The sequence below is a fragment of the Halococcus sp. AFM35 genome (assembly GCF_051195015.1).
Lineage (GTDB): Archaea > Halobacteriota > Halobacteria > Halobacteriales > Halococcaceae > Halococcus.
In genome coordinates this window covers 54,465-111,989 of record NZ_JBNTJU010000004.1, presented here as the reverse complement: position 1 = coordinate 111,989, position 57,525 = coordinate 54,465, and the positions used below count along the sequence as shown (strand labels likewise).

Sequence of the window (57,525 nt, the reverse complement as noted above, 5' to 3'; positions counted from 1 at the left end):
TCCAGCAGGGCGATGGCCCGTTGGTGTCGGTCGTCGTGCCGACCTACGACGACAGCGAGTATCTCAGCCCGGCGCTCGAATCCATCGCCGCCCAGACCCACGGCAACATCGAACTCGTCGTCGTCGATAGCTCCGGCGTGCCGTGGCTCCGCGACCTCGCCACCTGCGTCGATGGCTTCACCTACCTCTTTCAGGAGCCACAGGGCCTCGCCGCGGCGCGCAACCGTGGTCTCGACGCCGCAACCGGCGAACTGGTCGCCTTCCTCGACGCCGACGACCGCTGGCTCCCCGAGAAGCTCGAACGACAACTCGCAGCCATCACGGCCGGCGCGGATGTCGTGTATTCGGACGTCTATCTCGTCGAGGATGAGGAAAAACGTCGCCAGTCCGCACTGCCCGTCGAAAATCCCGAAACCCATCACATCGACTTCCTCTACGAGGGTGGCGTACCGATGCCGACCGTGCTCGCTCGTCGGGAATGCTTCCGGGCCGAGCGCTTCGACGAGCACCTGCCGGTGGCCGAGGACCGCCATCTCTGGGCGCGGTTGTTCGCCCGCTACCGACCCGCCCGCGTGGCCGCACCGCTCGCGTGCTATACCCGTCGGGAGGGGTCGCTGAGTTCCGACCTCGAACTGATGTACGAGACCGAGCTGAGGGTGATTGCGAACCTCGCCGACCGACTGCCCGCTGTCGCGGCCCACCGCGACGCGCTCGAACGAAAGGCACAGTACAAGTACGGCAAGCGGCTGCTGCGGGCCGGCAACCACAGGAATGCGCGGCGCGAACTCCGCCGGGCGGTCGCGGCCGGCGAGCGCGACCCGCGTGCGCTCGCGTTGCTCGTGCTCGCGCACGCACCGACCGGCCACGCGCGACTGCTGGAACTGCTCGAATGGCTGCAAGAGTACCGTCGATAGCCCATTCGGATGAGACCGTCCATGGGGGAGTAGCCAACCGCTTCAAAGAAAGACCGCGATGGGGGGCCTTAGGCTTCGCTGGCGACGTCGTCTTGGTCGACTTGCTCGCCGTCGACGTAGACCTGGATGTCAGCTCCAGAGGAACTGAAGCTGGTGATGTCGCCGCTGTAGTCGTTGGAGTCGGCGGAGATACCGACCACGCCGGTCTTGGTATCGCCGCTGATCACGTCGTTACCGTTGGTATTGGCGTAGTTGGCGTTGCTGGGTGCCAGCGCGGTCGAGCTCGTCGTGAACTCGTAGCTGGCCGCATCGCCGGTCCCAACGATGGTGATCATGTTGTCCTGCTCGTTGTCAGGATCGACCTCGCGGCCGTTGACGTAGACGTTCGCGTCGCCGTCGACTTCGAGACTGTCGATGACGCCGTTGAAGCCGTAGGCGTCCTTCGAGATGCCGACCTGACCATTGCCGGTCGTCCGCCAGACCTCGTCGTTGGCGTTGAGGTTGGCGTTGTTGGCCGTGACTTTCTGAATTCGCTCGTTACCGTTGGTCGCCGCGAAGTCGTAGCTGGCGACGTCGCCCGTCCCAGCGATCTCGATGACGTTGTCCCGCATGGCATCGATCTTGTCATCGCTCACCCGTTCACCGTTGAGGTAGACCTCGGCGTCACCACTGACCTTGATGGTCTCCAGCGTTCCGGAGAACGTGTAGCTGTCGGCGCTGATGCCGACTTCACCGTTAGCGACGTAGCCACGACGGATGTCGTCGTCGGTGTTGATGTTCGCGTCGTTGGCCGTGGACTTGCTGAGGTCGTCGGTCACCGAGAAGGTGTACTCCGAACGGTCGCCCTGACCGACGATTGTCACGGTGTTTTTGCCGTCCGCTCCACCCGCTTGCTGTGGATTGACCTCGTAGCCGTAGGGAACCGTTCCCCGGTCTTGCTCTTCGGGTGCCCACGTCGCGGTGAAGATCGTCTCGTTGAACTCACCCTCCGGAAGCGGCGACAGCGACGTGCTGCCGTTGTTCTCGAACGTTTCCGGGCCGTACTGTTCGACTTCTGCCGTGTCGCCGTCGAGACCGACCGTCGAGAACTGATAGCGTATGTAGTTCTCTCGCGCTTCCCGGAGGCTTTTGAATGGCTCCGTGCTCTCGCCGGAGTAACTGATATCGGTACCCGACACGGAGATGTCACGGGCGTAAAAGCCCGGCTGGACGGCCGCGCCGTCGGTCACGTATCGCAGCGATATCAGCACTTCCTGCCCCGAGTATTTCGAGAGGTCGAACTCCTCGGTGACCCAGCCGTTGCTCTCGTTGGTGAACCCGGGCAGGTTCTTCTTGACGGTGCTGTCGACCGCCGGACTGGCGGTGTAGCTCGACGTGTTCCCGTTTTCGAGGCTTGCCCACGTCTCGCCGCCGTCGGTCGAGACCTGCACAAACGCATAGTCCCAGCCCGATTCGATGTCGTAGTAGGTATCGAATTCGAGCGTCGGCGAGTCCGTGTTCGTGAGGTTGGCCTCGAAGATGGCGCTGTTGTCGAGGTTGTTACCCTTCGTGCTCCAGAGCACCTGCTCGTCGGAGCCGTCGGTCGGGTCCTCGGTCGTCACCCACGGCGTTCCGGGAAAGTCGATGCCCGAGGCGTTGAGCGACTCCGGCGTATCACCGGTACCGAGCGGGTTGTAGGCGTTCCCGTAGGCCGCCGTGACGTTCCGGCTGGTGTAGGGAACCGATTTGCTCGTGTCCACGTCGAGGTCGACGTCCTCTATCTGATACTTGGCCTTCGTGTCACGTCCGTCGGCCAGCAGCGCCGCCGAGAAGTCCTGATAGGTGTCGTAGAAGTTCCGGTCGGCGTTCGATTCGTCGAGGGCGTTGCGCACGCTCTCGATGCCGTTTGCGTCGTCGCTGAAGACGCTCTTGGTGAACTCCTCGCCGAACTGCTGGCGGCCGTACATCTGGAAGAGCGCTGCCGCACCGTAGTCGGCCAGTCCCGTTATCGGCCCGACGGTATCGACTTGGTCGTTCCATTCGATGAGCGAGTTCGAGGGATAGTTCTCGTAGGTACTGATATGGCTTTCAGGGGTACCGTAGCCGACGAGTTTCTCGGTCAAATCGGAGAGACCCTCGTTTATCCAACTCGTCTCGTCGGGGTCGGCGTAGCTGTGGAGCAAGTGCTGGTATTCGTGGGCGAGGGTACCCTCGATGCCGTACTTTTCGGTGGAGCCACCCTCACGCCACGGGTCGCTCGGCGTACCGAGTCGCTCGTCCCAGTCGGACGCATCGACCAGAATCGTGTTGCGGTCGGTGTACTGCCCGATGGTCGGCGAGAACAGCCCGGCCACGTAGGTCGGATAGTCCGAGTCGTAGTAGTTCTGGTCGCGAATGTTGTCGACCAGCAGCACGGTTCTGCTCTTGTTGTCGGCCGATTTGTAGTAATCGTCGGGGAGCACTCCCTCCTTACCGTCCGGCCCGTACAGCGGCGAGTCGGTACCGTTCTGGGGGACGGGTTTGCGCCAGAGTTCGGTCTCCTTCGGATAGATGTTGTTGCTGTACTCGTCGGCGAGATACAGCAGTTGGTTCTCGCTTATCGAGATGGATGCGTTCTCGTCGCTTCGGTCATCACCCGGGAACGAGAGGTCCTGTGCGACCCATATTTCGATGTTCGGGCCGACCACCCGAAGCCGGTAGTCCTTGAAGTAGACGCTCGAATTGTTGTAGGGACCGCTCCGGCCGGCGTAGTCCGAGGAGGGCCATTGCCGGACCGGACCGCGCGGTTCGTACACCGGGTCCCCCGCGCGCTTCGGGTCGCCGGCCGCCTTCCGCGTCGCCTGTGCGCCGTAGGCCCCGCTGGCGGCGACGTCTGGCACCTCTGAGGAAGTTATCGTCTCGTTTTTGAGCTGGTTCGGCGGCACGTCGACCGGATACGGCGGTTCACCCGCCCGCTGGCTCGCGGGGCGTGGAGCCTCGGCGGTCCGGTCGTCGGTCGCGTTCGTTGCGTTCGCTTGCTGTAGCGGTGATGTATCCTGCACCGAATCGGTCGGCGCGGCGGCCGCCGCGCCGACGCCCACCACCGCAACGGACAGCACCATCAACGCTACGAGAATCAGTGTTTTTCGTTGCATTCAACCACGGTGATAGACCGCGAAGGTTACCCACATAAATATTTCCCATAGTCATGGGTACACATCACTAGCGAGCGGTGACGGTCGATACGCTCTCGACGGCTTCGACGGTGCTATCGCCGCAGTGCCTCGCGCTCGCCGAGGAACACGTCGAGTTCGCGCTCGGTGGGCAGGCCCTCGACGTCGCCGGTCACCGTCGTGGCGAACGCACCGACGGCGTTGGCCCGCCTCGTGGCCTCGACCGCTCCCGCACCACGAAGCCGACCGTCGAGGAAACCGGCAGCGAATCCATCGCCCGCACCGATGGGGTCGACGACGCGCTCGACCTCGTAGCCGGGAACGTGAGTCCGCTCGCCGTCGTCGACAAGCGCACCCTCCGCACCGAGTTTGACGACCGCGACGGCGGCCCCGCGTGCGCGACACGCCGCGGCGATATCCTCGGGCGCGTCGGCGTCGAACAGCGCCCGGCCCTCCTCGATTCCGGGGAAGACGATGTCGCTCCCCTCGACGAGTGCGAGCAGCGTTCGGCGCATCTCCCCTTCGCTCTCCCAGAGTTTGTGGCGGATGTTCGGGTCGAACGACACAGTCGTATCGGCTTCGTGTGCGCGCTCGATGGCCGCAAACGTGCTCTCCCGGCAGGACTCGCTCAGCGCGGGCGTGATACCTGTGAGATGGAGATATTCGGCCTCCGCGATGGCATCGTCGGGAAGGTCGGCGGGCGTCATCGTGTTCGCGGCCGAGCCGTGTCGATGGTAGTAGACCGAGCTCTCGCCGAGCGCGCGCCGTTCTTTGAACATCACACCCGTCGGTGCGCTCTCGATGACTTCCACCGTCGAGGTATCGACGCCCTCGCCACGGACGAAGGAGTTGATATACTCGCCATGAGGGTCCGCGCCGAGTTTGCTGTGCCAGCCCACGTCGTGGTCGAGCCGCGAGAGGGCGATGGCGACGTTGCTCTCGGCACCGCCGAGGCTCTTTTTATACGTCTGCTGGTGTTTCATCGGTCCCGACTGCTCGGGCGTGAACAGCACCATCGTTTCGCCGAGCGTGAGCACGTCCGGCGTCATGGGTTCCGGTCCCGAAACTCGTCTCGAAGCGTCGCCATCGTGGTCATGGTTGCCACCTCGAACCGGAAGACCGTCGTGGTTTCGGTTGGTCGTGGAACCTGCCAATGAAGGCCGAACGCTAAAACACCGGACCGTCCTCCGTATCGTCACTCACCCTCTTGGGATGGACATGAAAGCGAGCACGAGTGATGCCGACCCCTCGGAGACCGAAGTCGCCTTTGACGTGCTCGCGGACGAGCACACACAGCGGATTCTCGCCGCCGCCAGCCGGAAACCCGTGTCCGCACAGGAATTGGCCGACGACTGTGGAGTTTCGCCCCCGACGGTCTATCGCCGCGTCGACGAACTCACCGCCGTCGGTTTTCTCGACGCCGAGATGCAGCCAACCGAGGACGGCAACCATTACCGAACGTTCGAGACGAACGTCGAACGCATCCGCATCGTCATCGCCGAAGGCTCCATCCACACCGACGTCAAGCACGGCGGCGACATCGTCGACCGCTTCGGCAATCTCTGGCATGACCTCGAACTCGACCTGCACGGCTAACCTACCGCTATCGTTTTCACCGAGCGGGCCGCCACCGTGATATGGCGAACTCGCCGGAGTTCGTGGGCTTCGTTGCCCTCAGTGTCGTCGTGTTGCTGGCAGGTGGCGCGCTGACGACCATCGGGTTGCTCGCCTACTGGCGCAAGCGGACACGGTCGCTGCTGGCTGCCGTTGTCGGGTTTGCGCTTATCACGTCAGGAGTTCTCGTCGAATCCATCTATGAAATCGGCATCAAACGCCCGTTTTTCCTCACCGGAATCGAGATACTCCGGCTGCAACTAATCGAGCTGACGTTCGTCATCGTCGGTATCGGTACACTCCTGTATTCGCTCGTCCGGTATTGATGGGAGAGTCTGCCGGTCGTGAAACCGTCCACGGGTGCCCGGTCAGATACCGGGCGGGACGCCGATGAGTGCGAACGAACTGACGCCGAGCAGCGCCAGCACGTACAGGATGACGAAATCGATTCCCCACGTGAGCACCGAAATCCCGGTCGCGCGGACGAGCGTTCCGGGATAGCGCAGGTCGATGACCACGACGTACGCGACGAGCGCGAGTATCGGCCCGACGAACGGAACGAGCGCGAACGACGTTCCGCTGGTGACGTACGTGATGCCGACCCACACCAGCGACGCGATGAGCGCCGTGACGAACGAGTGGACGATACCCGATTCGTCGAGCAGCGTGCTGGTCGCAACGTACGTCGCCACGGTGCCGACGATGAGGCTTGCGATGAACGTCACCACCGCTTGGCCGAGGGTCGTCCCCAGTTGTGCTAGTATCACGCTCTCGTCAGCTGCTGTTTCCGCCCGACATGTTGCCGCCGGTGGTATTGCCAGTCATGTTGCCGTCGCCGGTCATGTTCCCGCCGGTGGCGTTGGCGGAGCCGTTCTCGCCGGTGAAGGTCTGCACGCCGCTCGATTCGGCCTGTGCGCTCGCCCAGATGTCGTAGCTTGTAACGTCGTTGATGAACACGGTCGGTTCGGTGTTGTCGAAGACGATGTCCCCGCTCCAACGCTCGTTCGTCCCGAGGTCGTCTATCGACTCCTGCTCGGCGATTGACGTCGAGTAAGCGTTCAAGACCTGGTCGTTAGAATCACGCAACCGGGCGTTGACCGTGAGGTTGGTCAGTGGTGCACCGCTTTCGTTGACGACGGTGAAACGAACTCCGAAGGCGTCGGGTGTTCTGAACAGCGACGACTTCGTTACTCGTGCTTCCTGTCCGCCCTTCTCTTCGAGGACGTTCGCGTCGATATCGAACCAGCCGGGGTTGCGGCTGTTGTTTCCCTCGGCGTTGATCGACTCATCGCCTGCGTCAGTGTCGTTCTGTCCGTCACCTGCTCCACTCGATTCGCCACCGAGACAGCCGGCCATCGCCAGACCGACCGCCGTTGCGCCGACTGCGCCCGTCGACCTGATGAACTTTCGTCGTTCCATTGCAATCGTCGCTGGGAGCGCGACGGTATTCAACGCCCGAGAGCGGCTTCAGGTCGTGAAAACGCCCACAACAATTGCCGCCTGTTCGGCGGACGGCCCCGACCGACTGGCTCGAACCAGGAGTAGTTTGACCGACAGCGTATTGTGCCGGTCGGCAAAACGGGAAGTATGAGCGACGAAACGACCCCCGATACCGCCAGCGCCGACCCGCTCGACCTCGGCGGCGTCATCCCGCCGACGGTGACCGCCTTTCACGACGACGAATCGGTCGATTACGAGACGACGGCCGCACACGCACGATACGTCGTCGACCGCGGGGTCCACGGCGTCTTTCCGCTCGGCACGAACGGCGAGTTCGCCCTGCTCGATGCCGACGAACAGGAGGGTGTCGTCGAGGCGGTCGTCGACGAGGTCGGCGGCGAGGTGCCGGTCATCGCGGGCGTCGGCGCGCCGAGCACCCACCACACCGTCGCACGCGCCGAACGTGCCGCGAATGCCGGCGCGGACGGTCTCGTGGTCGTCACACCGTACTACTACCCCGTCGACGAAACGGGCGTGGTCGAACACTACCGCCGGGTCGCCGATAGCGTCGACCTACCCATCTACGTCTACCACATCCCGCCGAGAACGGGCAACGCGCTCACCCACGAGACGCTCGACCACCTCACGGACATCGACGCCATCGCCGGCGTCAAGGATTCGAGCAAGGACGTGCCGTGGCTCGCTCGCGCCATCGACGAGCACCCCGAACTCGTCTTCCTCGCCGGGTCGGACTCGCTCCAGTTCCCCGGCCGGCGTGTGGGCTGTACCGGCGGCGTGAGCGCGGTGGCGAACGCCCTGCCCGAACTGCTCGTCGACCTTCACGAGTCGTATACGGCGGACGATATCGAGCACGCCCGCGAATGCCAGAGCAGCCTCTATCGCGTGCGCGAGGCGTTCAAGGGCGGTCCCTATCTGGCCGGCGTGAAGGCCGCACTCTCGCTGCGCGGGTTCGACGCCGGACCGCTGCGCAGTCCGCTGCGGCGGATGGACGACGGGGAAAAATCGCAGCTCGAAGCCACCCTCGGCGAGGAGGGGCTGCTCTGAATCGGGGCGGCCAAACACGCTTATACGCCCCGACTCTCCCATCCGATATGGACCGCTATGACCTCCTCTACGACCTCTATGACTCCTTCGACACCGACAGTTTGCGAGACCACCAGCGGTTCGTCGACGTCTTTCCGCCGGTGGACTCGCGCGTCGCGCTCGAAGAGTATCAGGAGATCGACGCCGAACTCGAAAGTCGGAAGGGGGAGATTCGAGAGTCGTTCGCGTACGGCGAAACCCTCTGCGAAGTCGCCGCCCACGCGACCCGTGAGGAGGCCTTTACGGCGCTCGACCTGCTGACCAAACACGGCCGTGGGGTGAACGCCCTCGTGCTCGACGTCGACGAGACGCTGCGTTCGGCGGGCGGGACCGACAACGAGATTCCCCGCGAGACCCTACACTACCTGACCGAACTCCACGAGAACGGGCTACCGCTGGTCATCTGTACCGGTCAGACCTTGGAAAACGTGAAGGGGTTCGCCATTCAGGGACTCGGCAGCGAACTCGTCCACTCTAGTACTGTGAGCATCGTCTACGAGGCCGGCACCGGCGTGTTCACGCCCGGCCACGGGACGGACACGAAAAAGCTGCTGTACGAGCGCCTCGACGAGCGAATGCAGGAGGTGTTCTACGGGGTGCGCTCGCGCGTGCTCCCCGAAGCCCCCGATGAGATTCGGGAGGGCTGTCACCTACAGGGCAACGAGTTCAACGTCACCCTGAAGCCGAACGCCGAGACCGGCAGCCCGAAAGCGGCGGCAATCATCGACCACGCGCTGTGCTATCTCATCGACCTGCTCGGGACGGTCATCGCCGAAGGGACCGACAGCGAGCACGGCAGCGAGTGGGCACGGGCCTTCTATGCCGCAGCGGACCCCGAAATCCGTGGCGTGCTCGAACACCGCGACCGACTTCCCGAACGCGACCCCGAAGAAGTGCCGACGGCGCTCTCGGACGTCTTCGAGCGCATCGACGTCGCCTACTACGAGGCCGACGCCGCCGAAGTGGGAAGTTTGGAGCTGAACAAGGTCGTCGGCGTCGAGGCGGCCTTCGAGGTGCTCGGAATCGAGGACCCGTTCGCGCTCGTGATGGGCGATTCGAAATCCGACCTGCGCGTGATGGAGTGGGTCGCCGACGGAAGGGGCATCGCCGCCGCGCCAGAACACGCCTCGCGGGCGGTGCTCGACCACGTGATTCGAACCGACGAACTCGTCTTCGACCGTGGCGAGGCGGCTGCAATCCTGCGCATCGTCTACGCGCTCAACCGGTTGGCGACGCTCGGCTGACCGCCGGTGAGTATACTCACGGCGAAGATGACCGCCGCGTCCATCAGAACCGCCACCGTGTCGAGTCGGAGCGGGTACACGGACCCCCGACTTCCGTCCGGAACGAATAACGGCTCGGCTCGTGAATACCAGCGTGTTCGAGAGCGCGACCCCGAAACCGTTCGGCGGACGGGACAGCCGAGACATCTGTTTCGTATCGCCAACGGAGCGAGAGTGTAACTCCCCTTGAGAGTTTACTACGGTAATCAAAACTTTAAATAGAACCGGCTGGCCACGCAACGAGGTGTCGCTTCTCACTGTCCCGCTGCAACTCGGCGGGCCCGGTCCGCTCGTATCGTTCGTCGTCGGCGTCGCGGTCGTCGTTCTCCTGCTCGTCCGCTTCGACTTTCCGGCGTTCATCGCGCTCGTCGTCGCCGCGCTGACGGTCGGCATCGTCACGCCTGCCGTCCCGCTGAGTGAGGTGCCGACGCAGGTGGCGACGGCCTTCGGCGACGGGATGAGGGGTATCGGCATCCCCATCCTGATGGCCGCAGTCATCGGCAAGACGATGATGGAAAGCGGCGCGGCGGTCCGCATCGTCCGTGGATTCAGCTCGCTCACGGGCGAGGACAACAACTACTGGGCGTTGTTCGGCAGCGGCTACGTGCTCTCCATCCCCGTGTTCTTCGACAACGTGTTCTACCTGCTCGCGCCGCTGGCGCGCTCGATGCGCGCCCGCGTCGGCAAGAACTATACCTTGTTTATCGTCGTCATCGGTGCCAGCGCGGCCACCACGCACGGGTTCGTCCCGCCGACGCCCGGCCCGCTCGCGGTGGCCAGCGAACTCGGTATCAACCTCGGCATCATGACCGTCGTCGGCATCGCCGTCGCGATTCCCACGGCGCTCGTCTCCGGAGTCGCCTATGGGAAATGGGTCAACCGCCGGCTCGACATCCCGCTGCGCGATTCCGTCGACAGCTCCGGCGAGGAGCTGGAGGAGATGGCCCAGCGCTCGACCGACGAGCTGCCCGGACTGGTCGAATCCTTGCTGCCCATCGTCCTCGCAATCGTCCTCGTCTCCTCCGGTACCATCGTCAGCACGCTCTTCGGCGGCGGAACGCTCGCCGCCATCACGGGCTTCGTCGGCGACTCGAACGTCGCCCTCACGATTGCTGCCCTCGCCGCCGCGTTCACCTATTTCCGAGTGCGGGACATCGACCGCGAGACGTGGTCCGACGAGTTGACGGGAGCGCTCAGGACGGGTGGCAACATCGCCGCCATCACTGCCGCTGGCGGCGCTTTCGGCGCGTTGCTCGCCGCGGCGGGTGTCGGCGATTACATCGCCAACGTGCTCTCCGGCATCGGTCTCGGGCTGATCGTCACGTCATGGGTCATCGCCGCCGCGGTGCGCATCGCACAGGGGTCGGCAACGGTGGCGCTGCTCACCACGGCGGGCATCGTCGCACCGCTGCTCGGTCAATTGAGCGTGCATCCGGTCTACGTCGCAATGGCCATCGGTGCCGGCGGGACGACGACCTCGTGGTACAACGACAGCGGCTTCTGGCTGGTCAAGGAAATCGGCGGGCTGACGCAGGCCGAGACCCTGAAAACGTGGACCGTTCTCACGACGCTCATCGCGATCACGGGACTGATTTCGGTGCTCGTGCTCTCGTCGATATTCCCGCTGGCCTGATCGAGACCGTTGTACTTGCGTGGCGAAGTCGGAATGTCCCATTTTATTAGCTCGCGAGTAAATTCCCACGTATGGGTATCGACTACGCGGACTTACACGACCCGAACGCCGAGTACACGATGCGGGACCTTTCCTCTGGTACGATGGGCGTGCGGGCCAAACGCGGTGGCGGACGCGATGTCGAAATCACGGACGTGCAGACGACGATGGTCGACGGCAATTTCCCGTGGACGCTCGTCCGGGTCTATACCGACGCCGGCATCGTCGGTACGGGAGAAGCCTACTGGGGCGCTGGCGTGCCCGAAATCATCGCCCGAATGAAACCGTTCGTCGTCGGCGAGAACCCCCTCGACATCGACCGATTGTTCGAGCATCTGGTGCAGAAGATGTCCGGCGAGGGGTCGATAGCGGGCACCGTCGTCACAGCAATTTCGGGCATCGAAATCGCGCTGCACGACCTCGCGGGCAAGATTTTGGAACTCCCGGCCTACCAACTGCTGGGCGGGAAGTACCGCGATTCCGTGCGCGTCTACTGTGACTGCCATGCGGGCGAGGAGGAAGACCCCGAGGCCAACGCCGACGAGGCCGAGCGCGTCGTCGAAGAATTGGGATACGATGCGCTCAAATTCGACCTCGACGTGCCCTCGGGCCACGAGAAGGACAAGGCCAATCGCCACCTCCGCAACGGCGAAATCGAACACAAAGCCGACATCGTCGAGACGGTGACCGAACGTCTCGATGGCCGGGCCGACGCGGCCTTCGACTGCCACTGGGCCTTCAGTGGTGGCAGCGCCAAACGCATCGCGCGCGCGGTCGAGGACTTCGACGTCTGGTGGCTCGAAGACCCCGTGCCGCCCGAGAACCACGACGTCCAGCGCGAGATCACCCGGAGCACGACCACGCCAATCGCCGCCGGCGAGAACGTCTATCGCAAACACGGCTACCGCCGCCTCCTCGAAGAGCAGGCCGTCGACGTCGTCGCGCCGGACCTCCCGAAGATGGGTGGGATGCGCGAGACCAGAAAGGTCGCGGACATGGCCGACAGCTACTACGTGCCGGTGGCGATGCACAACGTCGCCTCCCCCGTGGGAACGATGGCGAGCGCCCACGTCGGCGCGGCCATCCCCAACTCGCTGGCCGTCGAGTACCACTCCTATCAACTGGGCTGGTGGGAGGACCTCGTGGAGGAGTCGGTCATCGCCGAGGGCGCAATCGAGATTCCTGAGAAACCGGGCCTTGGGCTGACGCTCGATATGGATACCGTCGCCGAGCACATGGTCGACGGCGAGGAGCTGTTCGACTGAGCGAAGCGAAGTCGAGCCAGCAAATCTTCGATTCACGACGTTCGGCTGAGCGATGCGAAGCGGCGCGTCCACGAGCCGGCGGGTGTCTGCATCGAATCAAGTTCGAGAATCGAACGAATCCATTTCTCGCGCGGTTGGAGGTACAACATATACACGCATTCGAGTAAAGTCACGAAAGTTTTTTACTGTCGAACATCGATGCCTGTACGAGACACGATGACAAATCGAGAGTCGGCATACACACGGCGGCAATACATCAAGGGCACAGGAGCGGCGAGCGCCGCCGTCATGGCGGGTCTCGCTGGCTGTACGGGCGGTGGAGGCGGTGGTGGAAACGGGAGTGGCAACGGTAGCGGCGGCAACGGCAGCGGTGGTGGCGGGAGTGGCTCCGGACAGGCGCTCGAAGTCCTCCACGCATGGACCGGCGGCGACGGCAAGGCGGCCATCAACGCCTTGACGAAGAACTTCAAGAACAAGTACCCGGATATGAAGACTGATTTCCGTCCCATCGGCGGCGGCGGGAACACCAACCTCAACACCGTCGTTGCGAAACGTCTCGGCAACAACAACCCGCCGAGTTCCTTCGCCGGGTGGCCCGGCCAGAATCTCACCCAATACGAGGGTGTCCTCGGCGATGCCAGCGAGGCGTGGAACAACTACCAGGACAAACACTATGAGGAGGTCGTCAAGGCGTGCAAGTACGACGGGAACTTCGCGGCGGTGCCAATCGGCTCACACCGCCTCAACGACCTCTTCTTCAACAAGAACGTCCTCAGCGAGGCGGGCGTCAACCCCGATAACATCTCGGACTTTCAGGGACTGCTCTCGGCGCTGAAGACGGTCCAGCAGAACACGGACAAGGTGCCGATGACCCAAGCGATGAAGCTCCCGTTCAGCACGCTTCAGCTGTTCGGTACGGTGATGCTCGGCACGCAGGGCTACCAGGCCTACATGAACTTCACGCAGGGCAAGGGTGAGAAGAAAACGGTCGTCGCCGCGCTCGAATCCACCAAGCAAATCCTCGCGAACTACATCAACGACGACGCCTCCTCGACCGCGCTCACGGGGTCGCTCAACAACATCATGAACGGCAACGCCGCGTTCATCCATCAGGGCAACTGGGCCGCCGGCGCGTTCAAGAACAAGCAGGGATTCGAGTATGGAAAAGACTGGGAGCACATCACGTTCCCTGGGACCGAAGGGATGTACACCCTCCACATGGACTCGTTCATCAAACCTGCCAACAATCCCACGCCCGAAAAGACCACGAAGTGGCTCTCCTACGCCGGCACCAAGGAGGCCCAAGTCGCGTTCAACACCCGGAAAGGCTCGATTCCCACCCGGAAGGACGCGACCGCGAAGGAGTTCGGGCCGTATCTCTCGAACACCATCGAGGACTTCCAGAACGCAAAGCAAAAACCCCCAACCATCGCCCACGGACTCGCGGTGCCGGCACAGACCCTGACCAACCTCAAGGGCGTCATCAACAACAACTTCACCGGCCCGTACAACGTCGAAGCGACCGCCGACGCGATGCTCAAGACCATCAGCGACGGACAGGCCTGATTCGAGCGACGCATGTCGGTTCTTCGCTCACTCGCGCGAACGCTCCGTGGGACGGGTGCGGACGACGAGCACCCTGACGACGGGCGCGCCGCGACCGACGGCGGGACGACCGTGAGCGGCCGGACACGCTCCGACACCACGCGGTCGACGCTCTCTCGGTACTGGCGGAGTGATTTCGTCCGGTCGATGCCGTACTGGCTGATTCCCTTCGCGGTGGTCGGTCTGTTCGTCTACGGCGCAATCGGCTGGAACTTCGTCATTTCGCTGACCGACTACTCGGGGTTCGGCAGCGCGGAGTACACGGACCTCGACTTCGGGAACTACATCGAGGCGTTCACGTCCTCGGCGGTCATCACCGCCGGCCGAAACACCCTCGTCCTCCTGGTCGTGTTCACGCTCGTCTGTCTCGCCGTCGGACTCGGTGTCGCCATCTTGCTCGACCGGCAGGTCCGCTTCGAGAGCACGCTGCGGACCATCTACCTGCTGCCGATGAGCCTCTCGTTCATCGTCACGGGGCAGTTCTGGCTCTGGATGTACAACGTGAACAACGGCATCGTCAACTCCTTCGTCGGGCTGTTCGGGCTGGGACCGTTCAACTGGCTCGGCAACCCCGACCTCGTCCTCGGAGCGGTGATATTCGCGCTGATGTGGCAGTTCAGCGGCTACTGCATGGTGGTCTACCTCGCCGCGCTACGAGGGATTCCGGATTCACACTTCGAGGCCGCACGCGTCGATGGGGCCAGCACGTGGCGGATGTACCGGCGGGTCATCGTCCCGCAGCTCAAACCCGCCACCATCAGCGCGACCGTCGTGGTGATGCTGTTCGCGCTCAAGGCGTTCTCCTTTCTCTACGCGCTGTTCGGCGGCTATCGACCGGCGAAAGGCGCGGACATCCTTGCGACACTGATGGTCCGGCAGGCGTTCCAGTTGCAGGAGTGGGCGTACTCATCGGCCATCGCCATCATCCTGTTCGCGATGGCACTCGGCGTCATCGCGCCGTATCTCTACTACCAGTACCGGAGTGAGAACCTATGACGGCTGCCGAGGACACCCCGACCGACGCCCAAGAGGGTCGTTCGTTCGGCGTCGACCCGTGGCGCATCGCGCTGTACGTGGCGCTTGCGCTCCTGCTCGTCTTCTACCTGCTCCCGATAGAGACCGGTCTCGTCACGTCGATCAAGACGGCGGCGGGCGTCGTCGAGAGCCTCCCCTACTTCCCGCCCGGTATCGAGAGCGTCACACTCGGGAACTGGTCGAGGGCGTTCGGCCTGCTCCAGCGTGGCATCGTCAACAGCCTGCTGTTCACGGTTCCGGCGACGATTCTGTGTGCCATCCTGGGGAGCGCCGCCGCCTACGGGCTGACGCTGGTCGATTGGCGCGGACAGATCGGCGTCCTGTTACTGTTCATCGCGGGCATCTTCATCCCGTATCAGGCCGTCATCGTCCCGCTGTCGCGGTTCTGGTCGAACTACCTCAACTTGGAGAGCACGCTCTCGTTCCTGTGGGCGTTGCCGATTCTCCAGCCACACTGGGGCGACCTGCTGGAGTTGCTGATTACCCACGTCGCCTACGGCATCCCGATCATCACGCTGCTGTTCCGCACCCACTACCAGAACATCTCGACCGAGATGCTCGAAGCCGCCCGGCTCGACGGCGCGAGCGTCACGAAGGTCTACACGCGCATCGTGCTGCCGCTGTCGCGGCCGATGTTCGTCGTGGTGTTGATCTTCCAGTTCACCCAGATATGGAACGAGTTCCTCTTCGCGCTGACGCTCGTCTCCAGTGCGAGCAGTCCAGCCGCGCCGGTGACCCTGATTCTCTCGGGCATCGGGGCGGCCCAGACGGGGGTCGACTTCCCGCTCCGGATGGCCGCGGCCTTTATCGCCGCCATCCCGACGATACTGGTCTACGTGCTGTTCGCCGACGAGTTCGCCGAGGGGGTGCGGGCATGACACACGCTGTTCGAATCGATTCGGAGAATACTGCTACACTCAAACGGGACGACCCAATCATGACCGAAGGTACACATCGACTGGAAGCGTTCACACAATGGAGGCGAGATGGATGGCCGAACTAACCCTCGACCGGGTGACCAAGCGATTCGGCGACGGCGACATCGTCGCGGTCGAGGAGGCGTCGCTCGACGTTGCCGACGGTGAGTTTCTGGTGCTCGTCGGTCCCTCGGGGTGTGGAAAATCGACCACGCTCCGGATGGTCGCCGGTCTCGAAACGGTCACCGAAGGCGACATCGCTCTCGGCGACCGAATCATCAACGACGAACAGCCCAAAGAGCGCGACATCGCCATGGTGTTCCAGTCCTACGCGCTGTATCCCCACATGACTGCTCGGGAGAACATGAGTTTCGGGCTGGAGGAATCAACAGGGTTATCGGACGACGACATCGCAGAGCGCGTCGAGGACGCCGCAGCGACGATGGGCATTTCGGACCTGCTCGACCGAAAACCCGGCGAACTGTCCGGTGGTCAGCAACAGCGGGTCGCGCTCGGCCGCGCCATCGTCCGCGACCCCGAGGTCTTCCTGCTCGACGAACCGCTTTCCAATCTCGACGCGAAACTGCGCTCGTCGATGCGCACGGAACTCCAGCGCCTGCAGGAGGAGTTGGACGTGACGACCGTCTATGTGACCCACGACCAGACCGAGGCGATGACGATGGGCGACCGCATCGCCATCCTCGACGACGGTCGCCTCCAGCAGGTCGGCACCCCCCTCGAATGCTACCACGCACCCGCAAACCGATTCGTCGCGGGGTTCATCGGCGAGCCGTCGATGAACTTCTTCGAGACCGACGTCGAGGACGGCCGCTTGGTCGGCGATGAGATGGTGTACCCGCTCACCGAGGAGACGCGCGAGGCAATCGGCGACGCGTCCCGCGTGACCCTCGGCGTGCGCCCCGAGGACATCGAACTCGTCGAGGAGCGTGAGACCGACCACGACTTTCAAACCGTGGTCGACGTGGTCGAGCCGGTCGGCAGCGGCAACAACGTCTACCTCGCCTTCGAGGAGAGCGAGGACGAGCCGGCCGAACTCGACGTGGAGGAGTCACGGACGTTCGTGGCGACCATCGGCGGGCTGCGCCGCGTCGAGGCTGGCCAGCCGGCGGTCGCACGGATTCCCGAGGACGCTGTCCACCTGTTCGACACCGAGACCGGCGAGGCGCTACACAACCGCAAACTCGACGATACCGAAGCGGTCGAACCGCAGTTGTAACGCGCGACGGCTGGCTTTTTGTTCGGCCGCGACGAGCATAGTGCATGGGCGAAATCACCGACTACGAACTCTTCGAAGTGCCGCCGCGCTGGCTATTCTTGCGTGTTGAGACGAGCGACGGGCGGGTCGGCTGGGGCGAACCCGTCGTCGAGGGACGGGCACGCACAGTCAGGACTGCTGTCGAGGAGCTGTTCGAGAGCCATCTTCTCAATACTGACCCCGACCCAATCGAGGACCACTGGCAGGCGATGTACCGCGGCGGGTTCTATCGCGGCGGCCCAATCTTGATGAGCGCCATCGCGGGCGTCGATCAGGCGCTCTGGGACCTCAAGGGAAAGCGCTTCGACGCTCCCGTCCACGAGCTCTTGGGAGGCCCAGTCAGAGAGCGGATACAGGTGTATAGCTGGGTCGGCGGTGACCGTCCGAGCGAGGTCGCCGAGGCGGCAAGCGAGCGCGTCGCCGCTGGGTTCGAGGCGCTCAAGATGAACGCGACCGCCGAATTTCGACGCATCGAGTCGCCGGCCGCCATTCAGTCGGTGGCCGAGCGGCTTGCCACGGTGCGTGAGGCGGTCGGTCCCGACGTGGATATCGGGGTCGACTTTCATGGACGGGTCTCGAAACCGATGGCGAAACGGCTTGCCACGGCGCTCGAACCGGACAAGCCGATGTTTATCGAAGAGCCCGTGCTGCCCGAACACGACGACCTTCTCCCCGAGGTCGCCGCCCGCACGACGACGCCGATTGCAACGGGCGAGCGCCACTACTCGCGGGCGGATTTCAAACCACTGCTCGAAGCCGGCGGCGTGGACGTGATTCAACCCGACCTCTCACACGCCGGCGGCATCACCGAAGTCAGCAAAATCGCCAGCATGGCCGAAGCCTACGACGTCGCGCTCGCGCCACACTGTCCGCTCGGACCGATTGCGCTCGCGTCGTGTCTCCAGGTCGATGCCTGCGCACACAACGCGACCATCCAGGAGCAGAGCCTCGGGATTCACTACAATCGGGGCAGTGACGTACTCGACTATCTCGCCGACCCATCGGTGTTCGAGTACGATGACGGCTTCGTCGAGATTCCCGATGGGCCGGGACTCGGCATCGACATCGACGAAGAACACGTCCGCGAGCAGTCAGGAAAAATCGACTGGCACAATCCTATCTGGCGACACGATGACGGCTCGGTTGCCGAGTGGTAACGACTCAGAGCGAAACCGTCGCATCGCTTTCGGCAGCCTCGTAAATGGCTTCGAGCGCGCGCATGTCGACCAGCCCGTGCTCGCCGTCGGGATGTGGCTCGGTTTCGGAGAGCACGCGGTCGGCGAAGTAATCGAACTCCTCGGTCATCTGGCTGCGCTGGTCGAAATCGAGGGTCGCATCGACGTCGCCGCGGCGAACCCGCAGTTTCCGTGGTTCGTCGGGGAAGAACACGGGGTCGAGTTCGAGTTCGCCCTCCGTGCCCGTGATGCGGAGATGGCTCGACTGGGCGGCGTTCTGACTCGCGGTGCACACAGTCGAGACGCCGTCGGGAAAGTCGACGCGGAAGCTCGCGCGCTCGTCGGCTACATCCGCGAACGCTTCGTGTGAGGAGTGCATCGAGGCCCCCACCGACTGGGGGTCGCGGTCGAGGACGAACCGGGCGGTGTTGAGCGGGTAGATACCCAAATCCATCACGCTCGCACCGTAGCCCGCGAGGTCGGGGTCGAGTCGCCACTGGTCGGTGTCGGGGTTCATTTCGAGCAGGCGCTGGGTCATCGCCCCGTGAATCGCCACGGGGTCGCCGATGAACCCTTCACGAACGAGTTCGCGCGCCCGACGGACCGCCGGTTCGGTGTGCATCCGGTAGGCAATCATCAGCGGCACCGATTCACAGGCTTCAACCAGTTCCTCGGCGCGCTCGACGGTCGCCTCCATCGGCTTCTCACAGAGGATTGCTTTGTCGAACTCCGCGGCGGTCGCTGCATACTCCAGATGGACGGCGTTCGGCGTGGCGATGTAGACGGCGTCGTACTCCTCACGAGCCTTCCCGTCGTGGAACCCCTCGTAGGTCAGCCCCTCCACGACGGTCTCGTGCTGGTCGGCGACCGCCATCGCACGTTCCTCGTCGCTGCTGACGAGCACCGTCGTCTCACAGAGTTCCGAGCGCTCGACGGCCGGCATCGCCTTTTCTTTCGTCCACCAGCCGAGACCGACCATCGCAATCCTGACTGTTCCCTCCTCGCCGGTCTGCCAGTCGCGGCCGGTGAATCCCTCGAAAACGTCCGATAGCTCCGTCATCGGCGATGGTTGTGGGGCCGATGGCGTGAGTGTGTCGGTGTCACGCGCCGGATGTTTGCAGTCCGTCGTAGAGGTCACGCAGTCGCCGTCCATCGCGTGCCCAGTTGTACTCCCGTTCGACCGCCCGCTTGCCGTTCTCCCCGCACTCGGTCGCACGTTCCCCGTCGGTGAGTTCGGCGAGTGCCGCACCGAGTGCCTCGCCATCGCCGGCTGGTGCGACGAAACCGCTCTCGGTGTGGTCGACGATGCGCGCGAGCGGCGCGACGTCGCTCACCACGACCGGAATACCCATCGCCATCGCCTGATAGAGCTTGTGCGGGACAGTGGTCTCGGTGTGTGGCGTCGCGGCGTGTGGCACGGCCGCGACGTCGCTTGCGGCCAGATACCGCGGCACGTCGGCGAAATCGACCCAGCCCGTAAACTGCACCTGCTCGCGGATGCCCAGCGAGCGTGCGAGCGCCTTCAGGCCCGCGACGTAGTTGTCGTTGCCCTTCCCGACGAGCAAGAGCCGTGCCGCCGGGGTGCTCTCGACGAGTTCCGCGAACCCCTCGATGAGCGTGTCGAGACCACGATGACGCGTGAAGTTACCGATGTACGATACGACGAACGCCCCGGAATCGAACGAAAGCGTGTCGGGCGGAGTGACGTCGCTGTCGAAAGCATCGCGGTCGACGGTGTTCGCAACGACTTTTACCTTCGCGGGCTCGGCACCACAGTCGCGAAGGTAGTGTGCGCGCGCCTCCTCACAGACGGTAACGGTGCGGTCGGCGCGCCGGACACCCTCGCGTTCGAGGCGTTTGAGTCGCCACGGCGCGAAGGCGACGCGCTGGACGAGGGCTGCGGGGTCGCGGCCGATTTCGCCCCAGCCACGCATCCGCTGTATCTGGCGGGCGGCCTCCGGGTAGTTCTCGTGGAGGTCGGCGACGACCGGAACATCGAATTTCTCACCGATTGCCAGCCCCGTGTTCACCAGCGGCAGGTCGTGGACGTGGATGGCGTCTATCGAATCCTCCCTGTCGAGGTCCACGACGGCGCGCTGCCACGCCGGATGGACGGCGCTCGCCACGTAGCGAAGTCCATCGGCTACGCCCGAGAGACCGGCGAACATCTCACCGGCGGGCAGGCGCTCGACGTCGATACCGTCGATACGCTCGAAGGAGGGTTCGTCGGGACCGCCGCGACAGAGCAGCGTGATGGAATGGCCGGCCGCGCCGAGCGCCGACGCCTCCTTTGCGACGCGGATGTCCGGCGGGAAGCGCTCGGGGAGGAGCATACAGACGTGCATGCCTCCCCAGAGTGCGCTCAGGGACTTAAGGCTGGGTTCACGGCACGGCCAGCGCCACCGAGACGGACACAAGAGGTTTTCACCGGACGGGTCGGAGCCGGTCCATGCCCCTCGTCAGCGCCATCCTCCCGACGTACAACCGCGCCGAATACGTCGCCGGAGCCATCGACACAGTTCTGGCACAGACTCACGACGACATCGAGGTCGTGGTCGTCGACGACGGTTCGACCGACGATACCGAAGAGCGCCTCGCGGCCTACGCCGACGACGGCCGGGTGCGCGTCAGATACAACGAGGAAAACCGCGGAATCTCGGCGAGCATGAACCGCGCGGCCGCCCTCGCCGACGGCGAGTTCGTCTGCGTGCTCAACGACGACGACCGCTGGCACGAGGAGAAGGTCGAGAGACAGCTCGCGGCCTTCGAGCGCGCGGGCGAGGAGGTCGGTATCGTCTACACCGGCGGGGTGGTCAAACAGGGCGACCGGGTGGTCCGGGTCTATCGTCCCGAGCGCCGCGGCGACATCTACCCCGACGTCATCGCCCGGTTCGGTCTCCACCCGCATTCGAGTCATATGCTGCGTGCCGAATGTTTCGGGTTGGGGGGGTTCGACCCCGACTTTCCCCGCGGTGTGGACTGGGACCACTGCATCCGACTGGCACGCGACTACGAGTTCGAGTACGTCGACGAACGCCTCGTCGAGCGCATTTTTCACACCGATAACATTTCACAAGAACTCACCCACGGCGTCGAGGTGAATGGGATGATTTGGGAGAAGTACCACGACGAAATCGAGAGATACCCCGATATCGAGCGCCGCCTCCGCGAGAAGCAGTGTCGGGCGCACGCACGGGTCGCGCTCGAACGCGGCCAGCGCCGCCGCGCCTTCGCCTACGCACGCCGCGCGATGGGCTACGAGCGCTCCGCCGAAAGCGCGTTCATCATGCTGTTCGCCCTGCTCGGCCAGCGTACACTCGCCATTGCACGCCGCGCCCGTGACGCCGCGATGAACTGGCGGGCGTCGCTGGTCGAGTAGGCGCTGTTGCTGGTCGGAGAGAAGAGTTAAAACCGATATGGCCCATCCGGAGACATGCGCTCGAACCGCTTACGACAGCTTGAAAACCCCCGGAAACGTCGATACGCCGATGTTCGAACTCGGAGTTACGGTTCTGCAGTCGGTGCAATCTGCCACATTCGCGGTCCCGAGCGATTGGACGCTTCTGGCGTTGGTCCTCATCGGATTTCTCGCCGGCATCGGCATCACCGCGCTCGGCCCGGGCGGCGTGTTCGTGACGATTGCGCTGTACGCGCTGACCGGACTCGGACCGGCGGCCGTCGCCGGCACCGCAAGCGCGACCAACATCGCAGCGGGGCTTCTCGGGAGCATCGCGTATACCCGCTCGGGCGAACTGCTCGCGGCCAGCAACCAACGACTGGCGCTCGTCGTGAGCGTGACGAGCGTGCTCGGCGCGCTCGTCGGCGTCCGCATCAACGCCTTCGTCCCCAAGCGCCTGTTCGGGATGGTCCTCGGCGGACTCGTGATGGGTATCGGCGTTCTGGTATGGTATCGCGAGCGGACCGATACCGACGCCGGCTACACCGTCGACCCCGACTCGCGGGCGGGACTGGTCGCCGGCGGCGCGGTCGGCGTCGGCGTCGGGGTTCCTGCCGGATTGCTCGGCATCGGTGGGCCGGTGCTTGCGGTCCCGCTGCTGACGGTTTTGGGTGTGCCGTTGCTCGCGGCGCTCGCGGTCGCGCAGGTCCAGTCGGTGTTCATCGCCGGGGCGGCGACCGTGGGATATCTCGCGCAGGGGGCCGTCTCGATGCCACTGGTCGTGGCGATTGGCGTCCCGGAACTGGTGGGCATCGTCATCGGTTGGCGGGTTGCACGAGCCGTGGATCCCCGACGGCTCAAGCACGCCCTCGCGGCCACCCTCGCCACGCTCGGCCCGTACCTCGCGCTCCGTCCCTGACGGCGTTTCGTTCCAGCACTACTATCGAAAAACGAACGGAATAACCGTGGATACTGACCGACAGGCTGAATAGAAAGGGGGGAGAAAACAACATGATTCGGCGTGCGAACATCCCCCACGACGCTCCAAGCGAGCGGGTTAGTGCTCCTCGGTCTGGGACTGATGTGCGGAGCGATGTTGCCGTCGGCGGAGTTTCTCACCGTCAGTAGCCGTCTGTTGGTCGGATGTGGATTCGTCGTCACCAGCGTCGGCATCCTGCGAGCGGTTCGTGGGCGACCCCCACAGCACTTCTGATAACAACGGCCTTGCGGGATACCGAATAAGCGAATAGCTCCACCGTATCGGGTTCATCCCCGGCCGCCGAACAGCGAGGCGACGAACGGAATCACCGTCCGGGGCGAAGTATGTGAACACGCGAGCGCGGACGATCACCGGGTAGCCGTCAGCTACCCGACGAGCGGTTCGTTGAGAACGGCGGTATCGACGTACTGCTGGAAGCGGACCATGGTCCCGTCTTCGAGGTCCACGGCGTGAGCGAACGGTGCTTCGAAACGCTTGCCCGTTTCCGCATAGGTGCCGTATTCGGTGCCCAGCGCCACGACCGTGTCACCGTCCTCGACGAACCGTTCCGGCTCGACGACGTACTCGTCCCATTCCTCGGCGAGCATTGCGAAAACGTTCTCTAGGACCTGTTCGGGTCCGTGATAGACCCCGCCGTAGGGAGCACCCTCGGCTTCGACCCACTCGATGTCGGTATCCATGATGGCCATCACGTCGTCAATCGCGCCACGGGCGAACGCGTCGTAGGCTTCCTTCACGATCTCCAGATTTGACTGTTGGCTTGTTGAACTCATGGTTCACCAGTACAGACGCTCCCACAGACGATATAGCTTCAGTGATGAGAATTGTCATATGGAGTATTATTTCAATAGTACAGACAGCTATCTTACGAGTTCGTACACGCGCTGCATCGCGTTCATCCCCGGCCGGCCGAACAACGAGGCGACGAACGGAATCGTCGTCCGGGGCGAGGGCGCGCGGTAACACGCGAGTGCGAACGACCGGATGGCCTCTGTGGACCACCGCTGTTCGCGCAGTTCCATCCGGCCCGCAAGCTTGTCGGTGTTCGCCAGCGCGTTCGCCCGCACGGAGGGGGGAAGCTCGTCGTAGAGGTCGTCGTACTCGTGGATGATTTCTTTCCGCCCGCGAATGAGGCCCAGTGATTTGCCACGCGAGTCCTCGATGACGCCACGTTCGACCAGTGCCTCCTCGACGAACACGAACTCGTGCTCGCGCGCGAGGTCTATCATCAGTCCGAGGTCATCCCCGCCCGGTCGGTCGGGCAACGGCAGGACCTCAGCAAGCGCCTCGCGCGCGACGAGCATCGTCGAGGTGACACACGGTGACAGGGAGAATTCGAGCGCACGGGCGAGCACGTCGCCACGGGCGGTCGAATCGGGCAGCACGGTCGTCCCGTCCTCGTAGGTCATCCCGCAGTAAGCCACATCCGTACCGGTGCATTCGAGTAGTTCGACCTGCCGGGCGAGTTTCGTGGGTAGGAGACGGTCGTCGTCGTCGAGAAACTGGACGTACTCGCCCGAAGCGCGCTTGGCCCCCACACTGCGGGCGGGATTCGACCCGATGTTGCCATCGAGACCGATGTACGTGAGGTCGTACTCGTCGGCGACCTCGCGGGCGTGGCCCTCGCCGGAGTCATCGACGACGAGGAGTTCGGTCGGCTGTGTCTGTGCGGCGACGCTCTCGATGGCTCCCCGGAGTCGGTCGTTGCGGTAGTAGGTCGGAATCACGACTGAGACGAGCGAATCGGCGGACATGGCTGAGACGAGCGAAGGAATAGCTAAATGTGTGCCGAGAGCGCCTTGCCGATAGTGACCCGCGACGCGACCCTCCGGAAGTGGGTGCGCCAGCCACCGACCACCCCGCTCATCCAGCAACTCCGCGACGAGGAACGCAAGCGCGCGCTCGCCCACCTCGACGGCGAGCGCGTGCTCGACCTCGCCTCCGAATCGTCAGTTACCCGCGCCATCGCGGCCGACTCGCTCACGCGCATCGATTTCTCCGACGACGCGAGCGCGTACGCAAGCGAAACAATCGGCAACACCATTGACTGCTACCGGGCCGCCGACCCCGAACAGCCAGTCCTCCCCTTCCCAGACGATGCGTTCGATGCCGCCGTCTCCATCGGTCCCTACGACTGGAAGTTCCTCGACGTCGCGGCGCTCACCGCCGAGGTCGGACGCGTCCTCAACGATGACGGGAAATTCGTCTTCTCGGTTCCGACGCCACGTTCGCCCTACGCCGCGAACGACTGGCCCGACAACCGCTACTACGAGCCGCGCGACGCACTCACGCTGCTCGCACCCGACTGGCGAGTGCTCGATGCCGACCTCGTGTTTCAGTATCCCTATTACATCCATATGGCGCTCAACATGCTGCCCGCGCGCTATCAGGAATCGTTCGTCGCCGCCGCCGAGCGCGCGAGCGACGAACTCACCGCCCGCGAGCGCTGGGGGGATGCCTCCTATCTCGTGCTCGCGGCCGAGCCGCTCGACTATCACGGGTATCTCGACGACGCACTCGACTGTCTGTTCCGCCCGGTCGAACGGAACGGCTTCTGGGACCCCGAGGACGAAAAACTCCTCCGGGCGCTTGAGTACGACATCGTCGACGATGGCGAGGACAGCGAGTTCGAATGGACGCCCGACGACCGCGAGCTGTGGCGCTACGCACCCTTCGGCCTGATGGGCGCGATGCAATGGCGCGTCTCCAATATCGGTACCGACCGCTACGACGACAAGCTCGAACGCGCGCTCGCGTACTTCGCGGAACAAATCGAGAACGGAACGCTCTCGGCGATGCCGAGCTACGGCATCGGCCCGCTGACCTGTGCGTTCTCGCTCGCGGCCGAGGTCTTCGACGCCGCCCACGAGCGCGTCGCGTGGGAACTATTCGAACACTCACGCGAGCGCTTCGACTTCACTCGTTCCGAGGACAGCCTGCTCGCCTACGGCTGGTCGTATCTCGCCGAACGCGAATCCGGGTCGGCGGTTCGGGAAGCGCTCTCGGCGGCGCTGTGGCGGATGAACGAGCGACTCACTCCACAGGGGTTGTTCGTCTTCGACAACCACACCACCCGTCGCCACCAGAACCAGATGTATGCATGCTGGGGGTTCGCCCGCGCCATCGAAGTGACCGGACAGACGGGCTATCTCGAAAACGTCGAACGCGTGCTGACACGGACCGTCGACGAGCGGATGCGTTCCGACGGCGCGTTTCTCTGGGAGGACGCGGTTTCGCCCGTTCAACGCGCGCGTCGCAACGCAACGAAACGACTCGGTTTCCGTCCGCCGTACTGGGACTTTCTCTACGAGTGCCATCAGACTTTCTTCGTCAACGCGGTCGCCCACTACGACGCGGCGGGCGGCGAGCACGATTTCGACCCCGAAGTCGGCCGCGCGATGGCGTGGATATACGGCGACAGCGCTCGGGGAGACCTCGTCGAACTGAGCGACCTCGGTGTACCGATGCGCTTTCTCACCGTCGACGGCCGCCTCGACATCGACGACCAGATGTACAAAGGCTCGTACGAAATCGGTTCGTATCTGATGGCGCTCACGAATCTGCTTGCGGAATCGTAATATCGGGTTCCGGCGTCGCCAACAGCGATTCGTACAGTTCGCACAGTCGCTTGGCGTCGCGTTCGCGGTTGAGCGCGCCATCGGCCGCCGCTCGACCGTTCGCGCCCAGTTCGGTCCGGCGCTCGGCGTCCGAGAGTTCCACCAGCGCCTCGGTGAGCGCGGTTTCCTCGGGCTGCACGCACAGCCCCGCCCCGGTCAGTCCGAGCAGTCGCTTCAGCGGCGGCGTCTCGCTGGCGATCACTGGAACGCCGAGCGCCAGCGCCATGAACAACGGCCGCGGGATGGTGGTGTCCCCAGCCCGCGAGCGCTCGGGCAGGACGCAGACGTCGCTCGCGGCGAGGTAGCCGGCCGTATCCTCGCCTTCGGTACGGAACACGATTCGCCCGCCGACCAGCTCCCGTCGAGCCAACCGTTCGAGATCGTCGAGCGTTCCCTCCCCGATGTCGCCGACGACCAGTACGCGGAGGTCGGCGGCGCTGTCGGCCGCCCGCGCCGCGGCCGCGACGAACGTTTCCAGCGATTCGCGTGGAACGCCTTCCGCGATGACGGTGACGACGAACGCCCCTTCGGAATCGAAGCCGAGTCCACCAACGGGTTCGGTCCTCGCAGCGAGACCGGACTCGACCGTCTCGCGGACGACCGCGACACGCTCCGGGTCGATGTCGGTCTCGCGGACGTATGCCGCGCGCGCCTCCTCGCAGGTGGTTATCAACTGGTCGACATCGGGGAGGTGCTTGTCGAGCACTCGACCGCGCCGCCACGGCGAGTGAAACACGCGGCGGGCGTACCGCCGCAGCCGGCCACCGTGGGCGTCGTCGGTCTCGATGGCAGCCGTCCCGCTCGGCAGGTCGGCCACGACGGGGACGTCGAGCTGGGTGCCGACCTTCAACCCCGTCTTCAGCAGGCCACAATCGCTCACACAGCAGACATCGACTCCCCGTTCGTCGTCGACCGCGCTCGCAGCGCGCACCCACGCGGGCTGGGCGAACCCCAGCGCGTAGCGTACGCCGTCGAGAACACCTCGTGGGCCCGAATACAGCTCCGTGTCAGGTAGCCGCCGGAGGTCGATGCCGTCGACGATGTCGTGGTCGGGACCGCCCGTCCCGCGTGCACATACCGTCACCGCGTGGCCGCCCGCCCGCAGCGCCGCGCCCGCCGCCGCGATGCGTGTATCCGGCGGAAACGTGCCCGCACTGAGCAGACAGACGTGCATTAGCGAGGGCCTCCACGCCATCGGGTGTCGGTCATACCTCACCACTCTCGGCGAGCGGGTTTCGCTCTTGTGGTCGTACCGGTCGAAAGCATCCCGACGGAACGAACGTCGAGAGGGCGACGACGGTCAGAGCGCCGCAGCGGCGAGATTGCGGTCGTAGGTCGCGAGCAGCTCCTCGGCGACGGTCTCCCACGCGTACTCGTCGGTTGCCGCCTGCCGGTTCGCCTCACCCATCGCGGCCACGCGCTCGGGGTCGGCGACGAGTTCCGCGAGCGCGTCGGCGAGTGCGTCGCCGTCGCGCGGTTCGACCAACAGACCCCGCTCGTCGTCGATGACTTCCGGAATCGCGCCCACGGTGGTCGAGACGATGGCGTTGCCCGCGGCCATCGCTTCGAGCATCGCTATCGGTAGCCCCTCGGCGTGGGAGGGCAACACGAAGATCGACCCCGCGCCGAGCAGTTCGTGTTTTTTCTCCTCGGAGACGTAGCCGAGATACTCCACGTTGTCGTAGGTCGCGGCCAGTCGTTCCGAATGGTTCGAGAGCGGTCCCTTGCCCGCAATCGACACCCGGAAATCGAGGTTCCTCTCCATGAGGTCCTCGACGGCTGCGGCGAACTCGACGACACCCTTGCGCGGGAGCTGGTTCGAGACCGTCACCACGTGGGGTCGGTCGCCGTCGAACGCCGGCGAGTAGTCGGCGGCATCGACCGCGTTCGGAATCACCGTGAGCTTCCCGGGGTCGGTGTGTTTCGAGAGCGTATCCTTCCAGTACTCCGAAAGGACGACGATCTCGTCGGCAGCGCCGAACACGAGCGCCTGGAACCACCGGACGAGCCGCGATTCCGTCGAGACGAACACGTCGAACGAGGAGCCGTGAACGTGGAATATCACGGGTCGTTTCCAGACGTACTTGCTGAAGAGGACGTAGTAGCCCGCCCGGTAGAACGAGAACCGGTGGGAGGAGTGGACGTGGACGATATCGGGCGGCGAGCGCGCCGTGTACGAGAGCATGTTCCAGACGATGACCAGCAGCGAACGGACGAACGCGCGGGCGCTCTCGGTGTCGAACGCGCCGCTTTTGTGCGCCGAAACGTGGAGTCGGTCGGCGAGGTGGCGGCGCTGTTCGCTGATGTACTGACCGATGCCGCCCGGTCCCTGCCGCCCGACGATGAGGAGTTCGGTGTCGCGCATCACTCGACGTACCCGAGTCCGCGCAGTCGTTCCTCGACGTCGCTGAAGTCCCCCTCAGCGGCGCTCGACTCGCCGCCCGAACGTGCGTAGTCGGCGCTCGTCACTGGTCGCTCGGCGGGTGGCGAGTCCGGCGCGAACAGCTCGTCGAGGGCGCGCCCGTCGGCGGTCGCCGGGACTGGCTCACCCATGCTGTGGAGCACCGTCGGGGCAACGTCGAACACGCTCGCATCGCTCGGCGTCGCGCCGGCGGCGATGTCGGGACCCTCGGCGAGGAAAATTCCCTCCGGGCGGTGGTCGGCGGCATGGCTTCCGGGGTCCGAAAACACCGTCTCCGAGAGCGCGGGCTTCACATAATAGCCCTCGCGCGGCTCGACGACGAGGTCCGGCGCGGCGTCGTCGGTCGGGAAGAGTTCGTCGCCGTCGTGGACATCGAGGACGCGCTCGCCGGTGTCGGGGTCGCGCACCCGTGTGAGGGTATCGGTCAACTCGGCTTTGAGGGCGGCGACCCTGTGAGGGGGAACGATACCCTGCTCGAAGCGCTCAGTGTCGTTGATATACAGTGTGCCCTGTGCGTGGACGAACGCTGTCGTCTCGTCGTAGGCGACGTCGTAGCGCACGTTCTCGCCGGGGATGCCGGCGGCGAGGCGGTCGACGAGCGCGCGCGGGAGGCGCTTTGCGAGCTCGTTCGTGTCGATGCCCACCCGTTCGAGCGTCCCGAGCACGCGCTCTTTGGTGAGTCCGATTCGCGAGAGCGTGCTGCGCGTTCCCGTGTCGTCTTTCGGCGTGAGATAGCCCGCATCGGCCAGCACGCGGTTGACGTGGACGTTTTTCGTAATGGGACCGAACCCGTGGTCAGAAACCACGAAGAGGTTCGCGTCGTGGTCGGCCGCCGCCTCGCGCGCATCGCCAAGCACCGCATCGAGCTGTTTGTAGTGCTCCAGAAGGATTTCCTCGTCCCAGAGGAGGTGCTGGAGGCGGTCCGGGGCGGTATAGACGAAGAAAAACAGTCGCCAGTCCTCGTCGAGGAGGTCGTTCATCAGTTCCCGGCGGGCGGTGACCAGCGATGCGAGCGCGTCGGGGAACTCCTCGGGCCGGTCGCGGTACTCGTTCCAGTCGAGACCGATCTCGTAGTCGGGAAATCGGCTCTCGATGGTCGCAGCGAGGTCCGGCGGATGGGTGAACCCCTCACCCCGGTCGGGCGTCATCATTCCAGTGACCATCTTCCCGTCGATGGCCGAGGCGGGATAGGTCATCGGCACGTTCACGACGGTCGAGGGCGAGACCATCTCCCAGAGCGACGGGTGAACAACGTCCTCGCCGGTGTTCACGCGGTGGCGGTAGTTCGTGCCGAGCTTGTAGAACGCATAGATTCCATGTTTGTCCGGCCGGACGCCGGTGGCGATGGAGGGCCACGCGAGCGCGGTGTTGGCGGGTTTCGTGCTCGCAAGCGGTCCCGCCGCGCCGTCCTCGATGAGGGCGGCGAAGTTCGGCAGTTCGCCCGCCGCCGCCCACGCGCGCAGACGCTCGAACGGCACGCCGTCGAGACCGAGAACGAGCGCTCGGCGTGTGGCATCCCCCTCGCTCATGGTTGGTGCATACTGGCTGAGCATCCTCCCGTGACGCCCATTACCGTTTCCATTCGTGCCGCCGCCCGAAACGGCGGTCATGTCGAGAAATCACCCGCCGACGGTCGGCCCGCTCGTGCGCGTCGACGTTGCGGTCGCGTTCGACGAACCACCGAAACTCCCGAATATCGACCCCGAGTCGGTCGTCGTGGCGGTCGGGGTTGCAGTCGCGGTCGGGGTCGGAGTTGCAGTCGCGGTTGCGGTCGGGGTTCGTGCCTGCGGAGTCGGTGTCGGGGCGTTGCCGAACACCGAGCCGTTCGTCGACTGTGCGGTCGGCGTCGTCCCGTTCGTCCCGGCGCTGCGGTTGTTACGCGGGACGGTGGCGCTCGCGCCCGCGTCGGCAGGGTTGCTCCCGGCAACGAGATACAGGTCGAACTCGCCGTTGGTCTGGACGAGACTCACTCCCGGTTGGTTGTCGAGCGCGCTGATGTTCTCGCGGCTGTAGCGCAGGCTGCGATAGACCTGCACCTCGCGCTCGCGGGCGGCTTCGGTCACCGCCACGTATCGGTTGTTCGCTGTCCGGCCCGCGAGCGCGCTGAGGTTCTCGCCCGGAATCCCGCGACTACCCTGTGCGACGTCGGTCCCCTCGACGCCGAGGATGGCGTGTTTGTACCGCCACGGCCCGTCGCGCAGCCCGTACATCGGGGTGTCCTCCAGACCGTGCTCGAAGGCGAACTCGTAGCCCGATATCTGGGTTTCGCTCACTTGGTCGTTCGGCAGGAAGACGTATGGCGAGGGGAATATCACCACCACCGAGAGCGCGAGCATCGCGACGATGATGACCGAAAGCACCGCCCGAACCCCGCCAATCGGGACGACTTCCGAGAGTCCAGAGACGTAACGATAGAGCGCAATCGAGCCGAGAATCGTCGAAAACAGCATGATGAGACCCGCGTTGCGGAAGAAGAGTTCGGAGATGCTACCGATGTAGAACACCAGCGAGTACGGAATCAGTACGACTAATCCGACGGTGAAGTATTTGACCAGCGCCCTCGTGTCCGGGGCATCGCGCAGCCGCCCGAAGATACTCGTCAGCATCAAGAGACCGGCGAGGGCCGCAACCACGAGGCTCACGCCGAACAGCTTGAGGAACAGCTCGACGAAAGAACCGCCGATGGCCGTCAGCGACGCCGCCTGACTGGCCGTCGAGGCACCGATGTTCGCTCCGCCGGTGAGGAAACTCAACAGTTCGCGGATGACCGCATCGACCGAACTCTCGTAGCGGCCTCGGCCGACCGACCAGAGCATGAACGAGCCGATGAGGAACACCGTCGGGCCGTACATCGTCCGGTGGTCGGCGATGGGGCTGTCCGGTCGCACCGACCGATAGATGAACTGCACGCCCGACAGGGTGATGAAGAGGATGATGAGGTTCGCGGCCTGCTGTGGGTGAAAGAGTACGGTCGCACCGAGCGTGACCGCGAACACCGCGCTTATCGCCGAGACCGGCAAGCGCGAGTCGAAGACGTCGCTCGGACTCGTGAGGTAGTTGATGAGTAAATAGACGACGACCGGCGTGATGAGTATCGAATCGGAGATGGGGTGGGGTGACATGTAGTTCACACCGAGGTGGTTTATCGGCAACACGAGGAGACCGACGAGTCCACCCAGTAGCATTGCGCCCCGGTGGGATGTCATCGAGCGAACGCACAGCGGGATGAAGACGAGATAGACGAGCACGTAGGCGAACACGAGCAACAGCAGCGAGCGCGGAATCGTCGTGCCGGCGACGCCACGGATGAACAGTCCCGAAGTGTGGATGCCCGGATAGAACAGTCCGAACGCGCTCAACGAGCCATCGAGGAGGTCCCGCGTCCAGCCGAGGTGTGTCAGCCCGTCGCCGGAGCCGTAGTAGTAGTAACTCCGCAACAGCGGCAGACCCGCGACCGACGCTATCGCACCACCGCCGAGGGTCAATCCGGCGAGGCTGACGTAGCCCTCTGGCGCGTACAGCGTGACGAACACCGCGATCAACAGCGCGACCGCGATGCCGAGCCAGAAGCCAATCGGCGTCGCGGCGTAGATGTCTATCTCGTAGCTGGCGGCGGGCTTGCCGTAGGCGAACAACACACCGCCGGCGAGGGCGAGATAGCCGACGACGAGCGCGAGTTTCTGCGCACGGTTGTTCGGTTGTTGTGTCGTCGTGAGCGTACTCATCGTATCGGTCCATTGCGCCGCGTGGCGCATCCAAACGTACTCGCACTTGCGAAGCGGGGTCATAAACGTTTACCGCTCTCGACCGCCGTGCGGTGTGTTTACATGAATATCGTACCGGCGGCCGACGTGCCATACCGAGGTGCATAAGCCATCGAGCGTGAAACCCTTCCGGAAGAATGCGAACGCCAAACGTCGTCTGGATAACCCTCGAAAGCACCCGTGCCGACCACACCACGATGGGCGGATACGCACGCGACACGACGCCCAATCTCGACCGCATCGCCGGGGCGAGCCGTGGGCGCTCGTTCCGGAACTGCCACACACACGGTATCTGGACGCTCGCCTCCAGCGCCTCGATTCTCACCGGCACCGTGCCAACGCACCACGGCGCAGGCATGGAAAACGACGCCATCCCCGAGGCACTCGACACGGTGCCCGAGCGCCTCCACGACGTGGGCTACCGAACCGCCTGTCTCTCGCCGAACTCCCATCTGAGTTCAGGCACCGATTTGGATAGGGGCTTCGACGAGTTCACCTGGCTGAGCGCCGACACGCTGGTCGAGGAGGCCGGGCCGCGCATCCTCCTGAAATACCTGCGCAACTGCCGCCGGCACGGGCCCGGACTGACGACCGACACCAGAAAGCACGGCACGGGCTTCATCATGAACGAGATCGCCAAGCGCCGCATCGGCTCGTACGCCGGCGACGACGAGCCGTTCTTCCTCTATGCCCACTACGGCGACCCCCATCATCCCTACCACCCGCCGCGGCGCTTTCTCGAACCCTACGCCGACGACTTCGAGATGGACATGGACGAAGCGCTGGAGTTCGGCCAGTACCACCACGCCAACTTCCACCAGCTCATCGCCGACGGCTGTCCGTTCACCGACGACGAATGGGACGTCCTGCATGCGCTGTATGACGCCGAAATCGCCCACACCGACGAGCTGGTCGGCGACCTCTTCGCCCGCACCAGAGAACTCGACCTCGACAACACTGTGTTCGTCGTCACCGCCGACCACGGCGAACTGTTCGGCGAACAGGGGATGCTCGCCCATCTCGTCGTCGCCGACGACGCCGTGACCCATGTGCCCTGCGTCGTCCACGGTGCCGACGCACTGGTCGACCACGACGGCGAGACCGTCCAACACGCCGACCTGATGAGGACGCTGCTCGAAACCGCCGGCGCGGATACGGACGGAATGCAGGGCGTCGACCTGCGCGAGGAGACCCGCGAGCAGACCCTCACCCAGCGCGGCGCGAAGCGGACGCTGAAGAACTTGGAGCGCTTCGAGGAACTCAATTCCGACTTCGACCGGACACCGTACCACGCGGCGACGCTGCACGCGCTCCGCACCGCCGAGTTCAAATATCAACGAAGCGACGAGCGCGCCGAGTTGCTCGAACTGCCCGACGAGACCAGTGACGTTGCCGAGAAACACCCAGCGGTCGCCGAACGCCTCGACGACGAACTCGACGGAATCCTCGAAACCGACGGGCAGCCGGTCTCGCCGGAGGGCCGCGAAGGGGAGTTCACCGATGCGATGAAGGAACAGCTCGCCGATTTGGGCTATCTGGTCGACTGACGGGACTCACTCGGCCGGAACGATGTCGTGGTGTTCGTAGAACCGCCGTGCGCGCGGGTCGTCGAGCAGCGGTCCGTGGACTTGGAGCGAATCGACGTCCGTACAGCTGTTCGCCTCGATGACGGTGAACTCGCCCGTATCCGTGACGACGACGTCCCAGCCGATGTACGGTATCTGCGGGTAGTTCGCCGCCATCTCGACGATGCCATCGCGGATTGCCGACCAATTCGGGACTTTGACACCCGCAACCGGCGCACCGGTCTCGGGGTGGTCGTCGTGCCATTCGAGCCGTCCCGAATACGGAAAGTGGACGCAGCGGCTCAGCTCGCCGGATTCGAGGTCGACCGAAGCCGTGAGACCGCCTTTCGACCAGTTGTCGACCGGGGCCGAGCGCTCGGTGCCGATGCGCTGCATGGTGAAGGTGACGAACGGCTCGTCGGTCTTCGGGTCCCACATCGTGAGCACTCGCAGGGTGTTCGTTGCATCGGGATAGAGGTCGTCGGCATAAGAAGCCTGCTCGACGAACGCCGAGACGAGGTAGTCGTCGAGTGCCTCGACTCTCGCCTCGAACGATTCGCGGGAGTGCTCCTCGCCGTTGATGCGATAGCCGTCTTCGATGGCCGAACAGACCAGCACGCGACTGCCGGTCGTGCCGTGGGTCGGTTTCACGACGAGCCGCCCGCTCTCGTCGAGCTGTTCGCGGACGCGCTCGCCGACCTCGGTCGTCGGTTCCGCGTCGGGCGCGTCGACGGGCAGAAATCGGCCGCGCTTGAGGTAGCCGTACACCGCGGGGCGGCGCTCCTCGAACGGCTCCAGTAGTCGGTGGAAGTGGAGTTTGTTGTCGAGGGCGTCCTTCCAGTCGCCGTTGAGCGGCCGCGTCAGTTCGCGCTGATACTCGGAGACGTATCGGTGACGGCTCTCCTCGTCGAGGTCGTAGAGGATGTCGTCCCGACTCAGAAAGCCGTGCCGCCAGAGCCAGAGTCGCCGCCGGAGCGATAGTCGAGTCGGCTCCCCCGTCGCCTGTTCGCGGGCGACGAGGCGTTTCACCGGCCGGACCACCCGCCACATCGCCGTCTGTGAGCGGTCGTAGCTCTGCCAGTAAAGCCCGCTTATCGCCCGATAGAGGCGTTCGTTGACCATTTCGATACACAACACGCACGGACGGTAAATCCGTTTCCCATTCACTCCTCGTCGGGGATGTACCGCCGGATGAGTGGGATATCGACCCCGAGGCGGTCCTCGATGAGTTCGAGCGGAATCTCGTCTTCGGGCTGGAAACAGCCCGTCGCCGCACAGACCGCGAGCGTGGCAAGCCCCGCGACGATGGCGAACACCGGAATCGTGAGCAGGTTCAGTGTGAGGACCGTCGAGAGCGCGAGCGCCGGCGGAAAGAGCAGTAGGGGAAGGAGCACGTACATCTTGACCGTATAGCGCGAGAACGGCGAGATTCGGGCGACCCGATACAGAAAGGCGAAGGCGACCCAGTTGAGCGTCGCAAAGGACAGCGCCGAGGCTGCCGCCGCGCCGACGATACCGTAGGCCGGAATCAACAGGACGTTGAGCACGATGTTGGCGACCGCCGAGATGACGTTCACCGCGAGAATCGAGCGCGTGTAGCCCAATCCTGAAAGTGCGTTCTGGCAGTAGCCTGCCATTCCGCTGACGAAGAAGCCAGTCGAGAGGATGGCGAGCGTGGCCCCGACGCCCGGCTCAACGTACTCCGCACCGAAGACCGCGCCGACGACATCGGTCGGGAACGCGACGAACGTCAGAAAGACCGGAAAGCCCGCGAGGACGGTCCATTTGGCGGTGAGTTTGTGGACGCGGTCGAGTTCGCCGCGCCGCCCGCTCGCGTCGAAGCGGGAGGTCAGGGGAAGGTAGATGAAGCCAAACGACGAGAAGACCACGCCGAGACCGAGCGCGAGCGGGTAGGCGACGTCGTAGATGCCGACGCTCGCATTGGAGAGATAATAGCCGAGCATTATCGTGTCGATCTGTGAGAGCAGTTTCGTCACCGCTGCCGAGAACAGCAGGGGTAGCGAGAACCAGAGCAGTTGCCGCGGATGCGTCCGCACCGGGCCGCGCAGCGACATCAGTCGATTCAGAAAGTAGTGGATGGCGAGAAAGCCGACCGCGCCGGCGATAACGTAGGCGTAACCCGCCGCGAACACGCCGAGACCGGCGACAAGGAAGGCGACGAGCAGGCCGAGGCGCAGCCCGTTGTATAGGAGGTCACGCGAGTAGGTGCGATAGATGGTGTTCTCGAAGCCACGCACCCCGCCGACGCCGAGCTGTTGGCCGACGAGCATCGGGATGGCGAGGACGAACAGCGTGGCAAGCCGCGAGGCCGTGTCGTCGAAGAGGGTTCTCGTGACCCAGTCGAGACGGAAGAGAAGCAACGCCGTGACGACGAGCGTGATGATGCCCGAGAGGGCAATGCCGGTGAGCCACGTGCCGCGCCTGTCACGCTCGTCATCGAACCGCGAGACGAATCGGGGAATCCCTTGGTCGAAGCCGGCGATGCCAAGGGTGAGACCGAGGCTCATCACGGCGATGCCGAGGCTGACCTGTCCGTAGGAACCGGGCGGCAACAATCGCGCGATGATGACCCGCTCGACGAGTTTCGAGGAGGAGCCGAGCAGGCTGCCGACGAGCACGAGGCTCGCACTGGAAACCACTCCCGTGAGACCGGTCGGGTCATCGGCCATGTCCTCGCTGGTCGTCATCTATCAGCAATCACCGTCCTGCCGCCACCACACCATCCTCGCAGTGTGGATGGGCGGTCGATATCGACACTGGGTAGGGTCGGGCGGATTAACGCACCGATTCGGCATGCCGGACGACACGCGCTCAGAGTGCACCATAATGCTCGTAAAAGCGCCGGACGCGGGGGTCGTCGAGCAGCGGTTCGTGGACCTGAAAGACGCGGACGCCCGAGCAGTTGTTGCCCTCGATGACCGTGAACTCGCCTTCACTTGTGACCACGAGGTCCCAACCCACGTAAGGAATCTGCGAACAGCCCGCTGCGATGTCGAGGATACCCTCCCGAATCGCCGGCCAGCCCGGTATCGCGACGCCGGCAATCGGCGCGCCCGTGTCGGGATGGTCGGTGTGGCGCTCGCGGTGGCCGTCGTAGGGATACTGGACGGCGCTGCCGAGGTCGCCGGACGCATTAACGTCGGCGGAGAGACCACCGCGCGACCAGTTGTCGAGCGGTGCCGAGCGCTCGGTCCCGATGCGGTGGGCAGCCGCCGCGACGAACGGTTCACCAGTATCCGGGTCGACCATCGTGAGCACTCTGAGGGTGTTCGGCGAGTCGGGATAGAGCGCGCTCGCGTACGGGGCCTGCTCGACGAATTCGGATACCAGATAATCGTCGAGGTCCGGAATCAGCGCGGCGAACTCCTCCTCTGAATGGTGCTCGCCGTTGACGCGATAGCCCTCCTCGGTGGCCTCACACATCAGGATGCGTTTGCCGATGGTGCCGTAGGTCGGTTTCAGAACGAGTCTGTGGTGTTCGTCGAGCAGCGCCACGACGCGGTCGGCCGCATCGGCACCGCTCGTGGCCGTTCCCTCGCTATCGACGGGCGTGTAGCGGCCATCCATCAGGTGGGCGTGAACCGTCGAGCGGCGCTCGGGAAACCCATCGAGGAGGTGATGAAAGAGGAGTTTGTTTTCGAGTGCCTCGCCCCAGCGGCCGTTGATTCGTTGAGTCAGGTCGCGCTGATAGGAGGAGAGATACCGATGGTAGTTGTCTTTCGTGATGCCATCCTCACCGTAGAGCACGTCGGCTTGACTCAAGAACCCGTGTCGCCAGAGCCAGAGCCGTCGGCGAAGCGGCATGCGAAAGCGCGCGATGGCGGGGGCTTCCTCGTGGACGAGCAGCCGGAGGGCGGCACCGGGACCGCGCTCGACGAGCCACCGCGAAACGCCGTACGCGCCCCAGTAGAGGTCGCTCAGCGCGCCGTAGAGCCGTTCGTTGAGCATTTCTCGAAGCGAGTACGGCCGGGGATTAATGCCGTTCGTTCTCGCCGTCGCATGCGTCGGTCAGTCCGCTTCGTGGCGGTTATCACGGCGGGCGATATAGCTCGCGTATGAACGGCGAGCGGGCCTACGGGCTGGCGAAGGCGGCGTATCGAGGGGTTACCGGCGAGTACGCGACTCGCGCATCGCGGACGCTTACCCAGTTCAAGCGCTTCGCCAAGAGCGAGGTCTCGACGTGGCGCTCGCCGGTCTCGATGTCGCTTCGCCGCCGCCTCTGGCTCTGGCGACACGGCTTTCTGAGTTCGGCAGACGTCTTATACGACCTTGAGAAGGACAATTACCGACGCTATCTCTCCTCCTACCAGCGCGAGCGGGCGGCATGGCTCAACGGCGAGCGCAGCACCGCTTTCGACAACAAACTGTTCTTCCACTGGATGACCGAGCCGTTCGACGACCAGCGTGTCGCGACCTACGGATTGCTCAGAGACGGCCGCTTTCACGACCTTCACACTCTGCGCTCGGATGAAGCCGATACCGGCTCGCACGGAACCGCCGACGCCGCCGCGTGGGTCGACGAACGCCTGCGCGAGGACGGTGCGCTGGTGTTGAAACCCGTCACCGGTGGCGGCGGCAAGGACGTCAGGCTCTGTTCGTACTCGGACGGGACCTATCGCGTCAATGGCGACGAGCACTCCGCCGAGGCGTTCCGCGAACTGGTCGCGGGTCTCGACGAGTACCTCGTCACCGAGCGGGTCGAACAGGCCGCCTACGCCGATGACCTCTACCCGGACGCGGCGAACACCCTCCGGGTGCTGACCATCTACGACGAGGAGGCCGACGAGCCGTATCTCGCCGGTGTCGTTCACCGCATCGGCACAGAGCGCTCCGCACCGCTCGATAATCTCGTGCGTGGCGGGCTGGTCGCCGACGTCGACCGCGACACTGGAGAACTCGGCGAGGCCGTCCGCTATCTCGGTGCCGAACAGCTCGTCCGGTATGCAAACCATCCCGACACGGGTACAGCGATTGCCGGCACCACGGTCCCGGGCTGGCCGGCGGTGCGCGAGCAACTCCTAGAGATGGCCGCGACCTTCTCGCACGCGCCCTACATCGGTTGGGATGTCATCGTCACCGACGAGGGCGAGTTCACGGTCATCGAGGGCAACAACTGCTCGGGCGTCCGCGTCTTTCAGGTCCACGAACCGCTGCTCGACGACTCCCGCGTCCGGCGCTTTTACGAGCGCCACGGAATCGTTCCGGCCGAGTGATCGAAAGCGGGTTCGGAGGGCTTTTCCGCCGTTTGGGCGATAGGGACTCCAATGTACGACCTCCGCCAGTTGCGGCGCGCGCTCGCCCAGCCGCGACTGCTCGTCCGCGAGTTGAACCGCCTCTATCACACCCGGCTGCATCGCCGCGCGTACAACCCCGACGGCGTCGACATCGTCGCCGAAGACTGGGACACCCTCATCATCCTTGACGCCTGCCGATACGACGCCTTCGCGGCTCGTTCGGACTTGCCCGGAACCCTCGAACGCCGGCGCTCGCGCGGGTCGATGACCGCCGAGTTCCTGAAGGCGAACTTCGACGGCCGCGAGCTGCACGACACGGTCTACGTGACCGCGACGCCGATGTTCTACTGGAACCGCAACCGCGGCGACGTCGACGCGACCTTCCACGCCGAGATCAACGTCTGGGACGAGGAGGGCTGGGACGACGAGTTCCATACCGTGCGCCCGGCAACGATGGTCGAGCGGGCCAAACGGGCTGTCGAGGAGTACCCGAACAAGCGGCTGCTCGTCCATTTCGTCCAGCCACATTTCCCGGCCATCGGCCCGACCGGCCGCGAACACCCCGAACTCAACAGCCTTCGAGTGTGGGACGCCATCGACAGCAACGAGTTGGACCTCCCCGACAGGGTGTATCGAAAGGCGTTCGTCGAGAACCTCGATGCGGTGCTCCCCCATGTGCGCGACCTCATGGAGACCATCGAGGGCAAGACCGTCATCACCGCCGACCACGGCCAGATGCTCGGCGAGCGCTCGTTTCCGATTCCCTTCCGCGAGTACGGCCATCCGACGGGCATCTACACCGACGAACTGCTCTCGGTGCCGTGGCTCACCCACCAGAACGGGCCGCGCCGGACGATTGTGGCCGAGGAACCGGAGACCCGCGAGCACGGTGACGAGACCGGTCCGTGGGACATGACCGTCGAAGAGGACGTCGTCACCGACCGCCTCGAAGACCTCGGCTATCTGGGCTGAGCGTTCGCTTCGGGTTCGAGACCGGTGCTATCGGCTCCCGTCGGTCAGGACAGGCGCTTTCGCAACCGCCGCCAGTTGTTCTTCGCCAGCAGCCGGGCGACGAATCGTGGATTTCGCTGCTGGAGGCTGTGTGGGTAGTACGGTCCCAACTCCTCGGGCTGGAACGGCTCGAACCCCTCGCCGAGTTTCCCGATGCCGGCGGCGAAGATCTCGGTTTGAAGCGAATACACCGCATCCCACACGTCGTCCAAGGTCGGCTGTGGCGGGAGGTCGTGGGACATGACCGCGACGATGCGTCCGCCGTCGATCTCCTCGGAGAGCTGCTGGAGGGTTATCGACGCGCTCGGGTCGTCGTTCATGAACGATATCTTGTGGCCCATGCCGCGATACTCACTGATGTCGCTCGTGTGGACGCTCAAGACGCCGTGTTCGGGTGCATCGAGTATCGCACCCTTGAGCAGACCGAAGCCGAAGCGAATCACCACGTCACAGGAGTCGCCGAGGTCGGCGGTCACGTCGTCGGGGAGCGTGTTCCACGGCCCGCCCGCCGAAACCGGCTCACAGTCTCGCATCCGTGCCCCGTCGAGACAGGAGACCTCGCCGACGGGTTTGGACTGGAGCCACTCCATCTGTCCGGTCTCGCCGAGCAGCCAGCCGAGTTTCTCGTCACCGTGGATGAACGCCTTCAGCCCGCTCTCGCGGACGACCTCGACGAACAGTCTGAGGTCGTTCAGCGAGACGTTCGTGCCCTCGTTCACCGCGTCGGCCCCCGCCGCGAGCGCCGACCCCTCGGTGACCGAGCCATCGACCACTACCTCCTCGATGGTCACCCCGTCGAGCGCGGCGACGTTTTCGAGCGCCCGCTCCTCGAACCGCGTGAGCATCGGGTTCGTCAGCACGCCGACGCGCATGCGTTCGGTCATGTGGATGCCTCCACTGGCGCGTCGGTGTACGTGTCGAAATCGGCTTCGTCGAACGTGGCGGGCGGAACCGTGAGGACAGCGCCGTTGTCGTCGGTCGTGTTGTAGGGGTTGATGAGCAAGCCGTGCTCCGGGTCACTCGCCAGAAACAGGTAGCCGTTCGAGGTCGGTACCATGTCGACGTGCTCGCCGACCGCGTCGCGGCGCTCGGTCGCGTAGAGTTCGTACCACTTCTCATACTCCGACGCCGAGGAGGCCGCGAGCACTCTGGCGACGCCATCGCAGGTGTTCCGCTCCAATCCCTCGGGGGCGGTGCTGTCGATTCTCCCCGTCGAGGTCGTCGAGACGACCAGCCAGTTCTCGTCCGGCCGGTCGAGCGTTGCGGCGTAGTATATCGGGCAGGCGGTCGTCGCCAGCGTCTCCAGCTCGGGGTCGGGGTCGTCGAGGCGCTCGCGCGGCAGACGGAGGACCTCCGCCCGCTCGGTGTATGAAGAGTCTTTCCCCCAGAAAATCGCTTCGGACGTGAACGCCAGCCCCACGGCGCGCCAGCGCTGGCTACCGCGCCCGACCGGTGCGAACCCGTCTTCGGAGAGCATTCCAATCGCGCTCTCGTCGTCGGTGTCGCCGGTCGTCGCCCAGAGGTGGTCGCTGTAGGGGTCGGCGAACAGCCCGTGGAAGTGGCGGACGTCGGAGCGCTCGACGAACGTCGACCACGTTCGCCCGCGGTCGTCGCTTGCGAGCACGCGGGCCGGGTCGTCGCCGAGCGGGTATTCGGCGAGATAGACGGTGCCGTGATGGTCACAGAGCGCCGTCGGGAGCACGCCCATCGGTCCCGACGAGGCCGCCAGTTCGCGCACGAGGTCCCACGAGCGCCCGCCATCGGCGGAGCGAAACAGCCACCGCGAGACGGTCGCAAGCAGGTGGTCGTCGCCGAGTGGCCAGACGTTCGCAGTCGTGTACAGCCCGGTTATCGGTCGCAGCAGCCGCTTCGGTAGTCGTCGATTCATCGCGTCGAAACGCAGCCGCTCGCCCCCGGATGCCGGGTTCGGCAGCGCCCCGAGCGTCAGAAACCCTTCGTCCGGGTCCCACGTCCCAACGTCGAGTCCGCGCGTGCCGTACGCCGTGCCATCGCGGACCCCGCCGAGTTTCATGTACGCCCGAAACGGGTCGGTAATATATAGCTCACGTCTCGGCGTCGCGACCGTTCACGGCGCGAAGCGTTCCCAACACCGATTGCCAGTCCTCGACAGCGCGCTCTGTCGAAAATCGGGCACAGACCGCCGGTGCAGCGGCCGAAAGGCGGTGATACAGTTCGTCGTCATCGAGACGCTGGAGCGCGCTCGCAAACGAAGCGGCGTCGCGCCCGTCGAGGACGATGCCGCTCTCGCCGTCGGTCACGGCATCGCGGACGTTGCCGACGTCGGGCACTACCGGAACCAGCCCGCACGCCATCGCTTCGAGCAGCGTCAGCGGCAGCGCGTCGCGCTCGGAGGTCAACACGAACGTTCGCGCACGGTGGTAGTAGTTCGCTGGCTCGTCGACCCAGCCGGGACGGTCGATATAGTCGTCGAGACCTAGTTCGTCGATACGGTCGTCGACCGCTCCGTCGAGCGGGCCGGTGCCGAGCATGGCCGCACGCGGCTGCTCGCCCCGCTCGACCAGCGCCGCCATCGTCCGCACGAACAGCAGCGGGTCCTTCTCGGCCGAGAACCGACCGACCCAGATGTAGTCGTAGTCGACTGAGGTCTCGGCCGGCGAGTAGGTCCCACGGTCGACGCCGTTGGCCAGAATCTCGATGCGCTCGCCGGGCACGCCGAGCGCTTCGAGCTGGTCCCTGTGTGCGGTTCCCGGCACCGTGATGGCGTCGAACTGGCGGAAGAGTGCGGCGGTGAGCGCATCGTAGCGGGCACGGGCATGCACGTCGAGGTCCACCCCGATGATGGCGAGGTGAGTCGGTAGCCCGCAGAGCCAGCCCACGGCGAGGGCAAAGCAGCCGTAGGGTACCAGCGAGATGGAGACGACGCCGTCGTAGTCGTTGCGCGCGCCCTCTGTGAGCGCAACGGCGAACAGCGAGAGCAGGTCGAGCGCGCGCAGCCCGGTCGTCGGCGCTTCCCGATAGGTGAGGGCGTCGACCCCGTCGTCAGCGACGAGGCAGACGACCGTGGTCTCGACGTGCTCGCCGAGCGGGCCGAGGTGTTCGGCCATCCGCCCAGTCTCGCTGACGCCGCCGGAAAAATCGCTGATGGCGAGATAGGACTCGGTCACTACCCGTGGTGTCAACAACGACGGTGATAAATCTTTCCGACGAGTCAGTCGAAACGCCGGCGGAGCCACGATTCGAGCGTCGTGACTCCCGAGAGCACGCCCGACATGTGGTTCGCCTCGCCCGCGAGATGCTCGCGCCGGAGGCGGCGTATCTCGTCGCCGTCGAGGAAGGGACGGTCACACGCACCCGAAAGCAGGTCGTCGAGATGCTCGCGCAGGCCGTCGTGTTCGCGATACCAGAGGTCCGGCAATCGCTGGCCGCCGTAGGTCGTCGCCGAACGAAGCCGCCCGAGCGAGGTCGTCGCCACGAACCCGGCGACGTGAACCGGATACGGCCGCTTGGGTGCCACCCCGGTGCGCTCGTAGCGCACCTCGGCCATGCCCTTCCCTGCCGCTCGCGTCAGCGCGAGCTTGGGTTTCGTCACGCCGTGGGGGACGTAGCCACCGGTGAGGGGAACCGTCCCCATCCGATACTCGGTGGGAAGGCGGGCGGCGTGCTGGATGAGGTCGCCGTGGACGATTGGCGCGCGCACGCCGGTCTTCGTCTGGGCGAGGCGCGTGCTCGCGTACTCGCCGCGCCCGTAGTGGTTGGCGAAGTGAGCGTCGAGAATTACCTTCTTTCGCTGTGTCTCGTCGCTCCACGTGACGGTTTCACGAAACGAATCGAGCGGGTCCACATCACAGGCCATGAGCGAGCGCACGCGCTCGCGGCTCACGCCGGCTTCGGTCCGATACAGCGAGTCGACCGCCGAATCACACCGCTCGACGTGGCGGCGGCGAACGTGATGGCCCATCAGTCCACCTTGGCCAGCACCTTCGAGCATCACGTCCGCGTTGGCCTCGGGCAAGTTATAGGTCGCCGACAGCGGTAACAGCGTCGCCCAGCCGACCATCCCATCGGTCCTGTCGATGGCGTCGTCGAGAATCGGCACGAACCGGTCGGGCGAGATTTCGACTTCGGAAAACCCCATGTCGAGGCGGTCGGCGATGTCGGCGGCGAGTTCGGGGTTGCCACCGCCGCGCGGGTTCGCGTCGTAGGTGTAGGCGCGAAAGGAATCGAAATCGTCGCTGTGGGAAGCGAGTTCGGCCGCCAGCGTCCGACTGTCCAGTCCTCCGGAGAGCCACACGCCGACATCGCCGTCCATCGTGGTCGCCGCGTCGGCCATCGCCTCGCCGAAGACGTCGGCGAGGTCGTCGATGTAGCCGTCGGTCGGCGCGCTCTCGTAGTCGGGTTTCCAGTAGCGCTCGATTGACGCTTCGCCGTTTTCGTAGTCGAGGACCGACGCGGGCGCGAGCGCGCGCACACCGTCGACGAGCGTCCGCTCGCCCCAGAGGTTCCCCATCATGAGGAGGTCGCTCACGCCCTGTTCGTCCAGTGCTGGGTCATCGAGTCCGGTGAGTAGCGCGGCCACCGACGAGCCGAAGGCGAGCCCGTTTTCGAGCGTGTAGTAACACGGCCGCGTACCGAGTTTGTCCGTCGCCAGCACGAACCGCTCGGCGTCGAAATCGACGCAGGCGAGTGCGAACGAACCATCCATCTCCCGGAGCGTCTCGTGAGGGGCGTCGAGGACGCGCTCGACGAGTCGTTCCGTGTCGATGTGTTCGCGACCGACCAACGCACCGTGGACGACACCCGCACGACCCTCACCCTCCCACGCGGCGCTGCCGAGCGGGTCGCGCTCGCCGTGATGGACGAGTCCGAGGCCCGACTCGTCCTGCTCGAAACGGTCGGTCTCGTACCACGGCTCGAACTGCATCGTCGCCGCCATCTCACCCAACGAGCCATCGGTGACCGTACCGCCGAGAACACCCGTCATTGTCGTGAGAAGCCGCGCACCGGGTATGGGTTTTGTGCTCCGCCGAGGCTACTGCGCTACACGCCCGTTCCCGGCGCGCTGGCGCACCGCCGAGGCGAGCGCGAAGCACATCCACGCCTGACTCCAGCGGATATAGGGGGTTTCGTCGTCGATGAAGCGCCCGCGCCGCCGATAGAAGTAGCCCGCATCGTCGAACAGTTCGTCGATGCTCCAGTCGAGGACCTGTGCGGCCATCTCGACGCTCTCGGGCCGGCCATCCCTGACGAACGTGCGAATCGACTGGGCGGCGGCGTGGGCGTCGTGGGGGTAGGACTGGTCGTGTTCGAACTTCGGCGCGCCGTCGGCCTCGAAGAGGTTCTCCCGATAGAAGTCGAGCCCGCGCTCGTAGGCCGCCTCGGTCCCCGGGACGTCGCCACCGGCATCGATGTACTCTCTGAGCGATTCGAGCACGAATCCCGTATGGAAGTTGTCGTGACTGATGTGCGAGCGGTCGGCCGGCATCGAGTAATGCCACGCGCCGCTTTCTTCCTGTGCGGAGAGGACGAACTTCACGAGGTCGTCCGCACGCTCCATCAACTCTTCTTCACCATTGGCAGCGGCAACCAGCGCGAACAGCCGCGCGGCCAGCGCGTTGACGTTGATGACCACGAACTCGTCGTCGGTGGTGTAGGTGTAGGCCTCGTGGCCGGCGACCTCCCGGGTGTTGATTTCGTTCCGGATGAACTCACAGGCCCCTTCGGCGACCGACAGCGAATCGTCGTCGCCGGTGAGGCGGTAATGGTGGACGAACGCCTGCGCACAGAAGACCGTCACGACCACCGAGGGACGGTAGGCCGGCAGGTAGAACTTCCGGGCGTTCTGCCAATCGAAGTTGTAACCCCAGCAGGGATAGTCGAACGACGGCGATTGATAGTCATGGAGCCACGCGAGCAGCCGCTCGGCTTCGGCCAAATCCGCCTCGTCGCCCGTCGCCTCGTAGCGATAGAGGTGTGCGAGCGCGAACAGCGCGATGCCCTTCGGGTTGCGCTCTGCGGGAATCGACAGCGCCGGCCGGAGGTTCACCGGCGAGAGGTTCACCGCGTGCGTCCATGCGAGTCGGGTGAACCAGTGTCGCTCGAACGGCTCCGCATACGGGCTATTCAGCCCATCGTAGGGGTCCCAGCCGGCGTACCCGCGCTTGCGCGCCCACGTCAACGCGCGCTCCAAGACGTTCGCCGGCGCGAAGGGGTTTGCCTCGCTCATCGCTCCTCACAGCACGATTGGATCAATTCGCTTGTGAGTTCAACGACCTCGTCGCGCACCGCGCGCGCCCGCTCGCGGCCGGGTGCGACGTCACGTTTGTCGAGTGCGACGATGTGTTCGATGATTTCTTGGGGGTTTCGAGAATGGAAGATGCGCCCGTCGGCGACGAGTTCCTGGTCGACTGATAGCAACGTATTCGGGAAGAACGACACTGCCGGCTTCTCCATGCAGGCGGCCTCCCGCGACATCGTCCCCGAGCCAGTGAGTACACAGCGGGCGTGCCACGCCAGTTGCAGCCCGTTGACCGCCCCGTCCGGCACGTATACCGCATCGGCGGAATACTCGTCGGCGTGCGCTTCGTCGCCGCGCCCGCGCGGGAGATAGACGACGCCGATGTCGCGTTCGACCGCCGCCGCGAGCAGGTCGGGAACGATGGAGTCGGCGTCGACGTACGCCGCCGTCAGCGCCTCCGGGCGGACGACGATGTATGCGCCGCTTGCGAAGGGCAGCTGGTCGGGAAAGTCGGGATTCGGCTCGAAGTTGGCGACGTAGACGTCTTCCTTGTACCCATCGTAGGTGTGTATCGAGCCGGCGTCCGCGCCCCAGCGGGTCAGTTCCTCGGTCGCGAACGCCCGCGGCACGACGTTGTGCGTCGCGGCGGCCTCGAAGCGATTGTACAGCTCTTCCACCCAGAGACCGTCGATGTGGGCGGTGATGTCGTTGTCGGTGAAGTGTATCGAGGGGATTCCCCTGACTTTGGAGGCGAGTACACACATCGCGTTGCGAGACGACAGCGACACGTCACAGTCGGGCGCTTCGAGGGCCAGCTGCGCCGTTCGAAGCGGAATCCCGGCTTTCCGGACGAGCGCGTTGTCGAAGTCCCGACCGACGACGCGGTGGGTGAAGCCCACCTCGCGGGCGAGCGAGACGGTCTCGGTCTTCTCTCGCACCGTGGTCGCCACCGAAACGCCGTCGAGGCGTTCGGCCAGTGCGGCGAAGAAGAAGGGGTGGGACGGACTTACGAGGTCTATCCACGCCCGCACCGGCCGCGTTCGCACGGCGGGCGTGCTTGCGGTGCTCTCCCCGCGCCCGCTCATAGCCGGACGACCCGCAGCCCGGCCGCCTCCCATGCGGCCACATCGAGTAGTCCCTTCGCATCGATAACGACCCTGCCGTCGAGCCGTGCCGCGACGTCGTTGGGGTCCAACTCTCGATACTCGTCGTGGTCGGTGGCGATGACGGCCGCGTCGGCTCCCGCGAGCGCTTCGTCGAGGGGCGCGAGCGCGAATCGCTGGTCGGTGACGTGCGGGTCGGTGAGGCGGACGTCGACGCCCGACTCGCTCGCTCCGGTGACTCCGGCCACCTGTGTCCGCGTCTGGAGGACTTCCGCGAGGCGCAGCCCCGGACTCTCGCGCGCGTCGGCGACGTTGCCCTTGTAGGCGACGCCGAGGATCGTTACCGACGCGTCCGCGAGCACGTCGAGATGCGAATCGAGGAGGTCGGTGACGTACTCGGCCATGCCGTCGTTGACCGCGCGGGCGCGCTCGATGAGGTCAAGTTTTTCCGAACCCTGTCCCAAAAACAGCGGGTCGATGGGGATGCAGTGCCCGCCGACACCGGGTCCCGGCTGGTGGAGGTTCACGCGCGGATGGTGGTTCGCAAGCGCGATGGCCTCCCGCGAGTCGAGGTCGTAATCGGCCGCTATCATCGCCAACTCGTTGGCAAGCGCGATGTTCACGTCCCGATAGGTGTTCTGGATGAGTTTGACGAACTCCGCGAGCGTCGGGTTCGCCGTCGTTCGGAGGTCGCCCTCGACGAACGAGCCGTAGAGCGCCGCCGCACGCTCGACCGACCGCTCGTCGATGCCGCCGACCGCGCGGTCGTTCGCACGCAGTTCCGCGATGACGCTTCCCGGAAGCACGGTTTCGGGCGAGTACGCCAGCGAGAACTCGCCGGCGGAGAATTCGGAGGTTTCGAGGATCGGCGCGACCGTCTCGACTGTCGTGCCCGGCGGCACCGTCGATTCGAGGATGACCGTGTCGTCCGCGCGGAGCACGCCCGCGACCGTCTCGGCGGCGCTCTCGACGTACGCGAGGTCCGCCCGCTCGCCGTCGAGCGGCGTCGGCACGCAAATGAGGTGGTAGTCGGCGGGCGGCACGTCGTGGGAGACCGACAGGTTTCCGGCCAGCGCATCCGTGACGAACTCGTCGAGACCCGGCTCGTCAACCGGAACGTCGCCGCGTTCGAGCCGGTCGAGCAATTCGTCGTCGACGTCGTAGCCGGTGACGTCGTGGCCGCTGTCGGCGAGCATCGCGGCCGTCGGCAGGCCAATGTAGCCGAGTCCGTGGACGCAGACCGAACTCATCCGCTCACCTCCCCGACCGACGTGGCGGAGCCGAGCCGCGCGATATCGAGGATGCGCTCGGCGCTCCGACCATCACCGAAGGGGTTCGCCCAGTCGTTCGGGTCGTCGAGCGCCTCGCGCGCACCGGCGACGATGCTCTCGGGGTCGACGCCGACGATACGGTTCGCGCCCACTGCGACCGTCTCGGGTCGCTCGGTGTTGTCCCGCAGCGTGACACAGGGTGTCCCGAGAATGCAGGTCTCCTCCTGAACACCTCCAGAATCGGTGCAGACCACCTTCGCTGTGCTTTCGAGCCGAAGGAAGTCGAGGAAGTCCTGTGAGTCGATGGGCGTGATTTCGTCGGGCATCCCGATACCGAACGCCGCGAGGCGGTCGTCGGCGCGCGGATGGACCGGATACACCACGTCGAGACCCGACTCGCGGGCGAACCGGGCCACGCCGTCGAGCAGGCTCTCGAATCGTTCGCGGTCATCGACGTTCTCGGCGCGATGGGCAGTCAACAGACAGAACTCGCCGGGTTCGAGACCGAGTTCGTCGAGAACGTCGCTCTTCTCGGCCGCGAGGTCGCGGTAGCCCGTGACCGCATCGACGATGGTGTTGCCCGTCACGTGGACGGACTCGTCGGGAACGCCCTCCTCACGGAGATAGCCCGCGGCCTGGTCGGTCGGCGCGAAGCGGTAGTCGGCGGCGTGGTCGGCGAGGACGCGATTCACCTCTTCGGGCATACTCCTGTCGAAACTCCGCAGGCCGGCCTCAACGTGACCCACCGCACAGTCGAGTTTGCTCGCCGCGATGGCCCCCGCGAGCACGGAGTTCGTATCGCCCTGGACGAGCACCAGTTCGGGCCGCTCGTCGAGCAGGACCGCCTCGATTGCGGGAATCATCGTGCCGGTCTGTTCGCTCTGGGAGCCGGAGCCGACGCCGAGGTTGTGGTCGGGCGCGGGCAGTTCGAGCTGGTCGAAAAACACCGTGTCCAACTCCTCGGAGTAGTGCTGGCCGGTGTGGACGACGCTGTAGGCGATATCTCGTTCCTCGCAGGCGTCGATGACGGGTGCGAGCTTGATGATCTCCGGGCGCGTGCCGAGCACGATGGTCACGGCCGTCCCGTCGGTCATCGGTCCGGCCCCCCGATGTCCGAGCACGGCGAACCACCGGTCATCGAGGCGTCGCTCACAGCACCGCCCCTGTGTGTCGTATGGTCCGTCCGGAAAGCGGCGGCATCATTACCCCTCCTTCACCAGCAAGCTTATCAAACCTGTCGAAACCGACTGGCGTCGTTCACGACGGACCGAAACTATCCAGTCGGTCAGCGAGGGGTCGCACTCGCCGCACGCTGGTCGAGATACGTCGCCAGCGCGTACGCCATCCACGCCTCACACCACCGCATCAGCGTGACGCGCTTGGTGAAAAGCCGCTCCTGGCGGAAGCGGAACTTCCCGTTGCCGGCGTACAGCGCCCCGAGTACCCAGTCGATGACGCGCTCGGCGGCGGCGAACTCGCCGGCACGGCTGAAGACGATGATGCCCTGGGCGGCGGCGTGGATGTCACGGGGATACCCGTTCGATTCGTCCCAGTTCGGCGCGCCGTCCGCTTCGAAGAGGTCCCCCCGATAGAACGCGAGCGCGTCGTCGAGCACGTCCGCATACCGCTCCGAACCAGTGAGTTCGCGGTGGCGCAGCAGCGACTCGATAACGAACCCGTTGTGATGGCTGTCCATCGAGAGATGCGACGCCGACGGTGGGTCGCGGTACATCCACCCGCCTTCGGGTTGCTGGCGCGAGACCACGTAATCCAGCAGTTTCTCGCCGCGCTCGCGGTGGTCGCCGCCGAAGCGCGCGCCGAGTTCGAGCAGCGTCACGCCACCGAGGGCGACCGCATTGAGCGTGTAGTGCTCGTTCGACCACGTCGGCACGTACTTCATCCGCGCACCCTCCTCGATTTCCTCGTAGTCCAAGTCCTCGTCGATGAAGTCCGCGACCGAGCGAACAGTCTCGGAGTAATCCGCTTCACCCGTGTCGAGACCAGCGTCGTGGGCCGCGAGCAGCGCCCGCACCGCGTACGACGTCGAGACCATATCGGGCCAGGAGGGCAGCCCCTTCTTGTCCAGATGCTGGATTTCGTGGCGGTGTGCGCCACAGAAGCCCGCATAGCCCGGCGTGCGCTCTTCGACGAGCCACTCGGCGAGGGCGCGCGCCTCGCGCTCGTAGTCGACGCCCGTGACCTCGCCGAGACCCAGTTCGTGGGCCGTGAGGTTCGCCATCGTGAAGAGGGCAGTTCCCTTGTAGTTGCGGCGCTGTTCGACCAAAAACAGGGGCCGTACGTTGACCGGTGCGCGCTTGATGGTCTCCTGGACCGCGATGTTCAGCCACTTGTTCTCGACGGGCAGCGCCTGCAACAGCCGGCTGCTCATCCCGTCGCCGTAGTCCCAGCCGGTGTAGTCGCGCTCGCGGGCGTACCGCAGCGTCTTTTCGAGCACTTCGCCCGTGAGTCCCGTCGGTCGGAGCTGCGATGCTGTCATCCCGTGAGCGAACTCGGTCGAGACAAATCCGTTCGTCGGAATCGAAGCGACGAGTGGGTTACTCGCGCCGTGTTGCGAGCAGCGCCGCGCCGAGCAGCGCGACCACCGCCACGGCGATACCGAAGCCGGGACCGCTCGAACTACTGTCACCGGAGCCGCTTCCGTTCCCGGAGCCGTTGCCGCTCGCGCCGCTCTCGTTACCGGCGCTCGCGTTCGTGCCACCGGTCGCGTTGGAGCCACTGCCGCCGCTCTCGTTGCTACCGCCGGTCGCGGCGGTCGTCTCGGTGAACTGCTGGCCGGTGATGTAGATGCTGTCGTCCTGTGCGCTGGTCGTGCTGTCGTTGTCGAGACCGACCACCGAGCCGTCGTCGATACGCGTGATGACGTACTGGCCCTGCTGTAGTCCTTCGGTGTCAATGACCGCCGAACCGTTCGCGGCGGTCTCGAACTGCGTCACGGTGGCACCGGCGCTGCCGTTTTCGACCGTCCGGAGTTGGTAGCCCGTGTTCGGCTCTCCCTGTCCGAAGTACAGCCGCGCGCCCTGGTCGTACTCGCTGCCGGCCGTGACGATTCCGTCGGCGTCCACAGTCCTGACGAACCCGGTCGCGTTGACGGGGTTGCCGTTGTTCGTCACGACCGCGTCCGCGCTCGGGTCGAGCGTGCCGTTCAGCCGCTCGGATTGGGTGCCACCGCTCGTCTCGTAGAAGGCGACCGCCATGAGTCGCTGGCTCTCTTCGACGTTGCCGTTGAGATTCACGGTATAATTGCGCTGGTCGTACAGCGCGACGATGGGCTGGCTACTGCCGACCAGCTCGCCACGCGAGCCGTTCTCGGCCACCGTGAACACGCCGACGTAGCCCGCGTTCGGGATGACGCCGGAGACGTTCACCGACTGGTTCGCGCTGAACTGCGAGGCGCTCTGATTCGGGAACGAGAGCGAGCCGCTCGCCACCCGATAGTCGACCGTCACCGGCCCGTCGGTCGTGCCCGAGGGCGTCGTCGCCGACACGCCGATGGTGTAGGTGCCGTCGGTCGAGGGCGTCGTCACGTTGCCGATGTCGGCGATGATGCGGGTACCGGCCCCGACCGACACCGGCTGCTGGAAGGTCAGCGTGACCTGTCCGTTCCCCGTCGTCGAGACGTTGGCCGGGTCGACCGTCCGCTGGGTGCTCTCGCCGACGATGCTGACCGTCACCGACCCGGTGGTGACGTTCCCGACGCTCCCGTCGAAGCCGCCACTGGCACCGAAATCGAGCGTCATCGACTGCATCCCGTTCTGCGTGATGGCGTCGCTGCGCTGGGCGACGACCGAGACGGGAAATTCCTGAACGGTCGTGCCCGGCGAGTGGGGGTAGGGCGCGGCCGTGTCCGCATCGAGCGCCGCCGCCGTCCCGCCGAGGGCGACCCCGCCAGCGACCGCCGAAACGACCACTGCGATGGTCATGAATGCGCTGCGTCGTGCCGTCGTCATGGTTGTGTACTCCTCATTGTGTGGGTTTCGGGTGCCACTCGTGACGATTCGGTATCGTCACCCGATGGCTCCCGTGGTGATGGTTCCGTCAACCCCACCGTACTCATTTCTATCGGTTCGTGGCGACATGTCGGCGACCCAAATTTCGGTATCGAATACCGTAGTCGGCAACCGTCGAATCGAATATAACCGCGAGCAGCCGTTTCAGCGTCGCGTTGCGAGCAACGCCGCGCCGAGCAGTGCGACCACCGCCACGGCGATACCGAAGCCGGGGCCGCCGGAGTTGCTGGTGCCGTTGCCGCCGGAGCCGCTGGCGTTCCCGTCGTTCCCGGCTGCGGTGTCCGCGCCACCGGTCGCCGCCGTTCCCTCGCCGTCGGTTGCGGCGTCGGTCGCCGCGTCCGTGTCGCTGGCTTGGGTCGTGGCCTGTGTCGTCACCTGCTGGCCGGTAATGAAGATGCTGTCGTCCTGCGGGCCGGTCGTGCTGTCGTTGTCGAGGCTTACGAGCGAGCCGTCACTGACCCGCGTGACGGCGTATTGGCCCTCCGAGAGGTCGCTCGTGTCGAGGATGAGCGTGCCATTGGTAGCGGTCTCGAACTGCGTCGCGGCGGGACCGAGTTCGCTCCCGTTGACCGAACGTAGCTGATAGCCCGTGGCCGGCTCGCCCTGTGGGAAGTACAGCCGCGCGCCTTGGTCGTACTCGCCGCCGGCCTCGATGCGCCCGTCGACGTCGAGCGTCGAGACGTAGCCGGTCGCGTTCACGAGTTGGCCGTTGACTCTGAGCGGCTGGTCCTCGGTCGGGTCGAAGGACTCCTCGGCCCGAAGCGCGGCCGAGCGTCCCGACGTCTCGGTGTAGGCGACCGCCATGAGCTGCTGGCTCTCGGAGACGTTGCCGCCCACGTCGATGCTGTAGTTCTGCGCCGACGAGGACGTCGAGACGTTCGTCGCGCCGACGAGTTGGCCCGGCGAGCCGTTCGGTGCCGTGGTGTACAGCCCGACGTAGCCGCCGCCGGGCACTGCCGCCGAGACGTTTATGGTCTGCCGGTCGCTGAACTGCGAGAGGCTCTGATTGGCCATCGAGAGTTCCACCGGACTCACCGAATAGGAGACCGACGCCGGCCCGTCGGTGGTTCCCGAGGGGTCGCTGAGCGTACCGTTTATCTGATAATTCCCCGGCCGACTCGGGGTCGTGAAGTTCTCGAATTTCACCGCGACCTCCGCGCCGGTGTTCGGGCTGTTGGAGGCGAATCGCGGCCGTACCGGCCGCGGAAGGGTGATCTGTAATCGGTTGCCGCCAGCGCTCGACGAGACGCTGATGTTCGAGATTTCGGTGATGTCGCTGCCGCCCTCGGCGATCTCGATGCGTTTGCCGCCGCGGATCGCGATGAAGACGTCGTCGTCGGTGACGTTTTCGAAACTCCCGGCCGACGTCGAGAGCGTTATCCGCTTGATACCGTTTTGTGCGACGGCGTCACCGGGCCGGGCGACGACGACGGCCGTGCCGAGCGCGTCGGTCCCCGGTGCGGAGGGATACATCGAACCCGCACCGGAGTCGAGTGCCGCCGCCGTCCCGCCGAGGGCGATGCCACCGATGGCCGCCGAGAACAGTACCACCAGAACCACTCCTGCAGTCTGTATCGTTCGTGTCATAATCTATTGCTGACAGCGTGTCCGAGCGTATCGGATGAACCAGTGCGGGCCGGTCGTATATGACTAACGACTTCCGCCGAGGACCACCGACCGTCGAAAACGCGCCGTTCGACCGGTGGAGTGGCCCACGAAATCGACGAAGGCGAGTGTGAAAGAAAGCGGCGAGCGGGGCGGAGCGACGACACGAGCCAAACCGGCGGGAGTGGTCGGACCGACGTGTTTAGGAGCATCGAGTTCCTCGCCGCACACAAGACTGAATGAACTATCTCTTTTTCACGAACACTCCTGCACACGTCCACCTCTACAAACACGCCGTCGCAACACTCGACGAGCGCGGTCACGACGTGTTGATTCTCGCCCGTGATTACGGCTGTACGCGGGAGTTGCTCGACTACCACGACCTCCCCTATCGGCTGTACGGCCGGCTGGCGACCGAAAAGCGCTCGCTTCTGTATCAGCTTCCTCGCCACTACCTCTCCATCATCAGACAGACGCGACGATACTCGCCCGACCGCATCTTCGGGATGGGCGCGTACGCGGCCCACGCCGGCGCGCTCTCGCGCACGCCGGTGACGCTGATCCTCGACTCCGAACCCACATCGCTCGACCACGCCGTCTCGCGGCCCTTCGCCGACGCCATCCTCACGCCCGACGCCTTCGGCAAGAATTTGGGGCCGAATCACTACCGCTTTCGGGGCTTCAAGGAGTGTGCGTACCTCCATCCCGACGTGTTCACGCCCCGCGAGGACATCCGCGAACAGCTCGGCGTCGGCCCGAACGAGAAGTACGTCATCTGCCGGTTCAACGCCTTCGGCTCCCATCACGACGTCAGCCACTCGGGCATCGGTCCCGCCGAGCGGCGCAGGCTCATCGAACGCCTCGCCGACGACGCGACCGTGTTCGTCTCCGACGAGAGCGGGAACATGAACTTCGGGGACATCGACGCCCGACCGTTCGACCTCCACCCCGGACTATTGCACGACGCACTCAGCGAGGCGCATCTGCTGGTCGCCGACACGCAGACGATGGTCACCGAGGCCGCATTGTTGGGAACGCCCGCCATCCGGTCGAACTCCTTCGTCGGCGAGGCGGACATGGGCAACTTCATCGAACTCGAAAACGAGGGACTGATATTCAACATCGCCTCCTTCGAGGCGGCCATCGAGCGCGCGGAATCGCTGCTCGATGAGGATGGTCTCGTGGGGGAATGGACCGAAAAGCGCGACGCGTTCATCGCCGACAAGGTGAACCTCACCGATGTCATCGTCGAGCTCGCCACCAGTCCCGGCGGGGCCGCTGCGGTCGATGGTCTTTCACAGGGGGAGCCGCCACGACGCCCCGACCCGCCGACGCCGGAGCGTTAGGGGAATCTCACCGGGTGAACGAGTGGTTTTGGGTAGTCATCACTCGATATTCAGATAATACCAGTACTTTCAACTCCACATTATGATGTACTGTATTTGTTCAATGTAGAGCCGCTGACGACTGTGCTCAGTCCAATCAATGAAAGAACTCCGCCGTAAACAACCCAGCGTGAGACCATGCAATAACGACAATCAGTGTATAGGACGATTGTAAACCCTCTCACACCTATTCCTCTGAATCTCGGGTCAGCGTTTCCAGCACATGCTGTTAACGTACAGGCGGGAGTGATACCAGTGATTAGTCCCTGTACTATGAGTATGATTCCTAATCCGAGAATAGCAAGGCCACATAAGATCAAAGTACGGTTGTTCATTCTTGGAGGTTTTCTTTCATCTTATCGATAATGGTTTTACGGTACTTGTGTGTGTGATTTTCCTTGGTTTCGAATCCCCAATTGCTTTATCAGTTAGAAACGCTCCGTGACCCGGTTGAGCACCCCGTAGGCTCCCTTCGCAGCGTCCATCGCCAACCCGCTCGATTCGACGGTGTAGTACGGCACCAGCTCCCCGCCGAATTTCGATTTGTATCGGCAGAGGTGTTCGGTGTTCGCGCCCACGAGGTCGTACTCGTGCACGGAGTCGACAGGTGGATTCTCGGCGATGTCGTTGATGATACGCCAGTGGAGCAGGCTGTTGATGCTAACGTTCTCGTGGGTCGCGCGCGTGCCGCCGAGCCAGTAGTACGCCGCATCGTTCGAAAACAGCGCGATGACTCCTCCGAGGTAGTCGCCGTCGGCGCGGGCGACGTACACCCGACAGCGCTCACCCAATTCCTCGATGACGTCCCGAACATAGGGCCACGTCGGGCCGAACGTCTCGGATTGGGCGGCGTAGCGCTCGGCGGTCTCTTCGAAGACCGTCTCGCCGCCGGCGACGCCCGCGGTCTCGATGTCGACATCGAGGTCCATCCCGGAGCGAATCTCCCGGCGGAGGCTCCGGCTGAACGAGTCGATGAGTTCGTCAGGGTCGTCGACCGCGACGCGGTAGGTGAACGAGGGTTCGACCGACAGTCCGCCCCACCGATAGGGGCGCGGGTCGGTGTAGTCGGGCGGACAGAGCAGGCGAACGAGCGTCCGTGGCGAATCGGTGTCGAGCACGTCGAGCAGGCTCTCGGTGAACTCGCGGTTTACCTTCTCCTGCTTGCGCCGTTTCGGGCTCGTCGGCATCACGAGCGGCCCGAGGTTGGGAACGGCCATGCCGGGCGGCGGCGAGGAGACGATTCGCAGTCCGCCGACGTGCCGGACGAACAGCGGCACCATCGCCACCAGCTGCTCGCCACGATACCCGCCAAGGAGGTAGCACTCGCCGGGTGCGTGGCGGTCGAGCACCGACAGCGCCCCGGGGGTGTGAAAGACCTCGAAGCCGCGGTTGGGAAGCGCCCCTGCCCACGTCTCGAAGTCCAGTCGCTCGATTCTCATGGGTCGGACAGGCGT

47 protein-coding genes (1 of these 47 cut by a window edge) are annotated in these 57,525 nt (G+C 64.9%); 20 read left to right on the top strand and 27 right to left on the bottom strand.

Annotation, left to right across the window (positions count from 1 at the left end):
* Positions 1 to 914 carry the 3' portion of a glycosyltransferase family 2 protein gene (locus tag ACQUQO_RS04700; protein WP_435076800.1) on the top strand. 34 nt of this gene lie to the left of the window's left edge, so 914 of the gene's 948 nt are visible here — the last part of the coding sequence; its start codon lies off the left edge, out of view; its stop codon occupies positions 912 to 914.
* A 68-nt stretch (positions 915 to 982) separates the two neighbouring features.
* Here ACQUQO_RS04700 and ACQUQO_RS04695 read toward each other — a convergent pair whose 3' ends face one another.
* Together ACQUQO_RS04695 and ACQUQO_RS04690 are read right to left on the bottom strand one after the other, a co-directional pair.
* Positions 983 to 4,027 (bottom strand): hypothetical protein, encoded by a 3,045-nt coding sequence (locus tag ACQUQO_RS04695; protein WP_435076799.1) that lies wholly within the window; start codon positions 4,025 to 4,027, stop codon positions 983 to 985.
* Between the two features lie 113 nt (positions 4,028 to 4,140).
* Entirely contained in the window at positions 4,141 to 5,094 is a 954-nt protein-coding gene (locus ACQUQO_RS04690; RefSeq protein WP_435076798.1) for a sugar kinase, read from the bottom strand.
* Positions 5,095 to 5,263: 169 nt separating this feature from the next.
* On the opposite strand from ACQUQO_RS04690, the gene ACQUQO_RS04685 reads away from it, so the two are divergent.
* Positions 5,264 to 5,641, top strand: a complete 378-nt coding sequence (locus ACQUQO_RS04685; RefSeq protein WP_435076797.1) for an ArsR/SmtB family transcription factor — start codon at positions 5,264 to 5,266, stop codon at positions 5,639 to 5,641.
* Positions 5,642 to 5,682: 41 nt separating this feature from the next.
* Positions 5,683 to 5,985, top strand: a complete 303-nt coding sequence (locus ACQUQO_RS04680) for a DUF7521 family protein (protein WP_435076796.1) — start codon at positions 5,683 to 5,685, stop codon at positions 5,983 to 5,985.
* 42 nt (positions 5,986 to 6,027) lie between these two features.
* Here ACQUQO_RS04680 and ACQUQO_RS04675 read toward each other — a convergent pair whose 3' ends face one another.
* Both ACQUQO_RS04675 and ACQUQO_RS04670 read right to left on the bottom strand, forming a co-directional pair.
* On the bottom strand, positions 6,028 to 6,426 hold the full coding sequence (locus ACQUQO_RS04675; protein WP_435076795.1) for a hypothetical protein: 399 nt from the start codon (positions 6,424 to 6,426) through the stop codon (positions 6,028 to 6,030).
* A gap of 7 nt (positions 6,427 to 6,433) precedes the next feature.
* Entirely contained in the window at positions 6,434 to 7,078 is a 645-nt protein-coding gene (locus tag ACQUQO_RS04670) for a hypothetical protein (RefSeq protein WP_435076793.1), read from the bottom strand.
* A gap of 168 nt (positions 7,079 to 7,246) precedes the next feature.
* Here ACQUQO_RS04670 and ACQUQO_RS04665 point away from each other — a divergent pair, with 168 nt between their 5' ends.
* The 9 genes from ACQUQO_RS04665 to dgoD all read left to right on the top strand — a co-directional run bounded on the left by ACQUQO_RS04665 (position 7,247) and on the right by dgoD (position 18,413).
* On the top strand, positions 7,247 to 8,164 hold the full coding sequence (locus ACQUQO_RS04665; protein ID WP_435076792.1) for a dihydrodipicolinate synthase family protein: 918 nt from the start codon (positions 7,247 to 7,249) through the stop codon (positions 8,162 to 8,164).
* 47 nt (positions 8,165 to 8,211) lie between these two features.
* Positions 8,212 to 9,447: an HAD family hydrolase gene (locus ACQUQO_RS04660; RefSeq protein ID WP_435076791.1), complete on the top strand. Its 1,236-nt coding sequence runs from the start codon at positions 8,212 to 8,214 to the stop codon at positions 9,445 to 9,447.
* A gap of 283 nt (positions 9,448 to 9,730) precedes the next feature.
* The gene (locus tag ACQUQO_RS04655; RefSeq protein WP_435076790.1) at positions 9,731 to 11,119 is read left to right on the top strand and encodes a GntP family permease; all 1,389 of its coding nucleotides are present in this window, start codon (positions 9,731 to 9,733) and stop codon (positions 11,117 to 11,119) included.
* 71 nt (positions 11,120 to 11,190) lie between these two features.
* Entirely contained in the window at positions 11,191 to 12,423 is a 1,233-nt protein-coding gene (locus ACQUQO_RS04650) for a mandelate racemase/muconate lactonizing enzyme family protein (RefSeq protein WP_435076789.1), read from the top strand.
* Positions 12,424 to 12,639: 216 nt separating this feature from the next.
* Positions 12,640 to 13,989, top strand: a complete 1,350-nt coding sequence (locus ACQUQO_RS04645) for an ABC transporter substrate-binding protein (RefSeq protein WP_435076889.1) — start codon at positions 12,640 to 12,642, stop codon at positions 13,987 to 13,989.
* Positions 13,990 to 14,001: 12 nt separating this feature from the next.
* Positions 14,002 to 15,024, top strand: a complete 1,023-nt coding sequence (locus ACQUQO_RS04640; protein ID WP_435076788.1) for a carbohydrate ABC transporter permease — start codon at positions 14,002 to 14,004, stop codon at positions 15,022 to 15,024.
* A complete protein-coding gene (locus tag ACQUQO_RS04635; protein ID WP_435076787.1) occupies positions 15,021 to 15,941 on the top strand; it encodes a carbohydrate ABC transporter permease in 921 nt (306 codons plus the stop codon). Before ACQUQO_RS04640 ends, ACQUQO_RS04635 begins: the two co-directional genes overlap by 4 nt.
* Before the next feature lie 112 nt (positions 15,942 to 16,053).
* The gene (locus tag ACQUQO_RS04630; RefSeq protein ID WP_435076786.1) at positions 16,054 to 17,217 is read left to right on the top strand and encodes an ABC transporter ATP-binding protein; all 1,164 of its coding nucleotides are present in this window, start codon (positions 16,054 to 16,056) and stop codon (positions 17,215 to 17,217) included.
* 44 nt (positions 17,218 to 17,261) lie between these two features.
* Entirely contained in the window at positions 17,262 to 18,413 is a 1,152-nt protein-coding gene (gene dgoD / locus ACQUQO_RS04625) for a galactonate dehydratase (protein WP_435076785.1), read from the top strand.
* 4 nt (positions 18,414 to 18,417) lie between these two features.
* On the opposite strand, the gene gfo6 is transcribed toward dgoD, so the two are convergent.
* Positions 18,418 to 19,491 carry a D-xylose 1-dehydrogenase Gfo6 gene (gene gfo6 / locus ACQUQO_RS04620; protein ID WP_435076784.1) on the bottom strand — a complete coding sequence of 358 codons (1,074 nt, stop codon included), beginning with the start codon at positions 19,489 to 19,491 and terminating at the stop codon, positions 18,418 to 18,420.
* Between the two features lie 40 nt (positions 19,492 to 19,531).
* The gene (locus ACQUQO_RS04615; protein ID WP_435076783.1) at positions 19,532 to 20,776 is read right to left on the bottom strand and encodes a glycosyltransferase family 4 protein; all 1,245 of its coding nucleotides are present in this window, start codon (positions 20,774 to 20,776) and stop codon (positions 19,532 to 19,534) included.
* Between the two features lie 104 nt (positions 20,777 to 20,880).
* Between ACQUQO_RS04615 and ACQUQO_RS04610 the strand changes: the two genes are divergently transcribed.
* From ACQUQO_RS04610 to ACQUQO_RS04600, 3 genes are all read left to right on the top strand, one after another.
* Positions 20,881 to 21,810: a glycosyltransferase family 2 protein gene (locus ACQUQO_RS04610; RefSeq protein WP_435076782.1), complete on the top strand. Its 930-nt coding sequence runs from the start codon at positions 20,881 to 20,883 to the stop codon at positions 21,808 to 21,810.
* A gap of 142 nt (positions 21,811 to 21,952) precedes the next feature.
* The gene (locus ACQUQO_RS04605) at positions 21,953 to 22,747 is read left to right on the top strand and encodes a sulfite exporter TauE/SafE family protein (protein WP_435076781.1); all 795 of its coding nucleotides are present in this window, start codon (positions 21,953 to 21,955) and stop codon (positions 22,745 to 22,747) included.
* Between the two features lie 102 nt (positions 22,748 to 22,849).
* Positions 22,850 to 23,041 carry a hypothetical protein gene (locus ACQUQO_RS04600; protein ID WP_435076780.1) on the top strand — a complete coding sequence of 64 codons (192 nt, stop codon included), beginning with the start codon at positions 22,850 to 22,852 and terminating at the stop codon, positions 23,039 to 23,041.
* Positions 23,042 to 23,193: 152 nt separating this feature from the next.
* Here the strand turns inward: ACQUQO_RS04600 and ACQUQO_RS04595 are convergent, their stop codons facing one another.
* Positions 23,194 to 23,601 (bottom strand): nuclear transport factor 2 family protein, encoded by a 408-nt coding sequence (locus tag ACQUQO_RS04595; protein ID WP_435076779.1) that lies wholly within the window; start codon positions 23,599 to 23,601, stop codon positions 23,194 to 23,196.
* A gap of 87 nt (positions 23,602 to 23,688) precedes the next feature.
* Positions 23,689 to 24,582, bottom strand: coding sequence for a glycosyltransferase family 2 protein (locus ACQUQO_RS04590; RefSeq protein WP_435076778.1), 894 nt, complete (start codon positions 24,580 to 24,582; stop codon positions 23,689 to 23,691).
* Positions 24,583 to 24,609: 27 nt separating this feature from the next.
* Here ACQUQO_RS04590 and ACQUQO_RS04585 point away from each other — a divergent pair, with 27 nt between their 5' ends.
* Entirely contained in the window at positions 24,610 to 26,406 is a 1,797-nt protein-coding gene (locus ACQUQO_RS04585) for a class I SAM-dependent methyltransferase (protein ID WP_435076777.1), read from the top strand.
* Here ACQUQO_RS04585 and ACQUQO_RS04580 read toward each other — a convergent pair.
* The 4 genes from ACQUQO_RS04580 to ACQUQO_RS04565 all read right to left on the bottom strand — a co-directional run bounded on the left by ACQUQO_RS04580 (position 26,381) and on the right by ACQUQO_RS04565 (position 32,592).
* Positions 26,381 to 27,619: a glycosyltransferase family 4 protein gene (locus ACQUQO_RS04580; RefSeq protein ID WP_435076776.1), complete on the bottom strand. Its 1,239-nt coding sequence runs from the start codon at positions 27,617 to 27,619 to the stop codon at positions 26,381 to 26,383. The genes ACQUQO_RS04585 and ACQUQO_RS04580 overlap by 26 nt on opposite strands.
* Positions 27,620 to 27,745: 126 nt before the next feature.
* Positions 27,746 to 28,810, bottom strand: coding sequence for a glycosyltransferase family 4 protein (locus ACQUQO_RS04575; RefSeq protein WP_435076775.1), 1,065 nt, complete (start codon positions 28,808 to 28,810; stop codon positions 27,746 to 27,748).
* Complete coding sequence (locus ACQUQO_RS04570; protein WP_435076888.1) at positions 28,810 to 30,396, bottom strand: alkaline phosphatase family protein; 1,587 nt, start codon at positions 30,394 to 30,396, stop codon at positions 28,810 to 28,812. Before ACQUQO_RS04570 ends, ACQUQO_RS04575 begins: the two co-directional genes overlap by 1 nt.
* 90 nt (positions 30,397 to 30,486) lie before the next feature.
* Positions 30,487 to 32,592: a hypothetical protein gene (locus ACQUQO_RS04565; protein ID WP_435076774.1), complete on the bottom strand. Its 2,106-nt coding sequence runs from the start codon at positions 32,590 to 32,592 to the stop codon at positions 30,487 to 30,489.
* A gap of 176 nt (positions 32,593 to 32,768) precedes the next feature.
* Between ACQUQO_RS04565 and ACQUQO_RS04560 the strand changes: the two genes are divergently transcribed.
* A complete protein-coding gene (locus tag ACQUQO_RS04560) occupies positions 32,769 to 34,178 on the top strand; it encodes a sulfatase (RefSeq protein ID WP_435076773.1) in 1,410 nt (469 codons plus the stop codon).
* A 6-nt stretch (positions 34,179 to 34,184) separates the two neighbouring features.
* On the opposite strand, the gene ACQUQO_RS04555 is transcribed toward ACQUQO_RS04560, so the two are convergent.
* The 3 genes from ACQUQO_RS04555 to ACQUQO_RS04545 all read right to left on the bottom strand — a co-directional run bounded on the left by ACQUQO_RS04555 (position 34,185) and on the right by ACQUQO_RS04545 (position 38,165).
* Entirely contained in the window at positions 34,185 to 35,318 is a 1,134-nt protein-coding gene (locus ACQUQO_RS04555; protein WP_435076772.1) for a sugar-transfer associated ATP-grasp domain-containing protein, read from the bottom strand.
* A 41-nt stretch (positions 35,319 to 35,359) separates the two neighbouring features.
* Entirely contained in the window at positions 35,360 to 36,904 is a 1,545-nt protein-coding gene (locus ACQUQO_RS04550) for an oligosaccharide flippase family protein (RefSeq protein WP_435076771.1), read from the bottom strand.
* Positions 36,905 to 37,028: 124 nt separating this feature from the next.
* The gene (locus ACQUQO_RS04545) at positions 37,029 to 38,165 is read right to left on the bottom strand and encodes a sugar-transfer associated ATP-grasp domain-containing protein (RefSeq protein WP_435076770.1); all 1,137 of its coding nucleotides are present in this window, start codon (positions 38,163 to 38,165) and stop codon (positions 37,029 to 37,031) included.
* 107 nt (positions 38,166 to 38,272) lie between these two features.
* On the opposite strand from ACQUQO_RS04545, the gene ACQUQO_RS04540 reads away from it, so the two are divergent.
* Both ACQUQO_RS04540 and ACQUQO_RS04535 read left to right on the top strand, forming a co-directional pair.
* Positions 38,273 to 39,430 carry a sugar-transfer associated ATP-grasp domain-containing protein gene (locus tag ACQUQO_RS04540; protein ID WP_435076769.1) on the top strand — a complete coding sequence of 386 codons (1,158 nt, stop codon included), beginning with the start codon at positions 38,273 to 38,275 and terminating at the stop codon, positions 39,428 to 39,430.
* Positions 39,431 to 39,481: 51 nt separating this feature from the next.
* A complete protein-coding gene (locus ACQUQO_RS04535) occupies positions 39,482 to 40,423 on the top strand; it encodes a hypothetical protein (RefSeq protein WP_435076768.1) in 942 nt (313 codons plus the stop codon).
* A 44-nt stretch (positions 40,424 to 40,467) separates the two neighbouring features.
* Here the strand turns inward: ACQUQO_RS04535 and ACQUQO_RS04530 are convergent, their stop codons facing one another.
* The 11 genes from ACQUQO_RS04530 to ACQUQO_RS04480 form a co-directional block, all read right to left on the bottom strand.
* Entirely contained in the window at positions 40,468 to 41,346 is an 879-nt protein-coding gene (locus ACQUQO_RS04530) for a formyltransferase family protein (RefSeq protein ID WP_435076767.1), read from the bottom strand.
* A complete protein-coding gene (locus tag ACQUQO_RS04525) occupies positions 41,343 to 42,494 on the bottom strand; it encodes a WD40/YVTN/BNR-like repeat-containing protein (RefSeq protein ID WP_435076766.1) in 1,152 nt (383 codons plus the stop codon). Before ACQUQO_RS04525 ends, ACQUQO_RS04530 begins: the two co-directional genes overlap by 4 nt.
* Positions 42,495 to 42,525: 31 nt before the next feature.
* Positions 42,526 to 43,608, bottom strand: a complete 1,083-nt coding sequence (locus tag ACQUQO_RS04520) for a glycosyltransferase family 4 protein (RefSeq protein ID WP_435076765.1) — start codon at positions 43,606 to 43,608, stop codon at positions 42,526 to 42,528.
* 44 nt (positions 43,609 to 43,652) lie between these two features.
* A complete protein-coding gene (locus ACQUQO_RS04515; RefSeq protein WP_435076764.1) occupies positions 43,653 to 45,425 on the bottom strand; it encodes an asparagine synthase-related protein in 1,773 nt (590 codons plus the stop codon).
* A gap of 48 nt (positions 45,426 to 45,473) precedes the next feature.
* Positions 45,474 to 46,667: a hypothetical protein gene (locus ACQUQO_RS04510; protein WP_435076763.1), complete on the bottom strand. Its 1,194-nt coding sequence runs from the start codon at positions 46,665 to 46,667 to the stop codon at positions 45,474 to 45,476.
* Entirely contained in the window at positions 46,664 to 47,764 is a 1,101-nt protein-coding gene (locus tag ACQUQO_RS04505; protein ID WP_435076762.1) for a DUF354 domain-containing protein, read from the bottom strand. The genes ACQUQO_RS04510 and ACQUQO_RS04505 overlap by 4 nt, the downstream gene beginning before the upstream one ends.
* Positions 47,761 to 49,032, bottom strand: a complete 1,272-nt coding sequence (locus tag ACQUQO_RS04500; RefSeq protein ID WP_435076761.1) for a nucleotide sugar dehydrogenase — start codon at positions 49,030 to 49,032, stop codon at positions 47,761 to 47,763. Before ACQUQO_RS04500 ends, ACQUQO_RS04505 begins: the two co-directional genes overlap by 4 nt.
* Positions 49,029 to 50,147 carry a non-hydrolyzing UDP-N-acetylglucosamine 2-epimerase gene (gene wecB / locus ACQUQO_RS04495; RefSeq protein ID WP_435076760.1) on the bottom strand — a complete coding sequence of 373 codons (1,119 nt, stop codon included), beginning with the start codon at positions 50,145 to 50,147 and terminating at the stop codon, positions 49,029 to 49,031. Before wecB ends, ACQUQO_RS04500 begins: the two co-directional genes overlap by 4 nt.
* A gap of 191 nt (positions 50,148 to 50,338) precedes the next feature.
* The gene (locus ACQUQO_RS04490) at positions 50,339 to 51,550 is read right to left on the bottom strand and encodes an antibiotic ABC transporter permease (protein ID WP_435076759.1); all 1,212 of its coding nucleotides are present in this window, start codon (positions 51,548 to 51,550) and stop codon (positions 50,339 to 50,341) included.
* A 58-nt stretch (positions 51,551 to 51,608) separates the two neighbouring features.
* Positions 51,609 to 52,994: a PGF-CTERM sorting domain-containing protein gene (locus ACQUQO_RS04485; RefSeq protein WP_435076758.1), complete on the bottom strand. Its 1,386-nt coding sequence runs from the start codon at positions 52,992 to 52,994 to the stop codon at positions 51,609 to 51,611.
* A 231-nt stretch (positions 52,995 to 53,225) separates the two neighbouring features.
* On the bottom strand, positions 53,226 to 54,632 hold the full coding sequence (locus ACQUQO_RS04480; RefSeq protein WP_435076757.1) for a PGF-CTERM sorting domain-containing protein: 1,407 nt from the start codon (positions 54,630 to 54,632) through the stop codon (positions 53,226 to 53,228).
* Positions 54,633 to 54,925: 293 nt separating this feature from the next.
* Here ACQUQO_RS04480 and ACQUQO_RS04475 point away from each other — a divergent pair, with 293 nt between their 5' ends.
* On the top strand, positions 54,926 to 56,032 hold the full coding sequence (locus ACQUQO_RS04475; RefSeq protein WP_435076756.1) for a DUF354 domain-containing protein: 1,107 nt from the start codon (positions 54,926 to 54,928) through the stop codon (positions 56,030 to 56,032).
* 467 nt (positions 56,033 to 56,499) lie between these two features.
* Here ACQUQO_RS04475 and ACQUQO_RS04470 read toward each other — a convergent pair whose 3' ends face one another.
* Complete coding sequence (locus ACQUQO_RS04470) at positions 56,500 to 57,510, bottom strand: lipid II:glycine glycyltransferase FemX (protein WP_435076755.1); 1,011 nt, start codon at positions 57,508 to 57,510, stop codon at positions 56,500 to 56,502.
* Positions 57,511 to 57,525: the final 15 nt, after the last annotated feature.

Coding starts and splice junctions, on each gene's coding strand:
- ACQUQO_RS04695 (WP_435076799.1), bottom strand. CDS start 4,027: ATGCAACGAAAAACACTGATTCTCGTAGCGTTGATGGTGCTGTCCGTT.
- ACQUQO_RS04690 (WP_435076798.1), bottom strand. CDS start 5,094: ATGACGCCGGACGTGCTCACGCTCGGCGAAACGATGGTGCTGTTCACG.
- ACQUQO_RS04685 (WP_435076797.1), top strand. CDS start 5,264: ATGAAAGCGAGCACGAGTGATGCCGACCCCTCGGAGACCGAAGTCGCC.
- ACQUQO_RS04680 (WP_435076796.1), top strand. CDS start 5,683: ATGGCGAACTCGCCGGAGTTCGTGGGCTTCGTTGCCCTCAGTGTCGTC.
- ACQUQO_RS04670 (WP_435076793.1), bottom strand. CDS start 7,078: ATGGAACGACGAAAGTTCATCAGGTCGACGGGCGCAGTCGGCGCAACG.
- ACQUQO_RS04665 (WP_435076792.1), top strand. CDS start 7,247: ATGAGCGACGAAACGACCCCCGATACCGCCAGCGCCGACCCGCTCGAC.
- ACQUQO_RS04660 (WP_435076791.1), top strand. CDS start 8,212: ATGGACCGCTATGACCTCCTCTACGACCTCTATGACTCCTTCGACACC.
- ACQUQO_RS04650 (WP_435076789.1), top strand. CDS start 11,191: ATGGGTATCGACTACGCGGACTTACACGACCCGAACGCCGAGTACACG.
- ACQUQO_RS04645 (WP_435076889.1), top strand. CDS start 12,640: ATGACAAATCGAGAGTCGGCATACACACGGCGGCAATACATCAAGGGC.
- ACQUQO_RS04640 (WP_435076788.1), top strand. CDS start 14,002: ATGTCGGTTCTTCGCTCACTCGCGCGAACGCTCCGTGGGACGGGTGCG.
- ACQUQO_RS04635 (WP_435076787.1), top strand. CDS start 15,021: ATGACGGCTGCCGAGGACACCCCGACCGACGCCCAAGAGGGTCGTTCG.
- ACQUQO_RS04630 (WP_435076786.1), top strand. CDS start 16,054: ATGGCCGAACTAACCCTCGACCGGGTGACCAAGCGATTCGGCGACGGC.
- dgoD (WP_435076785.1), top strand. CDS start 17,262: ATGGGCGAAATCACCGACTACGAACTCTTCGAAGTGCCGCCGCGCTGG.
- gfo6 (WP_435076784.1), bottom strand. CDS start 19,491: ATGACGGAGCTATCGGACGTTTTCGAGGGATTCACCGGCCGCGACTGG.
- ACQUQO_RS04615 (WP_435076783.1), bottom strand. CDS start 20,776: ATGCACGTCTGTATGCTCCTCCCCGAGCGCTTCCCGCCGGACATCCGC.
- ACQUQO_RS04610 (WP_435076782.1), top strand. CDS start 20,881: ATGCCCCTCGTCAGCGCCATCCTCCCGACGTACAACCGCGCCGAATAC.
- ACQUQO_RS04595 (WP_435076779.1), bottom strand. CDS start 23,601: ATGAGTTCAACAAGCCAACAGTCAAATCTGGAGATCGTGAAGGAAGCC.
- ACQUQO_RS04590 (WP_435076778.1), bottom strand. CDS start 24,582: ATGTCCGCCGATTCGCTCGTCTCAGTCGTGATTCCGACCTACTACCGC.
- ACQUQO_RS04585 (WP_435076777.1), top strand. CDS start 24,610: ATGTGTGCCGAGAGCGCCTTGCCGATAGTGACCCGCGACGCGACCCTC.
- ACQUQO_RS04580 (WP_435076776.1), bottom strand. CDS start 27,619: ATGCACGTCTGTCTGCTCAGTGCGGGCACGTTTCCGCCGGATACACGC.
- ACQUQO_RS04575 (WP_435076775.1), bottom strand. CDS start 28,810: ATGCGCGACACCGAACTCCTCATCGTCGGGCGGCAGGGACCGGGCGGC.
- ACQUQO_RS04570 (WP_435076888.1), bottom strand. CDS start 30,396: ATGAGCGAGGGGGATGCCACACGCCGAGCGCTCGTTCTCGGTCTCGAC.
- ACQUQO_RS04565 (WP_435076774.1), bottom strand. CDS start 32,592: ATGAGTACGCTCACGACGACACAACAACCGAACAACCGTGCGCAGAAA.
- ACQUQO_RS04560 (WP_435076773.1), top strand. CDS start 32,769: ATGCGAACGCCAAACGTCGTCTGGATAACCCTCGAAAGCACCCGTGCC.
- ACQUQO_RS04555 (WP_435076772.1), bottom strand. CDS start 35,318: ATGGTCAACGAACGCCTCTATCGGGCGATAAGCGGGCTTTACTGGCAG.
- ACQUQO_RS04550 (WP_435076771.1), bottom strand. CDS start 36,904: ATGACGACCAGCGAGGACATGGCCGATGACCCGACCGGTCTCACGGGA.
- ACQUQO_RS04545 (WP_435076770.1), bottom strand. CDS start 38,165: ATGCTCAACGAACGGCTCTACGGCGCGCTGAGCGACCTCTACTGGGGC.
- ACQUQO_RS04540 (WP_435076769.1), top strand. CDS start 38,273: ATGAACGGCGAGCGGGCCTACGGGCTGGCGAAGGCGGCGTATCGAGGG.
- ACQUQO_RS04535 (WP_435076768.1), top strand. CDS start 39,482: ATGTACGACCTCCGCCAGTTGCGGCGCGCGCTCGCCCAGCCGCGACTG.
- ACQUQO_RS04530 (WP_435076767.1), bottom strand. CDS start 41,346: ATGACCGAACGCATGCGCGTCGGCGTGCTGACGAACCCGATGCTCACG.
- ACQUQO_RS04525 (WP_435076766.1), bottom strand. CDS start 42,494: ATGAAACTCGGCGGGGTCCGCGATGGCACGGCGTACGGCACGCGCGGA.
- ACQUQO_RS04515 (WP_435076764.1), bottom strand. CDS start 45,425: ATGACGGGTGTTCTCGGCGGTACGGTCACCGATGGCTCGTTGGGTGAG.
- ACQUQO_RS04510 (WP_435076763.1), bottom strand. CDS start 46,667: ATGAGCGAGGCAAACCCCTTCGCGCCGGCGAACGTCTTGGAGCGCGCG.
- ACQUQO_RS04505 (WP_435076762.1), bottom strand. CDS start 47,764: ATGAGCGGGCGCGGGGAGAGCACCGCAAGCACGCCCGCCGTGCGAACG.
- ACQUQO_RS04500 (WP_435076761.1), bottom strand. CDS start 49,032: ATGAGTTCGGTCTGCGTCCACGGACTCGGCTACATTGGCCTGCCGACG.
- wecB (WP_435076760.1), bottom strand. CDS start 50,147: ATGACCGACGGGACGGCCGTGACCATCGTGCTCGGCACGCGCCCGGAG.
- ACQUQO_RS04490 (WP_435076759.1), bottom strand. CDS start 51,550: ATGACAGCATCGCAGCTCCGACCGACGGGACTCACGGGCGAAGTGCTC.
- ACQUQO_RS04485 (WP_435076758.1), bottom strand. CDS start 52,994: ATGACCATCGCAGTGGTCGTTTCGGCGGTCGCTGGCGGGGTCGCCCTC.
- ACQUQO_RS04475 (WP_435076756.1), top strand. CDS start 54,926: ATGAACTATCTCTTTTTCACGAACACTCCTGCACACGTCCACCTCTAC.
- ACQUQO_RS04470 (WP_435076755.1), bottom strand. CDS start 57,510: ATGAGAATCGAGCGACTGGACTTCGAGACGTGGGCAGGGGCGCTTCCC.